The sequence below is a fragment of the Blastococcus atacamensis genome (genome assembly GCF_002938425.1).
In the GTDB taxonomy this organism is placed as follows: Bacteria; Actinomycetota; Actinomycetes; order Mycobacteriales; family Geodermatophilaceae; genus Blastococcus; species Blastococcus atacamensis.
Genome location: NZ_POQU01000010.1, coordinates 1 through 53,651 on the forward strand (window position 1 = coordinate 1; position 53,651 = coordinate 53,651).

Below are 53,651 nucleotides of genomic sequence, written 5' to 3' on the forward strand. Positions count from 1 at the left end.
TTATATGATCGGGCGACTACAGCCATCTGCTTCAGTTGTGTATAAGAGAGCGTCAGATGTGTATAGGAGACGGGCCGCACCGACAAGGTGATCGGTGGCGTCAACGGCGGCCTGGCCGAGTACACCGGCATCGACGCCCTGCTGTGGCGGGTCGGCTTCATCGCCCTCACCCTCGCCGCGGGCTCCGGCGTCCTCGTCTACCTGCTGCTGTGGGTGCTGCTGCCCGCCGGCCCCGACGGACCCGCCGGCGAGCGCCCCGCGGCCCGCGCCAAGGAGCCGGCCGCGCCCCGCTCCCCCGTCCCCGGCATCACCCTCGCCGCGCTGCTCATCGCGCTCGGCGCCCTCGCGCTGACCGACCAGTTCACCGGGTGGGACGTCGACGCCCGCGGCTTCCTCGGAACGGCGCTGCTCCTGGTCGGGCTCGGGCTCGTCGCGGCCGCGTTCACCGGTGGCAGGCGGGCCCGCGGCGGCCTTATCGCCCTGGGCCTGGCGCTGTCGGTCGCCGTCGTCGTCGAGGCCACGGAACCGTGGCCGGCCGACGCCCAGGTCGGCGACCGGACCTTCCACCCGAGCACCGTGGCCGGCGTCCAGGACGCCTACCGCGGCGGGGTCGGCGACCTCACCGTCGACCTCTCCGACGTGCCGCTGGGGGACCTGGACGAGGTGCTCCGGATCCGGATCGAGCACGGGATCGGCAACGTCGAGGTGATCGTGCCGGACTCGGCGGACGCGCGCGTCAGCGTGGCGCACGGCCTCGGCGAGGTCGACGTCTTCGGCGAGAGCGTGGAGGGACCGCAGACGTTCCCGGGGACCGGATCCGCCTCGTGGACCGACGACGACGAACTGGAGTTCGTGCTCGACATCGAGGCCGGTGTCGGAGAGGTGGAGGTGTCCCGTGGCTGACTACAGCGAGTTCCCGACCACGCCGACCGCCTGGCAGGAGCAGCAGTGGCAGGAGGTGCGCCCGCTGGAGACCGAGGACCGGCAGGAGCCGGCTCCCCGGAAGCGCGTCGACCTGGTCGCCCTCGTCCCCGGTGTGCTGTTCGTCCTCCTGGCCGTCACCGCGATGGCCGGCGTGGATCTGCGGCTGGACCTCCTGGCCGACGGCGGCTTCATCTGGATCGCGGTGATCGTCGCCGGGATCATGCTGCTGGTGCGCGAGCTGCGGAGGTCCCGCCGCACGGGGTGAGCCGGGGAGGCGGTGCGGGCCGGGGCCCGGGGAGCGGTCGCTCCCCGGGCCCCGTCGTCGTCCGGAACCGTGCCGCCCGCCCGTGCGTCCCTGGGACATGACGCGGACCGCGCTGCTGCTCCTGGTGGCCCTCGCCCTCGCCGCCTGCGGTGGAGGTGGCGGTGGCGGTGCTGCGCCGCCGGCCGAGGAGCTCGGCGACGTCCGCGGCGACTGGGTGGTCACCGAACTCCGCCGGAAAGGTGAGGTCGTGCCGATACCGGCGGCCACCGACGGCTCGCTGAGCCTCGACGACCGGCTGAGCGGCACGGCCTTCTGCAACGACTTCGGGGCGCAGGACTACCGGATCGAGGACGACCGGCTGGTCGTGCAGGACCTGGCGCAGACGCTGATCGGCTGCGCGCCCGACATCGCCGGGCTCGAACGGCTCTACCTGGACGCCCTCACCGCCGCCGACGCCCGGCTCGCCCGGTCCGGCGACGGCCTGGTCCTCAGCGGCGGCGGGATCGACGTCCACCTCGTCCCCCGCCCGCCGGTGGCGGATGCCGACCTGACCGGCCGCTGGCAGCTCGCGGCGGTGATCACCCGCGAACTGGCGTCGTCGCCGATGCAGCCGGGTGAGGTCGAGCTCCGCGCCGACGGGACCCTGGCCGGCACCACCGGGTGCCGCGCCGTCCGAGGTACCTGGCGGGTGACCGACGAGCGACTGACCACCGTCGACGTCGTGCCCGACGGCGAGTGCGCGCCGGAGTTCGCCGAGCAGGACGGTCACGTGCTCGACGTGCTCCGCCAGGGCGGCGCCGTCCGCATCGACCGCGGCCGCCTCACCCTCACCGCCCCCGACGGCCTGGGCCTCCAGTTCGTCCGGCCCGAGCGCTAGCGAGGGGCGGAGAGGCGACGGGCTGGAACGGCCCCCGTCCAGGGGCCCGCCCTGAGCGTGCGAAGGGTGGGGAGGACGGGGGTCCTCATTCCCACTCGATGGTGCCCGGCGGCTTGCTCGTCACGTCCAGCACCACCCGGTTGACCTCCTCGACCTCGTTGGTGATCCGGGTGGAGATCTTCGCGAGCACGTCGTAGGGCAGCCGGGTCCAGTCGGCGGTCATGGCGTCCTCGCTGGACACCGGCCGCAGCACGATCGGGTGGCCGTAGGTGCGCCCGTCGCCCTGGACGCCGACCGAGCGGACGTCGGCCAGCAGCACGACGGGGCACTGCCAGATCTCGGTGTCGAGCTTGGCGGCGGAGAGCTCCGCGCGCGCGATCGCGTCGGCCCTGCGCAGCACGTCGAGCCGCTGCCGGGTCACCTCGCCGACGATGCGGATGCCCAGCCCCGGGCCGGGGAACGGCTGGCGCTGCACGAGGGTGTCGGGCAGACCGAGCTGCCGGCCCACCTCGCGCACCTCGTCCTTGAACAGCGTCCGGAGCGGCTCGACCAGCGTGAACTGCAGGTCCTCGGGCAGGCCGCCGACGTTGTGGTGGCTCTTGATGTTCGCCGTCCCGGTGCCGCCACCGGACTCGACGACGTCCGGGTAGAGCGTGCCCTGCACGAGGAAGTCGACGGTCTCGCCGTGCGCCTGGGCGTCGGCGACGACGTCGGTGGCCGCCTGCTCGAACACCCGGATGAACTCGCGGCCGATGATCTTCCGCTTCTCCTCGGGGTCGCTGACCCCGGCGAGCGCGGAGAGGAACTGCTCGCTGGCGTCGACAACCCGGAGGTCCGCCCCGGTGGTGGCGGCGAAGTCGCGCTCGATCTGCTCGGTCTCGCCCTCGCGCATCAGCCCGTGGTCGACGTAGACGCAGGTGAGCCGGTCGCCGATCGCCCGCTGGACCAGCGCCGCGGCGACGGCGGAGTCGACGCCGCCGGAGAGCGCGCACAGGGCCCGCCGGTCACCGATCTGCTGGCGGATCCGCTCGACCTGCTCGTCGACGACGTTGCTCATCGTCCAGGTGGGCTCCAGGCCCGCGATGTCGAAGAGGAAGTGCTCGAGCACCGTCTGCCCGTGCGCGGTGTGCCGCACCTCGGGGTGGAACTGCACGCCGGCCAGTCGCCGGTCGACGTCCTCGAACGCGGCGACCGGGGCGCCGGTGGAGGTGGCGGTCACGGTGAACCCGGGGGGCGCCTCGCTGACGGCGTCGCCGTGGCTCATCCAGACGTTCTGCTCCAGCGGCAGGGAGCCGAACATGCGGGAGTCCGTGGTGACGGTCAGCGGGGTCCCGCCGTACTCGCGGTCGCCGGTACGGGCGACGGTGCCGCCGAGCGAGGCGGCCATGGCCTGGAAGCCGTAGCAGATGCCGAAGGCCGGGACGCCGGCCTCGAACAGCGTGGGGTCGAGCTTCGGCGCCTCCGGCGCGTACACGCTGGAGGGGCCGCCGGAGAGCACGATCGCCGCCGGCTTCCGGGCGAGGATCTCCTCGACCGGCACGGTCGAGGACACGATCTCGGAGTAGACGCCGGCCTCGCGGATCCGCCGCGCGATCAGCTGGGCGTACTGGGCGCCGAAGTCGACGACGAGGACGGTCGGGAAGTCCATGACCATGACGCGGCTCAGCCTCCGATGACGAGGTCGACCCGCTGGAACTCCTTGAGGTCCCGGTAGCCGGTCTTGGCCATGGTGCGGGCCAGCGCACCGAAGAGGTTGGTGCGCCCGTCGGCGGACTCCGCCGCCCCGAGCAGCACGTCGGCCAGCGAGCCCGCCGGCCCGACCGGCGCGGAGGTGGCGCCGCGCGGCAGCCGCGGGTGAGCCGCCACCGAGTCCCACCAGACGCCGCCGGCGGGCGCCTCGGCGGCGATCCGGAGCGGCTCCCCCAGCTGGACGGCGTCGGCCCCGCAGGCCAGCGCGCGGGCGATGGCGCCGCTGGTCTCGATCGCACCGTTGGCGATGACGTGCACGTACCGGCCGCCGGTCTCGTCGAGGTAGTCGCGGCGGGCCGCAGCGGCGTCGGCGATCGCACTGGCCAGCGGAACCCGGATGCCCATGACGGCGTCGGTGGTCGAGTAGGTGTCGGCCCCGACCCCGACGATGACGCCGGCCGCTCCCGTGCGCATCAGGTGCAGCGCGGTCGTGTAGTTCGCGGCCCCGCCGACGATCACGGGGACGTCGAGGTCGGCGATGAACTCCTTGAGGTTCAGCGCATCGCCCTGGCTGGTCACGTGCTCGGCCGAGACGATCGTGCCCTGGATGACGAGCAGGTCCACGCCGGCGGACAGCGCGGCAGGCGCGAGCTGCTGGGTGTGCTGCGGGGAGACCCGGATCGCCGTGGTCACCCCGGCCTGGCTCATCTCCTTGATCCGCGCGGTGATCAGGTCGGTCTTCACCGGCTCGGCGTAGACCTTCTGCAGCAGCGCGACCGGCGGGGCGCCGGCGGCGGCCGCAGCGGCGATCTCCGCGTAGACCGGGGCCGGGTCCTCGTACCGGGTCCACAGCCCCTCGCCGTTGAGCACGCCGAGCCCGCCGGCCTGGCCGACGGCGACCGCGGTGGCCGGGCTGACGACGGCGTCGCTCGGGCTGGTGATCAGCGGGATGTCGAACCGGAAGGCGTCGATCTGCCAAGCGGTGGAGACGTCGTCGACGTCGCGGGTGCGCCGGGACGGGACGATGGAGACCTCGTCCAGGTCGTAGCCGCGACGGGCGGAGCGGTTCAGCCCGATCTCGACGGTGTCACGCAGGCTCATGCTCAGCGACCTCGGTAGTTGGGGGCTTCGACGGTCATCTGGATGTCATGGGGGTGCGACTCGACGAGGCCCGCCGAGGTGATGCGGGTCAGCTGCCCGCGCTCCTTGAGGTCGGTGATGGTGGCCGCGCCGGCGTAGCCCATGGAGGCGCGCAGGCCACCGACGAGCTGGTGGGCCACGCCCGAGAGCGCGCCCCGGTAGGGCACCTGGCCCTCGATGCCCTCGGGGACGAGTTTGTCGTCGGAGAGGACGTCGTCGGCGAAGTAGCGGTCCCGGCTGAACGACTGGGTGCCACCGCGCTTCTGCATCGCGCCCAGGGAGCCCATGCCGCGGTAGGTCTTGTACTGCTTGCCGTTCATGAAGACCAGCTCGCCCGGTGCCTCCTCGACGCCGGCGAAGAGACCGCCGATCATCACGGTGTCGGCACCGGCCACCATCGCCTTGGCGATGTCACCGGAGTACTGCAGCCCACCGTCGGCGATCACCGGGATCCCGGCGGGGCCGGCGGCGAGCCAGGCCTCGTAGATGGCGGTGATCTGCGGGACGCCGACGCCGGCGACGACGCGGGTGGTGCAGATGGAGCCCGGCCCGACGCCGACCTTCACCGCGTCCACTCCCGCCTCGACCAGGGCCTGCGCACCGGCGCGCGTGGCGACGTTGCCGCCGATGACCTCGACGCCGTTCTCGCCGCCGAACTCCTTCTTGACGCGGGCGACCATGTCGAGCACGGCGCGCTGGTGGCCGTGGGCGGTGTCGACGACGAGCACGTCGACACCGGCGTCCACGAGCAGCCCGGCGCGCTTGAACGCGTCCTCGCCGACACCGAGGGCGGCGCCGACGACGAGCCGGCCGTCGGCGTCCTTGGTGCTGAGCGGGAACTGGTCGCGCTTGACGAAGTCCTTGACCGTGATCAGGCCGCGCAGCCGTCCGGCGTCGTCGACCAGCGGCAGCTTCTCGATCTTGCGGCTGGAGAGCAGGCCCAAGGCGGTGTCGGGGTCCACGCCCACCGGGGCGGTGACCAGCGGCATGGGGGTCATGACGTCGCGCACGAGCCGGTTCATGTCGGTCTCGAAGCGCATGTCGCGGTTGGTGACGATGCCCAGCAGGACGCCGTCGGCGTCGACCACCGGGGCGCCGGAGATGCGGTAGCGAGCCGACAGCGCGTCGACCTCGGCGAGGGTGCTGTCGGGCGAGCAGGTGACCGGGTTGGTGACCATGCCTGCCTCGGAGCGCTTCACCAGGTCGACCTGCCCGGCCTGCTCCTCCGCGGACAGGTTGCGGTGCAGCACACCCATGCCGCCGACGCGGGCCATGGCGATCGCCATGCGGGCCTCGGTCACGGTGTCCATGGCGCTGGACAGCAGGGGGACGGCGAGCGTGATGCGCCGGGTGACCCGGCTGCTGGTGTCCACCTCGGCCGGGACGACGTCGGACGCCCCCGGGACGAGCAGGACGTCGTCGTAGGTGAGGCCGAGGCGGGCGAACTTCGCCGGCAGCTCCATGGCACGGTCGTCGGGCTGCATGTGCGCGGCCACCCTTCGGGGCAGATCGGGGACTGTCACCGGCCGGCACCCCGGGCACGGGGGTGGCGGACCTCCCCTGATCGTAGGCGGCGGGGACGAGCAGGCGGCCTTCCGCCCGTACGACGGCTACCGTGGGAGGCGTGTCTCCGTTCGACGACGCCTTCGGGCCGGACTTCGGTTCCACCGATCGCCCCGCTCCGCCACCGCTCACGATGGAGGAGCGCGCGGGGGTCCTCGACGACCTCGCGGAGCTCGAGGTGTTCCGCACGCTCCTGGAGCCGACCGGCATCAAGGGCATCGTCGTGGACTGCCCCGACTGCGAGGAGGAGCACCACGTCGACTGGGCGCTGATGCAGGCCAACCTCCGGCAGCTGCTCGAGGAGGGCCAGACCGGCCGGCACGAGCCGCCGTTCGAGCCCAACCCCGACGACTACGTCAGCTGGGACTACGCGAGCGGCTACGCCGACGGCGTCGCCGCCCTGGCCGAGCAGGACGAGCCCAGCGGCCGACGCACCGGCCGCCACGCCCGCGAGGAGTGAGGGCCGGAAAGCACTGATCGCGCCGAGTGGTCCCCGGAGGGGTCCGCGCAGGCGCGATGCAGCGGCTCAACGGTGAGGAGCGGGCTCCGGGCCGCGATGCGATCCGGAGGATCGCAGTGTCACGGCGCGCGGTGCGATCCGGAGGATCGCGATCAACTACGCCATGATGCCGCGGCGGAATCCCAGCGCGACCGCCTCGGCCCGGTCCTTCGCGCCCAGCTTGCGGAACAACCGCCGGGCGTGGGTCTTGATGGTGTCCTCGGACAGGTAGAGCTCGCGGCCGATCTGGGCGTTGCTCTTGCCCTGGCTCATGCCGGTGAGCACCTGCATCTCGCGCATGGACAGCGCCGGCGACGGCGTGGCCTCGCGGACCGTCGACCGCACGGTGGTGGGCGCGGAGCCCACCAGCGGGGCCGCACCGCTCCAGGCCGGGGCCGGGGCGGGGACCTGCTGCATCGGGATGCGGCCGTCGGCACGCAGGCCCACACGGGACAGGCCCAGGCCCATCTCGATCGGGGTGGCGTCCCAGCGCAGGTACCCGCGGGCACCGAAGGCGACGGCGGCGCGCACGCTCTCGGCGTCGTCGGGGGCACCCAGCACCAGAACCGGGAGACCCGGGTGGGCGCGCAGCGCCTGGGTGGCGGCGGACAGGCCGGTGTCGACGGCACGCTGGGTGCCGACCACGAGCACGTCGGGGCTGCGGGTCGCCAGGCGCGACATCAGCGACTGGCCGTCGCCGACGACCTCGACGCGGCCGACGAAGGGGAGGGCGACCAGCCGCGAGGCGACGTCGTCACGGACCCGTCGCCGCTCGTCGTACACCCACACGGTCGCGCCGTGCACGGGTGCACGCATCCTGTCCTCGATCACGCCTGCTCCTCACTCTCCCCGGCTGCGCCGGGGCCCCCGACCGGCCGGGAAGCCCGGCCGGCAGTCGCTCGGGTGGAGAGCTCCCACCCGGGAGCCCTCCACCTCTGCGCGGGTCGCGCACCGGATCCGGGCAACTCCCCCACCCGGTCGTCGGCGCGCCCTGCAGCCACCTTGATCGACTCGCGGGGGCTCCGACAGACGCCCTCACCCCCCGGGGTGAGCGCCGGCGATCAGGCGTGATGCAGCGCACGGCGGCAAAAAGTTGCGAATCCGCGGTGTTTGACGGTGGGACGGCGAGGGCACCCGGCCCTTTGCAGCCGGACAGCTTCCTTCCGGCTCGTTCGAGTCCTGGAGGAGACATGGCCGACATCCGCAGACTCCCGACGCCCGTCGCCGAGGTCTGGGACTGGCAGCTCCACGGCGCATGCCGTGGCGAGAACACGTCCCTCTTCTTCCACCCGGACGGTGAGCGTGGTCCGGCGCGGGCGCGGCGGCAGACCGCGGCCAAGGCCGTGTGCGCGCGGTGCCCGGTGGTGGAGGCCTGCCTCAAGCACGCCCTCGCAGTCCGCGAGCCCTACGGCGTGTGGGGCGGCATGAGCGAGGAGGAGCGGACCCGGTTGATCGCCGCCGAGCCGGCCGCCGTCGCCGCTGGGGTCTGACACCCGAACCAACGCACGAGAGGGCCCGGTCCAGAGTTCTGGACCGGGCCCTCTCGCGTCCGCCGGGGATCCTGGCTCACCGCACAGGGTCCTGGCTCACGGTCGACAGTGAGCCAGGACCCCGAGTGATCAGGTCAGCTGATCATCAGTGGCTGTGGCCGTGCCCGCCGTGCGAGTGGCCGTGGGTGTGGTGCCCGCCCCCGGCGTGGTCGTGCTCCTCCTCGGGAGCCTCGACGACGGCGGAGTCGGTGGTGAGCACCATCGCCGCGATGGAGACGGCGTTGCCGAGCGCGGCCTTGGTGACCTTGACCGGGTCGATGACGCCCTGGGCGGCCAGGTCGCCGTACTCGCCGGTGGCGGCGTTGAAGCCCTGACCTGCGCCGGCATCGCGCACCTTGGCGACGACGACGCGGCCCTCGAAGCCGGCGTTCTCGGCGATCTGCACCATGGGCGCGTCCAGCGCTGCACGGACCGCGCGGGCACCGGTCAGCTCGTCGCCCTCCAGCGAGAGGGCGTCGATCGCCGCGGCGGCGTGCACCAGCGCGGAACCGCCACCGGGGATCACGCCCTCCTCGACCGCCGCGCGGGTGGCCGCGATCGCGTCCTCGATGCGGTGCTTGCGCTCCTTGAGCTCGACCTCGGTGGCCGCGCCGACCCGGATGACGCCGATGCCGCCGGCCAGCTTCGCGAGGCGCTCCTGGAGCTTCTCGCGGTCCCAGTCGGAGTCGGTGGCGTCGATCTCGCGGCGGATCTGCGCGACGCGGTCGCCGATGCCCTCGGAGGTGCCGCCACCGTCGACGATGGTGGTGGCGTCCTTGGTCACGGTGACGCGGCGGGCAGTGCCGAGCACCTCGAGGCCGACCTGGTCGAGCTTGAGGCCGACGTCCTCGGTGACGACCTGGCCGCCGGTGACGACCGCGAGGTCGGTCATGAACGCCTTGCGCCGGTCGCCGAAGTAGGGCGCCTTCACCGCGACGACCTTGATGGTCTTGCGGATCGAGTTGACCACCAGGGTCGAGAGCGCCTCGCCCTCGACGTCCTCGGCGACGATCAGCAGCGGGCGGCCGCCGGTCGAGAGCACCTTCTCCAGCAGCGGCAGCAGCTCGGCCAGGGCGCTGACCTTGCCGCTGACCAGCAGGATCAGGGCGTCGTCCAGGACGGCCTCCATGGCCTCCTGGTCGGTGACGAAGTACGGCGAGAGGTACCCCTTGTCGAACTGGACGCCCTCGGTGACGTCGAGCTCGGTGTGCAGGGTGTTGCTCTCCTCGACGGTGATGACGCCGTCCTTGCCGACACGCTCCATCGCCTCGCCGATCAGCTCACCGACCTCGGCGTCCTGGGCCGAGATGGTGGCGACGCCGGCGATGGCCTCGCGCTCCTCCACCGGGATGGCGGCGGCGTCGAGGGCGGCGTGCACCGCGTCCGTGGCGGCGCGCATGCCGCGCCCGAGACCGAGCGGGCTGGCACCGGCGGCGACGTTGCGCATGCCCTCGTGCACCAGTGCCTGGGCGAGCACGGTGGCGGTGGTGGTGCCGTCACCGGCGACGTCGTTGGTCTTGGTGGCGACGCTCTTGGCCAGCTGCGCCCCGAGGTTCTCGTAGGGGTCGTCGAGCTCGACCTCGCGGGCGATGGTGACGCCGTCGTTGGTGATGGTCGGAGCGCCGAACTTCTTGTCGAGGACGACGTTGCGGCCGCGCGGGCCGATCGTCACGCGAACCGCGTCGGCGAGCTTGTCGACACCGCGCTCGAGGGCCCGGCGGGCGTCCTCGTTGAACTTGATGATCTTGGCCATGGGCTTGTCCGATCAGTAAGTGCAGGGCGAAAGACGACCGCCCCGGGACCCGGTGTTCGGGTCGCCGGGGCGGTCGGAGAACTACGTGGTGGAGCTAGTGACCTGCGGTCACTTCTCCACGACGGCGAGCAGGTCGCGGGCGGAGAGCACGAGGTACTCCTCGCCGGCGTACTTGACCTCGGTGCCGCCGTACTTCGAGTAGATGACCACGTCGCCGACGTTCACGTCGAGCGGAACGCGGTTGCCGTTGTCGTCGATGCGGCCGGGGCCCACGGCGACGACGGTGCCCTCCTGGGGCTTCTCCTTGGCGGTGTCCGGGATGACCAGACCGGAGGCGGTGGTGGTCTCGGCCTCGTTGGCCTGGACCACGACGCGGTCCTCCAGCGGCTTGATGCTGACCTTGGTAGCGGTCGTCACGTCGGTGACGCCCCCTTCGGTGTCGGACGGCTGGTGGGATGTACTGCGGTACTGCTGATGCTGTGGCACGGGATTCGGGCACCCGCCGTCGCGGGGGTCGGGCGCCGGCCCGTGTCGCTTTGGCACTCTACCTATGAGAGTGCCAGCCGCTCAACCTGGTCCCCGGGGTGGGTGACGGCAGAGCGGAACGGTCCGTACGCCACGCTGTCCCGGTGGATCGGGAACCCGAGGAGCAGACCGCCGAGACGGTGCGCCAGCTGCGGGCGCTGGCGACGCCCGAGGGCGCGGCGGCGCTGTCGCGGGCCGGAGCGCTGCTGGCCGACGGGGTCGACGCGGTCGCGGCGCTGACCCGGCTGCGTGCCGAGGTGGGCGCGGACCTGGCCGGACCCGCGTGGGGCATCGCGCGCCAGCGGCACAAGGCCCGGTCGGCCTTCGGAGCCGACGCGGACCGGTTGCTGTTCACCTCCGACACCCTGGAGCAGGCCGGCCGGCCGGAGCTCGCCGCACGCCGCGCGACCCGCCTGCTGGCCGGGGGCGCCGACTCCGTCGCCGACCTGGGGTGCGCGGCGGGCACGGACACGATCGCGCTCGCCCGCGCCGGGGCGCGGGTGCTCGCCGTCGACGTCGACCCGGTCGCCCGCGAGCTGACCGCCCTCAACGTCGAAGCCCTCGGCGTCGCGGACGACGTGTGGGTGGTCGCCGGGGACGCGGTGGAGATGGTGGCGGCGGCACGCGGCGGCGAGGTCGCCGGCTGCGGTGCGGCCGTGCTCGACCCGGCCCGCCGCGCCGGCGGCCGGCGTCAGCTCGATCCCGACCGGTGGTCACCGCCGTGGTCGACGGTCGTCGAGCTGCTGGCCAAGGTGCCGACGTCGGTGGTCAAGGTTGCCCCGGGACTCGACCACGACCGCGTACCCGCAGGGGTCGAGGCGGAGTGGGTGTCGGTCGGCGGATCGATCGTCGAGGCGCTGCTGTGGGGGCCGGCGGTCTCGCGGACCTGGCGACGCGCGACCGTCGTGCGCGACGGTGTCCCGCACGAGCTCGTCGCCGACACCGACCCCGGCCCGGCTCCGACCGGCCCCGTGCGCGGCTGGCTGCACGAGCCCGATCCGGCGGTGATCCGCTCGGGCCTGGTGTCGTTGGCCGCCGCCGACCTCACCGCCACCCTGATCGACCCCACGATCGCCTACCTGACCTCCGACGCCCGCGCGGAGTCCCCCTGGGTCAGCTCCTACCGGGTGGACGAGGTGCTGCCGTTCAACCTGAAGAAGCTCAAGGCCCTGCTGCGCGAGCGCGGCGTCGGCCGGGTGGTCGTGAAGAAGCGCGGTTCGGCGATCGAACCGGAGACCCTGTCCCGGCAGCTGCGCACCGACGCATCCGGCACGGCGACCGTCGTCGTCACCCGCGTGGCCGGCGCCCCCACGGCGCTGATCTGCGACGTCAGCGACTGACGACGTCGATCGGCAGCGAGCTGTCCGCACCCAGGTCCGGGGCCGACGGCGCGACGCCGGCGGCCACCAGCCGCGAGCCCAGCGCCGCGACCATGGCGCCGTTGTCGGTGCAGAGTTTCGGGCTGGGCACGCGCAGCACGATGCCGGCCGCCGCGCAGCGCTCCTCGGCGAGCGCCCGCAGCCGCGAGTTCGCCGCCACTCCCCCACCGAGCACCAGGTGGTCCACCCCGTGGTCCTTGCAGGCACGGACCGCCTTGGCGGTCAGCACGTCGGCGACCGCCTCCTGGAACGACGCGGCGACGTCGGCGACCGGCACCGGCTCGCCCGCGCGCTCCCGGGCCTCGATCCACCGGGCCACGGCGGTCTTCAGGCCGGAGAACGAGAAGTCGTAGGCCGGGTCGCGGGGACCGGTCAGCCCCCGGGGGAACGCGATCGCCCGCGGGTCGCCGTCCCGGGCGGCGCGGTCGAGAGGCGGGCCACCGGGGAAGGGCAGGCCGAGCACGCGGGCGACCTTGTCGAAGGCCTCGCCCGCCGCGTCGTCGATGGTGCGGCCGAGCGACTGCACCTCCTGCGCCAGGTCGGGCACCAACAGCAGGGAGCTGTGCCCGCCGGAGACCAGCATCGCGATGGACGGCTCGGCCAGCGGGCCGTGCTGCAGCTCGTCGACGGCGACGTGCGCGGCCAGGTGGTTCACGCCGTACAGCGGCTTGTCCAGGGCGAGCGCATAGGCCTTGGCCGCGGCGACCCCGACCAGCAGGGCGCCGGTCAGCCCCGGCCCCGAGGTGACCGCCACGGCGTCGACGTCGGAGGCCTGCAGGCCCGCCTCGGCCAAGGCGCGGTGCACGGTGGGCACCATCGCCTCCAGATGCGCCCGGGACGCGATCTCGGGCACCACGCCGCCGAACCGCTCGTGCGCAGGGCTCGACGTCGCCAGGGCGTCGGCGAGCAGGGTGTGGCCGCGGACGATGCCCACGCCGGTCTCGTCGCACGAGGTCTCGAACCCGATCACCAACGGCTCGCTCACGGCGTGCCCCTCCTCATCACGACCGCGTCGGTGCCACTCGGCTGGTAGTAGCCGCGCCGCCGGCCGATCTCGGCGAACCCGCGCCGCCGGTAGAGCCCCTGGGCCGTCTCGTTGTCCGCGCGCACCTCGAGGAGCACGACCGGGCTGCGCCGCCGGTCGGCCTCGGCCAGCAGCGCGTCGAGCAGCTGCGCCCCGATGCCCTCGCCCTGCCGGGCCGCGGTGACGCCGATCGTCGCGACGTGCGCCTCATCCTCGTAGGCGATGAGACCGGCGTACCCGACGACCCGGTCGGCGTCCTCGGCCACCAGGTAGTGCCTGGTGTCGGTCTGCGCGAGCTCTTCTCGGTACATCGCGGCGGTCCAGGTGTCGGGGGCGAAGAGCTCCTCCTCCAGCACCATGACCTCGGGGATGTCGGCGAGCCGCATCGGCCGCAGCCGGGTCACTGCGTCACCGCCTTGATCGACGTCGGCGGCACGGCATCGGGCCGGCGGAGGTAGAGCGGTACCAGCGGAGCCGCGGACGCCGGATCGGCCAGTTGCGGGGCCGCGGTGCGCAGCAGCCCGCCGGTGGTGACGTCGGCCGCCGTGACCTCGGCACCCAGCCGGTCGGCGAAGGCCGGGTCTCCGGCGAAGGGCCCGGGCAGGCCGAGCTCCTCCGGCCGCACGACGGCAGGGCCCTCGGTGCGGGAGCCGTCGGCGGCATACGTGGCCCAGTAGACCTCCTTGCGGCGCGCGTCGGTGACGACGGTGCGCGCGCCCGAGCCGACCGCGTCCAGCGAGCAGACGCCGACGACGGGCAGCCCCCGGGCGTCGGCGATGGCCGCGGCCGTGACCACCCCGACCCGCAGACCGGTGAACGGACCGGGGCCGAGGCCGGTGACGACCGCCTCGACGTCGGCCAGCGCGACGCCCGCGTCGGCGAGCGCACCACGGATGGCCGGCGTGAGCAGCTCGGCGTGCTTGGTCCCCGACGGGACGGCGCGCTCGGCGAGGACCTGGATTCCCCCACCGGGCGTCCAGCGCGCCAGCCCCGCGACCAGCGTCGGGGTGGCGGTGTCGAGGGCGAGGACCAGCACGGGAGGCCAGAGTAGTGCGCTCCGGCCGCCGGGGTGACGCCCGCCGATGCCCGGCGTCCCGGGTCAGCCGGACCGCTCAGCCGGCGATGGTCTGCCGCTCCGGCTCGATCCAGACGATGACCCGCTCGCTGCGGATGTTCTCCGCCGGGTACTGCTGCCCGTCGTACTTCTGCGACAGCTCGTCGATCTGGTCCCGGGCCCGCTGACCCCGCTCGGTCTCGACGACCCGGCCGCGCAGCTCCGCGTACCGGTAGGGGTTGGCCGCGTCGAGGATGGCGAGGGTGACGCGGGGGTCTCGCTCCAGGTCCTTGAACTTCTGCCGGTGCACCTCGGTGTTGACGCACACCCGGCGACCGTCGGTGTGCACCCACACGTACTGGGTCTGGATGCGCCCGCTGGGCAGCAGGGTGCTCATCGCCGCGTAGTTGGGGCCCTCCGCCAGCTCGCGGGTGACCGGGTGGAGCTCGGGACCGTCCTGGGTGTCTGCCACGACGCGGCCCCTACCCGCGCCGGCCGCGGCCATGCGGGGTCGGTCAGCGGCGGAGCCACAGCTCGTGGACGATCTCGAGGCCGTCCACCTCGTCGACCTGCTCCCCCACCGCGACGAACCCCTCCCCGTGCACCAGGTTCAGCGAGGGCGTGTTCTCCGGGCTGACCGACGCCCGCACGACGGAGACGCCGGATTCGGTGGCTCGAGCGATCAGTGCGCGCAGCGCCGCCCGGGCGTAGCCCTGGCGCCGGTGCTCCGGATCGATCGAGTACCCGACCTCGACCATCCCCGTCTCGTCCGGCACTCCGTGGAACCCGGCCCGTCCGACGGCGAGCCGCCGCTCGGGGTCCCAGACGACGCAGGTGATCCACTCGGCGCTGGGCGGATCCACCACGACCTGCACGGCGCGGATCTCCCACACCGGTCGGCACTCCGGGCCAGCCAGGTACGGGCTCAGCGACACCGGCGAGCTCGCCTCGGCGACTGCCAGGTCGCCGTCGGCGAGGGCCCGCAGCGTTCGGCCGTCCAGCTGCACCAGCTCCACCCGGGGAGAGCGCTCCGGAGTCATTGCGGCAGGCTAGCCAGGTGGCCACGAACGGCGGCACCGGCTCCGGCCGTCCCGAGTGGTGGGACCAGCTCGTCCGGTTCGTGGTCGTGGGCGCGGCGAGCGCGCTGGTCGACCTGGGCGTCTACACGCTCGCCCTGCACCTCGGGTCGGTCACGTACGCGGCCCGCGCGCTGAGCTTCGCCGCCGGCACGACGACGGCCTACGCGCTGAACCGGCGGTGGGCGTTCGGCGTATCCGGGAGCCGACGCCGCGCGGCGTCGTTCGCCCTGCTCTACGGAACCACCTTCGTCGTCATCCTGGCCACCAACGCCCTGGCCCTGGCCGCGCTCCCGGAGTCCCCGTGGCGGGTGACCCTGGCGTGGGCCCTCTCCCAGGGGCTCGGGACGACGGTCAACTTCGTGGTGCTGCGGCTGGTGGTCTTCCGGGACTGACCCGGAGATCAGTCGAGCCGCTGCTCCCAGCCCGGACCGTGCGGGACGAGGACGGCAGTGCGGACGTCGTCGTCGCGCCGGTCCAGCCGGACCTCCAGGTGCTCGTCGGCGAGCTGCTCGACCAGTCCCTGACCCCACTCGACGACCGTGACGGACGAGGCGACCGTGACATCCAGGTCGAGGTCGTCCACGTCGGCGTGGCCGCCCAGCCGGTAGGCGTCGACGTGCACGAGTGGGATCCGGCCCTCGCGGTGCACCCGGGCGATGACGAACGTCGGCGACGTCACCGGTTCGCGCACGCCCAGGCCCGCGCCGATGCCCTGGGTCAGCGCCGTCTTGCCCGCGCCGAGCGGACCGACCAGCACGAGCAGGTCGCCGGGGCGGGCGAGGTCGGCCAACCCGCGGCCCAGGGCGTGGGTGTCGGCCAGGGTCGCCAGCACGTGCTCGCGCCTCACGGGGTCGCCTCCAGGGTCGCCGCGACGGCGGTGAGGTCGGCCAGCAGCCCGGCGCGCGGCGCACCGTTCGGGCCGAACCGGATGGCGGCCGAGGGGTGGTAGGTGGCCCACACCGCGCGGCCGTCGAGCTCGTGCGGGCGGCCGCGGACGGCGGCGAGGACGGTGCGCGGCCCGAGGAACCACTTGGCCGACGACAGCCCGAGGGCGACGACGACCGGCGCGCCGAGGAGGTCCAGCTGCCGTCGCAGCCATCCGCTGCATCGGGCGACCTCCGGGGCCCTCGGGGTGCGGTTGCCCGGCGGGCGGCACTTCACGACGTTGAGGACCGCGGCCTCGGCGCGGTCCAGGCCGGCCTCGCCGAGCAGGAGGTCCAGCAGCGCACCGGACTTCCCGACGAACGGCCGGCCCGTCTCGTCCTCGGTGGCTCCCGGCGCCTCGCCGACCAGCACGAAACGGGGCCGACCGGTGACCGGGACGTCACCGACGACGACGTGCTGCCGGGTCGCGGCGAGCTCGGGGCAGGCGACGCAGGTGCTCGCCGCCGCGGCCAGCGCCGCCCAGTCGGGAGCGGCGGCGGCGGCCGCGGCGACCGTGCGGGCGTCGTGGTCGAGGCCGACGGGGCTCACCGGCGTGCCTTCCGGGCCTGCTGCCCGGCGCCGGCCCGGCGCAGCAAGGCGGTCAGGGCGTCGCTGACCTCGTCGGGCCGCTCGAGGGTGACCATGTGGCCGGTCTCCGGGAGCACCACGTACTCCGCGTCGTGCAGGCGTTCGACCAGCAGGTCGCTGTGCTCCTTCGGGATCATCTTGTCCCGGTCACCGGTGACCACCAGGGTCGGGACGGCGCGCAGCGGCTCGAGCGCCCCCGTGTGGTCCAGACCCGCGAGCGCCGGGTAGAACTCCGCGATCACATCGACCGGGGTGCCGGCGATCATCGCGTCCACGTAGCGGGCCAGCGCCGGGTCGACGTCGGAGGAGCCGAACGACAGCGAGCGCGTCACGACCGAGACCAGCTCCGCGGCCACCCGCCGGGTGCGCTCGGCGAAGGCCGGGCGGTGCCGCATGGTCCACGCGGCCACCGGCAGGACGGCGGCGCGGACGCGGGTGAGCACGTCGGGCAGACCGAAGTTCAGGTCGGCGAGGTTGCCGCTGGAGGTCGAGAGCAGCGCGGCGCCGACGATCCGGCTGCCGAAGATGTCCGGCCGCAGCGCCGCCAGGCCCATGATCGTCATGCCGCCCATCGAGTGGCCGACGAGCACGACGGGTCCGCGGGGCACCCGCGCGTCGAGCACCGAGAGCAGGTCCCGGGCGAGCTGCTCGATCCTGGAGTTCTCCGACCTCCCCCGCCCGGAGGCGCCGTGACCCCGCTGGTCGTAGAAGACCAGCCGGGCGTCGGGACGGTGTCCGTTGCCGGTGGCCAGCTCGGCGGCGAGGGTGCGCCGCTGGAAGGCCCACGAGGCCATCGAGAGCGTGTAGCCGTGCACGAAGACGACGGTCAGCGGGGCGTCGCGCGGGCCGATCTCCTCGACCGCCAGCAGGACGCCGTCGTCGGTCTGCACCAGCGCGGTGCGGTCCGCCGGCCGCGCCTCGATGCCGAGCGGGTCGACCTGGCGCAGCTGCCCCTCGGTGAGGTTCTCCGGCAGCTCCGCCGCCGGCCCCAGCTCGGCGGCCCGGACCCTGTGGGCGGCGATCCGGCTGACCGCCATCCCCGCGGCGGTGCCGGCCGCCGCGAGGCCGAGGACGGCACCGACGACGCCGGCCCGGTGCGCCCGCGGGGGCGGAACCGAAGTGCTCCGTCGGGCCATCAGACCGCTCCCGCCGAGCCGACGTAGCGGCGGGCGAACCGTCCCCCGATCCGGGTGACGAGCTCGTAGTGGATCGTGCCGACGGCGTCCGCCCACTGCTGCGCGGTGGGCTCACCGCCGTCGCCCGGACCCCAGAGGACCACCTCGTCCCCCGGTGCGACCGCCGCGTCGCCGACGTCCACGACGAACTGGTCCATGCACACCCGCCCGGCGATCGTGCGCTGGGCGCCGGCCGCCAGGACCGGTGCGGAGTTCCCACCGGCACGCGGCACACCGTCGGCGTACCCGACGGGCACCAGGGCCAGCGTCGTCTCGCCGGCAGTCGTGTAGGTGTGCCCGTAGGACACCCCGGCGCCGGCCGGCACGCGCTTGGTCAGCGCCACCCGGGCCCGCACCGTCATGGCCGGTCGCAGCCCGTGCGCGGCCGCGTCCCCGCCCATCGGGTCCAGGCCGTACACGGCGATGCCGGGGCGCACCATGTCGAACCAGGTGTCGGGCAGCGCGACGGTGGCCGCCGAGTTGGCGAGGTGGCGGCGCGCGTCGGTGAGGCCGGCGGCGCGGGCGATGGCGACCGCCTCCTCGAAGACCGCGACCTGGGCGCCGATCGTCGGGTGGGTCGGGGCGTCGGCGTAGGCCATGTGGCTCCACAGCCCGACGACGACGACGTCCCCGTCGGTCTGGGCCCTGGCCGCCGCGGCGACCAGGGCGGGCCACTCGGCCATGGTCGCGCCCTCGCGGGAGAGGCCCGTGTCGACGAACAGGTGCAGCCGGGCGGTGCGCCCGGTGGCCCGCGCGGCGGCGACCACCGCGGTCAGCCCCCAGACCGCGTTCACCGAGACCTCGAGATCCGCGGAGAGCGCCGCCGCGTAGTCGGCGCCGGGACCGTTGAGCCAGGCGAGCACCGGCGCGGTGATCCCGGCGTCCCGCAGGGCCAGCCCCTCGGCCAGCACGGCCACCCCCAGCTGATCGGCGCCCCCGGCCAGGGCGGCCCGGGCGGCGGGCACGAGACCGTGCCCGTAGCCGTCGGCCTTCACCACCGCCATCAGCGGACGGCCCACCCGCTCGCGCAGCACGGCGGTGTTGGCCGCGATCGCATCGAGGTCGACGACCACCTCGGCCCCGGTCCCGTTCGTCACGGGCCCGAGTCTGGCAGGCGTGCCGGACGCGCACCGCGCACCCGCCCGATCGCCGCCGGCAGGTGCCGCACCAGGTCGCCCGCGATCAGCGGTCCGGCGGACGCGGCGAGCTGGCCCGCGCGACCGTGCAGGTGCGCCGCCACGGCCGCCGCCTCGACCGCGGGCAAGCCCGTGGCGAGCACGGCTCCGGCGATGCCCGAGAGCACGTCACCGGTTCCCGCCGTGGCCAGCCACGGGGTGCCGGTGGCGTTCACGTAGGCGGTTCCGTCGGGGTCGGCGATCACGGTGGCCTCGCCCTTGAGCAGGACGACGACGCCCAGGTCCGCCGCCAGGCGCCGGGCTGCCCCGATGCGATCGGACCCGACCTCGGGCCCGAACCGCGCGAACTCGCGGTCGTGCGGGGTGAGCACCGTCGGCGCCGCCCGCCCGCGCACCAGGTCCGGCTCCGCGGCGAGCAGGGTGAGCGCGTCGGCGTCCACGAGGACCGGCAGGTCGGTCGCCAGCACCTCGGCCAGCACCGCGCGGGCCGCGTCGTCGGTCCCCGCGCCGGGGCCGACCGCCCAGGCCTGCACCCGACCGGCCTCCGAGGGCCGGCCCTCGGTGACGAGGGCTTCGGGCCACGCCGCCCGGACGCCGTCGGCCGCCGTGCCGGCGTAGCGGACGAGACCGGGCCGGGTGCGCAGTGCCGCGCCGGTGCAGAGCACGCCCGCCCCGGGGTAGGTCGCTGATCCGGCCACGATCCCCACGACGCCCTGCGAGTACTTGTCGTCGCCCGCCTCCGGCACGGGCAGCCGGGCCGCGACGTCGTCATCGGTGAGCTGCCACGCCCGCGCGGCCGGCAGGAACTCGGCCAGCCCGATGTCGACCAGGTGCACCTCGCCGGCGTGGGCGCGCCCCTCGCCGACGACGAGGCCGGGCTTCACTGCGCCGAAGGTGACCGTGTGCGTCGCCGGGAACGCGGCGCCATCGACGGCGCCGGTGTCGGCGTCCACCCCGCTCGGGACGTCGACGGCCACCATGAGCGCAGGTCCCGCCGCCGCACGCTCCACGAGCGCCGCCGCCGGCGCCCGGAGCCCACCGGACCCGCCGATCCCCACGATGCCGTCGAGCACCAGGGAGGCGTGGTCGAGGAGGGGTCCGGCGTCGTCATGGTCGAGCGTGCGGCCACCGGCCCGCCGGAGGGCTGCCAGGCCCTCGGGGTGCGCGCGGTCGGGGTCCAGCAGGACGGCGGTCACCCGGGCTCCGCGGCCGGCGAGGAGCGCACCGGCGTGCAGCGCGTCGCCCCCGTTGTTGCCGGCGCCCACCAGCAGGACGACGTCCGCGCCGTAGGGACGCCCGAGCAACCGCAGGCACACGACCCCGAGCCCGGTGGCCGCCCGCTGCATGAGCGCACCGGCCGGCAGCGCCGACAGGAGCGGCTCCTCGGCGGCGCGGACCTCGCCGGCGGCGTGCAGGCCGATCACGGGAGGTCCCGGCCCGTGGCGTCACGGGCAGCGACGTCACGGGCAGCGACGTCACGGGCCATGCCTTCGGCGACGACGACAGCCGAGGCGATCCCGCCGTCGTGGCTGAGCGACACGTGCCAGGACGTGACCCCCAGCTGCGCCGCCCGGCCGGCGACCGACCCACGCACCTCCAGGTGCGGGCGCCCGTGCTCGCCCACGGTGACCTCGGCGTCGTGCCAGTGCAGGTCACCGGGGGCACCGAGCGCCTTGGCCAGCGCCTCCTTGGCCGCGAACCGGGCCGCCAGCGACTCACCGGTCCTCGGGTTCCCGCTGGGCGTGAGCTGCTCGGCCGCGGTGAACAGCCGATCGCGCAGCCCCCGCGTCCGGCTGAGCGACTCCGCGAACCGATCGACCGGCACCACGTCGATCCCGACCCCGATGATCACGACCCCAGTCTGCCGTCTGATCGACGTCCTGGCTCACGGCGGTGGGTCCTGGCTCACCATCGGCGGTGAGCCAGGACCCTTGATGATCAGGAGACCTGATCATCAAGGGTGTCACTCGACGGTGACGGACTTCGCCAGGTTGCGCGGCTGGTCGACGTCGAACCCGCGGGTGTCGGCGATCTCGCACGCCAGCACCTGCAGCGGCACGGTGGTGACCACCGGCGCCATCAGGGTCGGGGTGCGGGGCACCCGGATCAGGTGGTCGGCATAGGGGACGACGTCCTCGTCGCCCTCCTCGGCGATCACGATGGTGCGGGCGCCGCGGGCGCGGACCTCCTGGATGTTGGAGACCACCTTCCCGTGCACCGAGTTCCGGCTCTTCGGCGACGGGACCACCACGATGACCGGCGTGCCCTGGTCGATGACGGCGATCGGCCCGTGCTTGAGCTCACCCGCCGCGAAGCCCTCCGCGTGGATGTAGGCCAGCTCCTTGAGCTTGAGCGCGCCCTCGAGGGCCACCGGGAAGCCCACGTGGCGGCCCAGGAACAGGATGGTGTTCGCATCGGCCAGCGAGCGGCCCAGCGCCCGGACCGGCTCCATCTGCTCGAGCACCTTGGTCACGGCGTCGGGGAGCCGGCGCAGGTCCTCGACGATGGCGGAGATCTCGTCCTCGTACTTCACCCCGCGCACCTGGGCCAGGAAGAGCCCCACCAGGTAGCAGGCCACGATCTGGCTGAGGAACGCCTTGGTGGAGGCGACGGCGATCTCCGGCCCCGCGTGCGTGTAGAGGACCGCGTCGGACTCGCGCGGAATCGTCGACCCGTTGGCGTTGCAGATGGCCAGGACGCGGGCCTTCTGCTCCTTGGCGTGCCGCAGCGCCATCAAGGTGTCCATCGTCTCGCCGGACTGGCTGATGACGACGACGAGCGTGGAGCGGTCGAGCACCGGGTCGCGGTAGCGGAACTCGCTGGCCACCTCGACCTCGACGGGGATGCGGGTCCAGTGCTCGATGGCGTACTTCGCGATCAGGCCGGCGTGGTACGAGGTGCCGCAGGAGACGACGAAGATCTTGTCGATGTCGCGCAGTTCCTGGTCGGACAGGCGGACCTCGTCGAGCAGCAGCTCGCCGCTCTCGCCCAGGCGACCGAGCAGCGTGTCGGCGATGGCCTGCGGCTGCTCGGCGATCTCCTTGAGCATGAACCAGTCGTAACCGCCCTTCTCGGCGGCGGCGGCGTCCCAGTCGACCGTGTAGGCGACCGGCTCGGCCGGCGTCCCGTCGAAGCCGGTGACGGTCAGGCCGCGGTCGCGGTCGATCTCCACGACCTGGTCCTGGCCGAGCTCGCGGGCCTCGCGCGTGTGACCGATGAAGGCGGCGACGTCGGAACCCAGGAAGTACTCGGGCGTTCCGTCGGCCGTCTCGCCCAGGCCCACCACGAGCGGGCTGCTGCGGCGCGCGGCGACCAGGGTGTCGGGCTCGGCGACGTGCGTGGCGACGAGGGTGAAGGCACCCTCCAGCCGCCGGCAGACCGCGCGCATGGCCTCGGCGAGGCGGCTCTCGCCCTCGGGGGTGGCCCGGTAGACGGCGGCCAGCAGGTGGGCGACGACCTCGGTGTCGGTCTCGGACGTGAACTCGACGCCGTCGGCCTCGCACTCGGCCCGGAGGGCGGCGAAGTTCTCGATGATGCCGTTGTGGATCACCGCGACGGTGCCGTCGGCGGAGACGTGCGGGTGGGCGTTGCGGTCGGTCGGCCCCCCGTGGGTGGCCCACCGGGTGTGCCCGATGCCGATCGTGGAGTCCGGGAGGGGCTGCTCGACCAGCGCCTTCTCCAGGTTGGCCAACTTGCCCGCCTTCTTGGCGGTGGTCAGCTCCCCGTCACACAGCAGAGCGACGCCCGCGGAGTCGTATCCGCGGTACTCCAGCCGACGGAGGCCCTCCAGGACGACGTCCAGCGCGCCCTGCGGACCCACGTACCCCACGATTCCGCACATTGGACCCAGCGTACCGGCGACGTCGGCGGTGAGTGCCCACGACGGCCGGGTGGCCCCCCGGCGAGTGAGGAAGGCAGGCGGCGGGTCAGCCGACCTGGGCCACCACGGCGGCCAGGCGCTGGGCGACCTCGTCGGCCAGTTCCTGCGTCGGGGCCTCGACCATGACCCGCACGAGCTGCTCGGTGCCCGAGGGCCGCAGCAGCACCCGGCCGGACTCGCCGAGCTGCTCCTCCACGGCGTTCACCGCGGCGGCGACGTCGTCGCTCTCGGCGACGGCGAGGCGGTCCTGCACCGGGACGTTGATCAGCACCTGCGGCAGCCGGCGCACCACGGAGGCGAGTTCGGCCAGCGAGGACCCGGTCTCGGCCATGCGCGACAGCAGGGCGAGCCCGGTGAGCAGGCCGTCGCCGGTGGTGGCGTGCTCGAGGAACACCAGGTGCCCGCTCTGCTCGCCACCGAGGCTCAGGCCCCGTGACCGCAGCGCCTCGAGGACGTACCGGTCGCCGACCGCGGTGGTGTGCACCGCGATGCCGGCATCGCGCATCGTGTGGTGGAAGCCGAGGTTGCTCATCACGGTGGCCACGACGGTCCGGTCCGCGAGCCCACCGCGCTCGTGCAGGGCCAGCGCGCAGATGGCGAGGATGGCGTCGCCGTCGACGACGTCGCCCGCGGCGGTCACCGCGAGGCACCGGTCGGCGTCGCCGTCGTGCGCGATGCCGATGTCGGCGTTGTGCTCGCGTACCGCGTCGGTCAGCGGCCCGAGGTGGGTGGAGCCGATGCCGTCGTTGATGTTCCAGCCGTCGGGGTCGCAGCCGATGGCGTGGACGGTGGCCCCGGCCCGGCGGTAGACCTCGGGCGCGACGGTGGCGGCGGCGCCGTGCGCGCCGTCCACGACGACGCTCAGCCCGGACAGCGGCCGGTCGACGGTCGAGAGCAGGTGCTCGACGTAGCGCTCGTTGCCGTCGGCGAGGGCGCTCACGCGACCGATCGCGGCGCCTGTCGGGCGGTGGTCCACGGAGGAGCCGGAGGCCACGGTCTTCTCGATGGCGGCCTCGACGGCGTCGGGCAGCTTGTGCCCACCCCGGCTGAAGAGCTTGATGCCGTTGTCGGGCATCGGGTTGTGACTGGCCGAGATCATGACGCCGAGGTCGGCGTCGCTGCGCGCGGTCAGGTAGGCCAGCGCGGGCGTGGGAACCACACCGGCCAGGAGCACCTCGGCTCCGGCGCTCGTGAGGCCCGCGACGACCGCGGCCTCGAGCATCTCCCCGCTGGCGCGGGGGTCGCGGCCGACGACCGCGACGGGACGCGAGGTCCCGTCGCGGTCGGCGAGCACGCCAGCGGCGGCGCGAGCCACCGAGAGGGCCAACTCCGGCGTGAGGTCGGAGTTGGCCCGACCCCGGACGCCGTCGGTCCCGAAGAGTCTCCCCCCCATGGACGACGCCGCCGTACCGGTCAGCGCTTGGAGTACTGGGGAGCCTTGCGGGCCTTCTTGAGCCCGTACTTCTTGCGCTCCTTGACCCGGGGGTCACGCGTCAGGAAGCCGGCCTTCTTGAGGGCCGGACGGTCCTCGGCCTCGACCTCGATGAGGGCGCGGGCGATGGCCAGGCGGAGTGCACCGGCCTGGCCGGTGACGCCACCACCCTTGAGGAGGGCGACGACGTCGTACTGCTCGGCCTTCTCGAGGGTCACGAACGGCTCACGGATGAGCTGCTGGTGCACCTTGTTCGGGAAGTACTGCTCGAGGGTGCGGCCGTTCAGCGTGAACTGGCCGGTGCCGGGGAGCAGCCGGACGCGGACGACGGCCTCCTTGCGACGGCCGACGGTCTGGATCGGACGCCCGTCGGCGTCGGTCACGGTCAGTGCGCTGGTCACTGGGCCACCTGCTTGATCTCGTAGGTCTGGGGCTGCTGCGCGGCGTGGGGGTGCTCCGGGCCGGCGTAGACCTTGAGCTTGGAGAGCATCTGACGCCCGAGGGTGTTGTGCGGCAGCATGCCCTTGATCGCGCGCTCGATGACGCGGTCGGGGTGGGTGCGGAGCTGGTCGCCCACGTTGATGGTCTTGAGACCACCCGGGTGACCGGAGTGCCGGTAGGCGACCTTGTTGTCCCGCTTCGACCCGGTCAGGGCGACCTTGCCTGCGTTGACGATGACGACGAAGTCGCCGACGTCGACGTGCGGGGCGTACTGGGGCTTGTGCTTGCCGCGCAGGAGCTGCGCGGTCTGGCTGGCCAGTCGACCGAGCACCACGTCAGTGGCGTCGATGACATGCCAGGCCCGGGCGATCTCGCCGGGCTTGGGGGTGTACGTGCGCACGCGCTCGTTCCTCCGTCGTCGTCGGGATGGCTGGTCGGTTCGCCTCACCGAGCACGGGAGACGTGGATCGACGCGCGCAGCACCAGCCTGCTCGCGCGCGCCAGCCGACGACGATACCAGCCGCTCCGCGTGCCCCTTCCCCGCGGAAGGAGGCCGGACGGCGGAGAGGCCGGGCACAGCACGCGCCCGGCCCCTCCCTGCTCGTCAGGTCAGCCGTTCGACCTGTCGCCGGTCACCGCGGCGAGCGCGTCGACCTGCCCCTGGCCGTACCAGGACGTGTGACCCCCGTTGCCCTGGCACTCCTGGGGAGCGCCGCTCTCCGAGCCGACGAACGTCGCGTACGGCCGGCCGAACTGCGCGCTGCCGACAGCGTTGGAGTTCGGCAGCGTCTCCGGGCAGGCCTGCGGGTCGGCCGTCTGGGTGATGATCTGCTCGACCTGGGTGGGTCGCATCTTCCCGTTCTGCGGGGTGTCCAGGTCGCCGTAGCGGCTGATCACCAGCGCAGCCAGCCCGGCCACGTGCGGCCCGGCCATCGACGTCCCCTGGATGCCGCAGTAGGTGGCCGTGGGGTAGGTCGGGTCACCGGTGGTCTCCTGCCGGCTGCGCGTGCAGGGGAGGCCCTCCGGCCAGGTGGAGAGCACCTGCCCCTGGATGGCCTGCGCCCCCGGGTCGGCGCCGCGGAAGTAGAAGTCCCCTCCGGGCGCCGCCACGTCGGCGGTGCTCATGCCGTAGGACGAGTAGTAGGACTTCAGGCTGTCCGGGTACTGGCCCTCGGTGGTGTCCTGGGTGAAGCTGCCGGTGGCGGTGACGCCGATGACGCCGGGCAGTTCGACCGGCAGGACCACGCACGCGTTGGTGACGTCGCGGGTCACCTCGTTGCCCGGCGGGTAGTCCGGGCTGGTCGCGTCCGTGGTCGGGTGCGAGAGGTCCTCGGAGTTGTTGCCCTCCGAGGCCACGACGGTGACCCCCTGCTGCTGGGCGTACCGGACGGCCCGCTGCACGGCCTTCCAGATGGCCCGCTGCTCCTCGTCGTTGCGGCAGTTGAAGAGGAACGGGTCGACGAAGTAGCTGTTGTTGGTCACGTCGAGCTTCCGGTCGCCGGCCCAGACGAAGGAGCAGACGACGGCCTCGGGGAAGAAGTAGCCCTCCGCCGTCGCCGCCTTGATGGCGGCGATCCGCACGTTCGGCGCGACGCCGATGATCCCGGCACTGTTGTCCGCCGCGGCGATGGTCCCGGCGGTGTGCGTGCCGTGACCGTTGTCGTCGTCGGCCGCCACCATGCCCGGGACCGGGGCGCCGCTCAGGCAGTTGGCGCTGTCCGCGTCCGACATGTTCGCGCGCAGGTCGGGGTGCCGGTGGTCGACGCCGGTGTCGATGGTCCCGGCGACCACGGCCTGGCTCCCGCCGGTGATCGCGTGGGCCTGCGGCACCTGCATCTGGCGCATGTCCCACTGCAGCCCGGCGAACGTCTCGTCGCCGTCGCCGGCCGGCGCGTTCGGCAGCTCACCGGGCTGCGACCCCTCGGCCTGGACGACGTCGAGGCTGGTGGCGAAGCGGCTCGTCGCCGACGCACCCTCGACCCGCCTGTCGGCGCGCATGCGGTCGTCGAAGGCGTTGTCACCGCTGCGGGCGACGAGCACGCCGATCTTCGAGTAGTCGGCCACCACGGTCCCGCCGGCGCGGGCGACGGCGGCGCCTGCGTCGGCGGGGCTCTGCGAACCCTTGAACAGGACCAGGTAGGTCTCTGCCGGGCCCGTGGTCCCCGCCGGTGCGGCGGTGGCCGCGGTGGGGACGCTCATGCCGGTCGCGGTGATGACCGCTGCACCGACGAGGAGGCGACCGAGTCGCCCTCCAGAAGACTGCATGCTGCTTCTCCGTTTCGGTCCGGATACGTGCCGTGATCACGGCGGTTCGGACGCTAACGGTGATCCACATCACCCGCACGTCGAGCGATGAGACGCTCACGGGGTGGTGTCGGCAGCAGGTCAGACGACCTCGCGCAGCAGTCCGGTGTCGACGTCGTAGACGGTGCCGCGGACCTCGTGGGACAGCAGGTAGGGGCTGTCGCGCAGCAGGCGCATCGACTCGCGCACGTCGGAGTCGACGTCGGTGAAGGTGCGGGCCGCCCACGGCGGGCGCCGCCCGGTGGCTTCCTCGACGAGGTCGGCGAAGGCGACGTCGTCGGTGGCCTGCAGGCCGCACTGCGTGTGGTGGACCAGCACGATCTCGCGGGTGCCCAGCAGGTGCTGGGAGATGGTCAGCGAGCGGATGGTGTCCTCGGTGATGACGCCACCGGCGTTGCGGATGACGTGGGCGTCGCCGACGTCCAGACCCAGCAGCGGGAACAGCGGCATCCGGGAGTCCATGCAGGCGACGACGGCGACGGCGCGCGCCGGGCGCACCGGCTTGCTCCCCGGGAAGCGCTCCGCCCAGGCCACGTTCGCCTCGAGCATCCGGTCGATCTCCGCCATGTCCGTCCTCCGTCTCTCCGTCGGTGCCCGGGGACAGTAACCGGCGGCCGCCGGGCCTGCAGGAGCGGTGATCGGCCAGGATGGGCGTATGCGCACGGTCGAGGAACACCAGTCGGCGGTCAACGCCCTGCTGCCGGCCATGCCCGAGGAGGTCGTCCCGGTGGCCGCGGCGCACGGCCGGGTGCTGGCACGCGACGTCGTCGCGCAGGTCCCGCTGCCCGGCTTCGACAACTCCGCGATGGACGGCTACGCCGGCCGGTGGGCCGAGCTGGCCGGTGCCGACGGCGCCCCGGTCCGGCTGCCCGTCGCCGAGGACATCCCCGCCGGGCGCACCGACGTCGTCCCGCTGGCCCCGGGCACGGTGCATCGCATCATGACCGGCGCCCCGCTCCCCCCGGGCGCCGACGTCGTCGTCCCCGTCGAGCTGACCGACGGCGGCACCGACGTCGTCGAGATCCGCGACCGCCCGCCGGTGGGCAGCCACCTCCGCGGAGCCGGGGAGGACATCGCCGCGGGCACCGTCGCCCTCGTCGCCGGAGCGCCGCTCGGGGCCGCCCAGCTGGGACTCGCGGCCGCGGTCGGGGTGACGGAGCTGACCGTCCGGCGCCGCCCGAGGGTGCTCGTCCTGTCCACGGGCAGCGAGCTGGTGGCACCCGGCGAGCCCCTGGCGCGTGGGCAGATCTACGAGTCGAACTCGGTGCTGCTGGCCGCGGCGGTCGAGGAGGCGGGCGGCATCCCCCGGCGGCTGCACTTCGTCCCCGACGACGTCGACCAGTTCCTCTCCACCGTCCGTGCCGAGGTGGCGTCGGCGGACCTGCTGATCACCAGCGGCGGCGTGAGCGCCGGCGCGTACGAGGTGGTCAAGGACGCGTTCCGCACCCTCGGCACCGTCGAGTTCGGCAAGGTCGGCATGCAGCCCGGTGGCCCGCAGGGAGCCGGCACCGTGGACGGCGTCCCGGTCATCACCCTGCCCGGGAACCCGGTGAGCGCGTTCGTCTCCTTCGAGGTGTTCGTCCGCCCGGCGCTGCGCCGCGCACTCGGGCACGCCTTCCCCGACCGGCTGCGGGCGCCGGCCCGGCTCACCGGCCCGCTGCGCTCCCCCGCCGGTCGCCGCCAGTTCCTGCGCGGCCGCTACGACGGCGGCGAGGTCTCCCAGGTCGGCGGGCCCGGCTCGCACCTGGTGGCGCACCTCGCCCGCGCCAACTGCCTGGTCGTCGTCCCCGAGGACGTCACCGAACTACCCGCCGGCGCCGTGGTGGACGTCGTGCTGATCGAAGGAGCGCTCCAGTGAGCGATGCGAAGTTGACCCACGTCGACGAGACCGGCGCGGCGCGCATGGTCGACGTCAGCGCCAAGGCCGTCACGGTCCGGGAGGCGACCGCCGCCGGACGGGTGCTGGTGAGCCCCGAGGTGGTCGGTCTGCTGCGCGGCGACGGCGTGCCGAAGGGCGACGCCGTCGCCGTGGCCCGCATCGCGGGCATCGCGGGGGCCAAGCGGACGCCGGACCTGGTGCCCCTGTGCCACCCCATCGCCCTGCACGGCGTCACCGTCGACATCGAGGTCGCCGACGACGCCGTGGAGATCACCGCCACCGCCCGCACCGCCGACCGCACCGGTGTGGAGATGGAGGCCCTGACCGCCGTCACCGTGGCCGGCCTGACGATGATCGACATGGTCAAGGCGGTCGACCCGCGCGCCACCATCACCGACGTCCGCCTGCTGCGGAAGTCCGGCGGCAAGAAGGGCGAGTGGACCCGGTGAGCGACCTTCCCGCCGGCGCCCGCGCCGTCGTCGTCACCGCCTCCAACCGGGCCTCGGCCGGCGTCTACGAGGACCGCAGCGGCCAGGCGCTCGCCGCCGGGCTGCGGGAGCTGGGTTTCGCCGTCGAGGGGCCGCACGTGCGTCCCGACGACACCGAGGCGCTCGCCTCGGTGCTGCGCGACGCGGTGGACGCCGGGGCCGACCTCGTCGTCACCACCGGCGGCACCGGGCTCTCCCCCACCGATGTGACGCCGGAGGCCACCCGCGCCGTCGTCGAGCGCGAGGCGCCCGGCATCGCCGAGGCGGTGCGCCGGTACGGCGCCGAGAACGGGGTGCCGACGGCGGTGCTCTCCCGTGGGCTGGCCGGGACGACCGGGCGGACGCTGATCGTCAACCTGCCGGGTTCCACCGGCGGCGTGAAGGACGGCCTGGCCGTGCTCGGGCCGCTGCTCCCCCACGTGGTCAGCCAGCTCCGCGGAGGCGACCATGTCTGATCGCGACGACATGGCGGTCCTCCGGACCGCACCGCCACCAGGTGCCGCCCCCCACCTTCGTGGAGCCCTTCCCGGTCACCCGATGAGGACCCTCGGGGCCCATCCTCGGGCCACCGCCTCGCGGGGCGGCTCAGGTCACCGAGGTGGCGTGCTCAGTCGGGCAGCACGATCCGTTCGGGATGGGTGTAGACGTTGCAGCCGTCACCGCGCAGGAAGCCGACGAGCGTGATGCCGACCTCGCGGGCCAGCTCCACCGCCAGCGAGGACGGTGCCGACACGGCGGCGAGCACCGGGATGCCCGCCATCGCCGCCTTCTGCGTCAGCTCGAAGCTCGCCCGCCCGCTCACCATCAGCACGTGCCCGGCCAGGGGCAGTCGCGCCCCGCGGACGCCGTCGCCGATCACCTTGTCCACGGCGTTGTGCCGGCCGACGTCCTCGCGCAGCGCGAGCAGCTCCCCGTCCGCGGTGAACAGCCCCGCGGCGTGCAACCCACCGGTCTTGTCGAAGACCTGCTGGGCGGCCCGCAACCGGTCGGGCAGCGCGAGCAGCACCTCCAGCGGGAGCCCCACGCCGTCGGCCGCCACGTCGTAGGCGGTCTTGGTGCGGATGGCGTCGATGCTCGCCTTCCCGCACACCCCGCAGGAGCTGGACGTGTAGAAGTTCCGCTCCAGCCCGGTGTCGGGAATCGGAACCCCGGGGGCGAGGTCGACGTCGACCACGTTGTAGGTGTTGCGACCCTCGGCGTCGACGGAGTCGCAGTAGCGCAGGCCGGCGACGTCGTCCGGACCGGCGATGACGCCCTCGGTGGCCAGGAAGCCGTGCACCAGGTCGAAGTCGTCGCCCGGGGTGCGCATGGTCACCGCCAGGGCGGTGCCGCCCAACCGGATCTCCAGCGGCTCCTCGGCCGCCACGGTGTCGGGCCGGGTGGTGTGCTGCGGCCCGCGGATGCGCAGCACCGGAGTGCGGCTGGTGACTCGTCCCACGGGGCCGACGGTACCCACCTGCCCCGGCCTACGGTGCTGCGCATGGACCAGCTGCCGCCGTACACCGCCGTCGTGCTGGCCGGAGGCCGGGCGGAGCGGCTGGGTGGGGCGGACAAGCCCCAGCTCCAGGTCGGGGGCCGCACGATGCTCGATGCGGTGCTCGACGCCGTGGCCGACGCCCGCGCGTGGGTCGTGGTCGGGCCACCGCAGCCCGTGCCGCCCGGCGTCGTCGTGGTGCGGGAGGAACCCCCCGCAGGCGGTCCGGTGGCGGCGCTGCGCGCCGGGCTGCGGGAGGTGCGCACCGACGTGGTCGCCGTGCTGGCCGGAGATCTCCCCTTCCTGACCGGTGAGGTGGTCGCCGACCTGCGCCGGCAGCTCCGGGGCGACGGCGCCCTGGTCGTCGACGACGACGGACGGGACCAGCTGCTCCTCGGCGTGTGGCGCACCGAGCCGCTGCGCGCCGCCGTCGCCGACGGGCCGCCCGCCCTGCATCGCGCCCTGCGGGGGCTGGACGTCGACCGCCACCGGCCCCGCGTCCGGGCCGGGGCACCCGCCCCCTGGGTGGACTGCGACACACCCGAGGAACTGGCGCGCGCCCGCGCGGTAGCCGCGCGCCTCCCCGGGTAGGGCGGGGCCATGCACATCGTCATCGCCGGGGCCCACGGCCAGATCGCCCGCCGGCTCGGCCGCCTCCTGTCCGCCCGCGGCGACGCCGTCACCGGCCTCGTCCGCAGCCCTGACCACCGGGCCGACCTGAAGGACGACGGGGTGACGCCGGTGGTGCTCGACCTCGAGTCGGCCGCCGTCGAGGAGGTCGCCGAGGCGCTCTCCGGGGCCGACGCCGTGGTGTTCGCCGCCGGCGCCGGCCCGGGCAGCGGCGTCGCCCGCAAGGAGACCGTGGACCGGGGCGCCGCGGTCCTGCTGGCCGACGCCGCCGAGCGCGCGGGGGTGCGCCGCTACGTCCTCGTCTCGTCGATGGGCGTGGACCTGGTCGCCGACGGAGCACAGCCCGAGGGCGTCGACGAGGTGTTCACCGCCTATCTGCGGGCCAAGCTGGGCGCCGAGCAGGACCTGCTGGCGCGCGAGCGCCTGGCCGTCAGCGTCGTCCGGCCCGGCGGGCTCACCGACGACGCCGGGACCGGTCGGGTGACGCTCGCCCGGCACGCCGACCGCGGGAGCATCCCCCGCGATGACGTGGCCGCCGTCCTGCTCGCCCTCCTGGACGCCGGACGGGACGGCGCGGTCGTCGAGCTCGTCTCCGGGGACACCCCCATCCCCGACGCCGTCGCCGCCCTGCCGTGACACGCCGGGCTCAGCCGCCGCGGCGGGCCCGCGTGACCTGGGTGCGCGCTCCGAGCTCGGCGTCGGGCGGGTAGTCGACCGCGACGAGCGCCAGCCCGTGCGCGGGTGCCACCGGCACCTCGCTGGCCCGCTCCGCGCGGCTGAGCAGGGCGGCCGGCCAGTCCACCGGGCGGCGTCCCTCCCCGACGGCGATCAGCCCGCCGACGAGGCTGCGGACCATGGAGTGGCAGAAGGCGTCGGCCGAGGCGTCGACGCGCACGATCTCGCTGCCGTCGTCCTCCCGCTGCCGGGCGACGGTGAGCCGGAGCAGGGTCCGCACGGTCGTCGCGCCCTCCCTGCGCTTGCAATAGGCGGCGAAGTCGTTCTCGCCCAGCAGCAGCCCCGCGGCGAGGTCCATGGCGGCGGCGTCGAGGCGCCGGGGCCAGGCCACGGTGTCCGACCGGCGCAGGGGTGGCGGCCCGGCCGGATCGTCGGTCAACCGGTAGACGTAGTGCCGCGCCAGTGCGCTGAAGCGGGCGTCGAAGTCGGGGTGCGCCTCGACGACCGACCGGACGGCGACGTCGGAGGGCAGCACGCCCCGCAACCGTCGAACCAGCTTCGCCTGCTGCTGCTCCCAGAGCTCGACCGGGACGTCGCAGTGCACCACCTGGCCCGTGGCGTGCACCCCCGCGTCGGTCCGGCCGGCGACGGTGAGGTCGACGGGCCGGCGCAGGACGGTGGCGAGGGCCTGCTCCAGTTCGGCCTGGACGGTGCGGAGGGCGGGCTGGCGGGCCCAGCCGTGGAACGCCGTCCCGTCGTACTGGACGTCCAGACGAAGACGGACGAGCCCGCCACCGACATCGGTGGCGGGCTCGTCCGGATGCTGCTGACTGGTCAGCGACGCGTCGCGATCGGGAGGCGCGTCAGCGCGGGTCGGGAGCCGACTCGCCGCCGGGAGCGTTCAGGCCGGCCGTGGCGGCGTCACCCATCTCGGCGGCGTTGACCTCGGCGGCGACGGCGTCAGCCACCTCGGGCGAGAGCGTCGGGTCGTCGACGACCGCGGTGTTGTGCGCGGTCGGCTGACGGGTGACGTCGCCGTCGTCCTGGCGCTCACCGTCGGGGTTGAAGACGTCGGCGACGACCTCCTGCGCCTCGTCGCTCACGCTGCCGTCGACCACGGCCGGGGAGGTGTCCCCACCCGGGCCTGTCGTCTCGCCCTCGAAGGTCGCGCCCTCGTCGCCGCCACCGGCGGAGACGCCGGCAGCGCCGGCGCCCGCGCCCGGGGTCTCCTGGGGCTGGCTGCTCATCGCGCGTCCGTGCCCTCGGCGTCGGTCGGCTCCGCGTCGGCGGCAGCCTCGTCGGCGGCCTCCTCGGCGACCTCGTCCGCGGCGGCGTCCTCGACAGCGGTGTCCTCGGCAGCGGTGGTGTCGTCCGCGGCCTCGACGGCGTCGGCGGTGACCTCACCCGCGGCAGCCGACGAGCCGGCACCGGAGGCGAACTTGGTGCCGCGGGCGCGCTCGGCCTCGCCGACGGCCTGCTGGCCGACGGTCAGCGCCTCGACGAGCTCGATGACCGCCATGGGCGCGTTGTCGCCCTTGCGGGGGCCCACCTTGGTAATGCGGGTGTAGCCGCCAGGACGGTTCTCGAAGCGAGGACCGATCTCGGCGAAGAGGGTGTGGACGACGTCCTTGTCACGGATGGTGGTCATCACCTGACGGCGGGCGTGCAGGTCGCCGCGCTTGGCGAAGGTGACCAGCTTCTCGGCCAGCGGACGGAGCCGCTTCGCCTTCGCCTCGGTCGTGGTGATGCGGCCGTGCTCGAACAGCGAGGTGGCCAGGTTGGCCAGCATCAGCCGCTCGTGCGCCGGGCCGCCGCCGAGACGGGGTCCCTTGGTGGGGGTGGGCATGTCGGTCCTTCCTCAGGCGGCCGGGCGGTGCATGCGCGGCTGCGTCCGTGGTGCTGCTGTCGTCCGTACTGCGGTGGTGCTCGCGTTCAGTGTGGCTGCCCGGGGGGCGGTGCCGGACGGCGGGTGCACCCCGCCGTCCGGCACTCGGCCTCAGAGCTGCTCGGTCTCCTGGTAGGAGGTCTCGTCGTACTGGGCCTGGTCGTAGCCCGCGGCGTACTCGCCGGTGCCCTGGTAGGCGTCGGTCTCGTAGCCCTCGTCGTAGCTCTCCACCGAGGTGGGGATGAACCCGGGCGGGCTGTCCTTGAGCGCGAGGCCCATGGCCGCCAGCTTCATCTTGACCTCGTCGATCGACTTGGCCCCGAAGTTCCGGATGTCGAGCAGGTCGGCCTCCGAACGGGTGACGAGCTCACCGACGGTGTGCACGCCCTCGCGCTTGAGGCAGTTGTAGGACCGGACGGTGAGGTCCATGTCCTCGATCGGCATCGAGAAGTTCGCGATGTCGGCGGCCTCGGCCGGGCTGGGCCCGACCTCGATGCCCTCGGCGTCGACGTTCAGCTCGCGGAGCAGACCGAACAGCTCGACCAGCGTGGAGCCGGCGGACGCGATGGCGTCGCGCGGGGCGATCGACGGCTTGGTCTCGACGTCGACCACGAGGCGGTCGAAGTCGGTGCGCTGCTCGACACGGGTGGCCTCGACGGCGTAGGTGACCTTGAGGACCGGCGAGTAGATCGAGTCGACCGGGATGCGGCCGATCTCCTGGCCGGGCTGCTTGTTCTGCGGAGCCGGCACGTATCCGCGCCCCCGCTCGACGACCAACTCGATCTCGAGACGGCCCTTGCCGTTGAGGGTGGCGATGTGCAGGTCCGGGTTGTGCACCTCGACGCCGGCCGGCGGAGCGATGTCCGCGGCGGTGACCTCACCCGGGCCCTGCTTGCGCAGGTACATCGTCACCGGCTCGTCGGAGTCGGAGCTGACGACGAGACCCTTGAGGTTCAGGATGATCTCGGTGACGTCCTCCTTGACGCCCGGCACGGTGGTGAACTCGTGCAGGGTGCCCTCGATGCGGATGCTGGTGACAGCCGCGCCGGGGATGGACGAGAGCAGCGTGCGCCGCAGGGAGTTGCCGAGGGTGTAGCCGAAACCCGGCTCGAGCGGCTCGATGACGAACCGCGAGCGCTGCTCCGAGATGATCTCCTCGGTCAGAGTGGGGCGCTGTGCGATGAGCATGTGGTTCTCCTTCAGGTCCTCCGGCACCCGCCATATGACGCCGTGAGGGAGTGGTGCCGGCGGGGCGGGCATCTGTCCGCCCGCCCCGCCTCGATCCCCCTGCAGGGTCCCACCGCGACCGTGCGAGTGGGGGGCAGGGGTACTTCTGCTACTTGGAGTAGAGCTCCACGATCAGCTGCTCCTGGACCGGGGTGTCGATCACCTGGCGGGCCGGAATGCTGTGCACGAGCACGCGCAGCTGGCTGCTGATGACCTCCAGCCACGGCGGGACCGGGCGCTCGCCGGCGCGGGCCTGGGCGATCTCGAACGGCAGCATCGTGCGCGACTTCTCGGCCACCTCGATGATGTCGTTCTCGCTCACGCGGTACGACGGGATGTCGACCTTGCGGCCGTTCACCCGGATGTGACCGTGGCGCACCAGCTGGCGGGCCATGTCCCGGGACTCGGCGAAGCCGGCCCGGTAGACCACGTTGTCCAGCCGCGACTCGAGGATCTGCAGGAGGACCTCACCGGTCTTGCCGGTCTTGCGGTTGGCCTCTTCGTAGTAGCCGCGGAACTGCTTCTCCAGCACGCCGTAGATGCGGCGGGCCTTCTGCTTCTCACGCAGCTGCAGCAGGTACTCGCTGTCCTTGCTGCGGCCACGGCCATGCTCGCCCGGCGGGTAGGGCCGGATCTCGATCGGGCACTTCGCGGACTCGCACTTGCTGCCCTTGAGGAACAGCTTCATCTTCTCCCGCCGGCACATGCGGCAGTCGGCTCCGGTGTAACGGGCCACGTCTATCTACCTCGTTCGTCTCGTATGTGGCCGGTCAGACCCGGCGGCGCTTCTTGGGGCGGCAGCCGTTGTGCGGCTGCGGGGTGACGTCCTGGATCTGCCCGACCTCGAGGCCGGTGGCCTGGAGGGAGCGGATGGCGGTCTCGCGGCCGGAGCCGGGACCCTTCACGAAGACGTCCACCTTGCGCATGCCGTGCTCCTGCGCCTTGCGGGCCGCGTTCTCGGCGGCCATCTGCGCGGCGAAGGGAGTCGACTTGCGGGAGCCCTTGAAGCCGACGTGACCGGCCGAGGCCCAGCTGATCACGTTGCCGTTGGGGTCCGTGATCGAGACGATCGTGTTGTTGAACGTGCTCTTGATGTGCGCAGCACCGTGAGCGACGTTCTTCTTCTCCTTGCGGCGGACCTTCTTGGCACCAGCCGCGGTGCGAGCCCTGGGAGGCATGTCTCTCCGAGTCCTTGATCTTTCAGTGGCCTGATGTGGTGAGCGCGAGCTCGAGACGCGGTGTCGCTCCCGCCCTCACGGGTAGCTGCGACGGCACGCCGGACGTGCTCGGATCAGCGAGCCTTCTTCTTGCCCGCGATGGTCTTGCGCGGGCCCTTGCTCGAGCGCGCGTTGGTCTTGGTGCGCTGACCGTGCACCGGGAGACCACGGCGGTGCCGCAGACCCTGGTAGCAACCGATCTCCACCTTGCGACGGATGTCGGCGGCCACCTCACGGCGGAGGTCACCCTCGACGCGGAAGTGCTCGTCGATGTAGTCGCGGAGCTTCAGCAGGTCCTCGTCGCCGAGGTCCTTGGCGCGCAGGTCCGGGCTCACGCCCGTAGCGGCCAGCACCTCCTTCGCGTGGTGCTTGCCGATGCCATAGATGTAGGTGAGCGCAATCTCCATCCGCTTCTCGCGGGGCAGGTCGACGCCAGCCAGTCGTGCCATGTTCAGGTACTCCCTCAGCCCTGGCGCTGCTTGTGCCGGGCGTTGTCGCAGATGACCATGACCCGGCCGTGCCGGCGGATCACCTTGCACTTGTCGCAGATCTTCTTCACCGACGGCTGAACCTTCACCGGTGCCGCCCCTCATTCCTCAGATCGATGTGGCCGGGCTCGCGCAGGTCGTGCGGGCGCCGGCGGTCACTTGTAGCGGTAGACGATGCGACCGCGCGTCAGGTCGTAGGGCGAGAGCTCCACGACCACGCGGTCCTCGGGCAGGATGCGGATGTAGTGCTGACGCATCTTGCCGCTGATGTGGGCGAGCACCCGGTGCCCGTTCTGCAGCTCGACCCGGAACATCGCATTGGGCAGCGGCTCGACGACGCGACCCTCGACCTCGATGGCCCCGTCCTTCTTCGCCATGCCTAAGACGCGCTCCTTGACTCGGTGGTACTGGATCCTCGTGTGCCCGCGCCGGAACCCGGCGGGAGGCACGAGGAGATTGCAGAACAGGTGGTGCCGGCGCTCTCGCAGAGGGCGTCTCGGGTCATGCGGCCACAGCACGACTACGAGACGGCGCTAGCGCCATCGAAGATCGTACCCCGACGTCTCGCCCGTCACCAACCCGCCCTGGGAGTGACGGTGCTGACCCCCAGGTGACGGGCTGGAACGGCCCCGGCGAGCTGCTGGAACGGCCCCGTCGCAGGGACCCGGACGAGCGCAGCGAGTCGCGGGGGGCGACGGGGTCCTTCTAGGTGCGGGGGGTGACGCCGAACGGCGCGAGGCCCGCCACGCCGCCGTCCTCCGCCGTCAGGACCCAGGGGCCCTCCGGGGTGATGGCGACGCTGTGCTCGAAATGGGCGGCCCGGGAACCGTCCTTGGTCACGACGGTCCAGCCGTCGTCGAGCTCTTCCGTGGACGGATCCCCCACGGTGACCATCGGCTCGATGGCGAGGGCCAGACCCGGCACGAGCTTGGGACCCCGCCCCGGCCGCCCGTAGTTCAGCACGTGCGGGTCTTGGTGCATCTCGGTGCCGATGCCGTGACCGCCGTACTGGTCGACGATCCCGTAGTCGTGCTCGTGCGAGCGGATCGACTCCTCGACGGCATGGCTGATGTCGGTCAGCCGGCCGCCGGCCACGGCACGGGCCAGACCCGCCCACATGGAGCGTTCCGTCACCTCGAGGAGGGCGGCGTCCTCGGCAGAGGGCTCGCCCACCGTCACTGTGATCGCCGAATCGCTGTGCCAGCCGGCGAGGATGGCGCCGCAGTCGATCGAGATGTTGTCCCCGGCGGCCAGGCGCCGATCCGGGTTCGGGATGCCGTGCACGATCTCGTCGTTGATGGACGTGCAGATCGTGCCCGTGAACCCGTGGTAGCCCAGGAAGTTCGGCACACCACCGTGGGACCGGATGTAGTCCTCGGCGACCGCGTCCAGCTCACCGGTGCTGACCCCTGGGGCGACCGCGGCCTTGACCGCCTTCAGCGCACCGGCGGTGATCAGCCCGGATGCCCGCATGAGCTCGATCTCGTGCGCTGTCTTGATCTGGATCATGCGTCCACTCCACTTCGCCAGCAGCGGGAGGCGACCGAGGATGCCCGTCGTCATCTGCCGCGCTGCTCCTTCACACCAGCCGGGGCGACGGCTCAGACGGCCGCCGGCTGACCGGCCTCGCCGTTCCCGTCGACGCCCAGCGCACGCAGGGCCCGGCTCGTGACCTCTTCGATCTCGCCGATCGCGTCGATGCGCGCCAGCAGGCCCTCGCCCTCGTAGAACCCCGCCACGGGCGCGGTCTGTTCCCGATAGACGTGCAGCCGGTGCCGGACGGTCTCGGGCTTGTCGTCGTCGCGCTGGACCTCTTTGCCGTCGACGATCATGCGGCGGCCGGACAGCCGCCGGACCAGCTCGTCCTCGTCGACGACGAGCTCGAGCACGCGATCGAGCTCCTGACCCAGGTCGGTCAGGGAGTCCCGGAGCTGCTCCGCCTGCGGGATGCTGCGCGGGAATCCGTCGAGCAGGAAGCCGGACTCGGCGTCGGCCTCGGCCAACCGGTCCTTCACCATCGCGACGGTGATCTCGTCGGGAACGAGGTTCCCGGCGTCCAAGTAGGTCTTGACCTGCTTGCCGAGGTCGGTCTGCCCGCTCACGTTCGCCCGGAAGATGTCGCCGGTCGAGATCGCGGGGACACCGAGCTTGCCGGCGATGATCTGCGCCTGGGTTCCCTTGCCCGCTCCGGGAGGGCCCAGGAGGACGATGCGCACTACTTCAGGAACCCTTCGTAGTTCCGCTGGTTGAGTTGCGTCTCGATCTGCTTCACCGTCTCCAACCCCACTCCGACCATGATCAGGACCGCGGTGCCACCGAACGGGAAGTTCTGGTTCTGCCCCGGCTGCGTGAGCGACAGGAACAGGTTGGGCAGCACGGCGACCAGCCCCAGGTAGATCGACCCCGGGAGGGTGATCCGGGACAGCACGTACTGCAGGTACTCGGCCGTGGGCCGGCCCGGACGGATACCGGGGATGAAGCCGCCGTAGCGCTTCATGTCGTCGGCCCGCTCCTCCGGGTTGAACGTGATCGACACGTAGAAATACGTGAAGAAGACGATCAGCCCGAAGTACAGCGCCACGTGGACGGGGCTGCTCTGGTCGATGATGTAGTTCTCGAAGAACCGCCGCACCGCTCCGGTCTCGTTGCCCTGCAACTGGGTGACCAGCTGGGGCAGGTAGAGCAGGGACGAGGCGAAGATGACCGGGATGACGCCGGCCTGGTTGACCTTCAGCGGCAGGTAGGTGGAGGTACCGCCGTACATGCGGCGCCCGACCATGCGCTTGGCGTACTGCACCGGGATGCGGCGCTGCGCCTGCTCGACGTAGACCACCGTGCCGATGATCAGGACCGCGATGACGCAGACGACCGCGAAGACGATGCCGCCGCGGGACTGGAGGATCGCACCACCCTCGGCGGGGATGCGCGCCGCGATCGAGGTGAAGATCAGCACGGACATGCCGTTGCCGATCCCCTTCTCGGTCAGCAGCTCGCCGAGCCACATGATCAGGGCGGTGCCGGCAGTGAGGGCGATGACGAGGACCACCGTCGTCCACACGGAGCTCGACGGGATGATCGACTCGCTGCAGTTGGGGAACAGCTGCCCGCTGCGCGCCAGCGCGATGATCCCGGTGCTCTGCAGGACCGCCAGGGCGATCGTGAGATAGCGGGTGTACTGGGTCAGCTTGGCCTGACCCGACTGCCCTTCCTTCTTCAGCTGCTCGAACCGCGGGATCACGACCACCAGCAACTGCACGATGATGCTGGCCGTGATGTACGGCATGATGCCCAGCGCGAAGACGGAGAGCTTCAGCAGCGCGCCACCGGAGAACAGGTTGACCAGGGAGTAGATGTCCCGCTGGTCCGAAGCCTGCGCCTGCTCCAGGCAGCTGTTGATGGCCTCCACCGAGACCCCGGGCCCGGGCACCTGGGCGCCCAGCCGGTAGACGGCGATGATCGCCAGGGAGAACAGCAGCTTGCGCCGGAGGTCTGGCGTCCGGAACGCCGCAGCGAACGCCTGCAGCACGTGCCCTCCCCTGATCGGTCGAGTGAGGTTAGCAATCGGCCCGCCCCGCGGTTGCGCGGGGCGGAGAAAGTCGAAGGACCCCCGCGCCCCCCGCCGCTCGCAAGCTCGCGGCGCGGCCCCGGGAAGGGGCCTGGGGCAGGGGGGTCCTTCGTCTCGTTCAGATACGGGTGGTGCTGCCCCCGGCCGCGCCGATCTTGTCGGCGGCGGACGCGGAGAAGGCGTGCGCCTGGACGTCGACCTTCACGCCACCGAGGTCACCGGTGCCGAGCACCTTGACCGGGTGACCGCGACGGACCGCGCCGGCGTCCACGAGGGTGTCAGGGTTGACCTGACCGCCCTGCGGGAACAGCGCCGCGATCCGGTCGAGGTTGACGACCTGGAAGACGACCTTGTTGGGGTTCTTGAAGCCCGAGAGCTTGGGCAGCCGCATGTGCAGCGGGGTCTGCCCACCCTCGAACCGGGCGTGCGTGTTGCCACGCGCGCCGGTGCCCTTGGTGCCGCGACCGGCCGTCTTGCCCTTGGAGCCCTCACCACGACCCACGCGGGTCTTGGCGGTGTGGGCGCCCGGGGCCGGGCGCAGGTGGTGAACCTTCAGAGTCATAGCGAGTTCCTCAGACCTCTTCGACGGTGACCAGGTGGGGAACCGTCGCGACCATCCCGCGGATCTCGGGACGGTCCTCCTGGACGACCTGGTCGTTGATCCGCTTCAGGCCCAGGGAACGCAGCGTCTGGCGCTGGTTGGGCTTGACGCCGATCGCGGACTTGATCTGGGTGACCTTCAGCTGCGCCATCTCAGACCCCCTGACCCGCGCGGGCACGCAGCATGGCGGCCGGGGCGACGTCCTCGAGCGGCAGACCACGGCGAGCCGCGATCTCCTCGGGGCGGACGAGGTCCTTCAGCGCCTGCATGGTGGCGTGCACGATGTTGATCGGGTTCGACGAGCCGAGGCTCTTCGAGAGCACGTCGTGGATGCCCGCGCACTCGAGGACGGCGCGCACCGGACCACCGGCGATGACACCGGTTCCCGGGCTGGCCGGCTTGAGCAGCACCACACCGGCCGCCGCCTCACCCTGCACCGGGTGCGGGATGGTGCTGGCGATGCGCGGCACGTTGTAGAAGTGCTTCTTGGCCTCCTCGACACCCTTGGCGATCGCCGCGGGCACCTCCTTGGCCTTGCCGTAGCCCACGCCGACCTTGCCGTCGCCGTCGCCCACGATCACCAGGGCGGTGAAGCTGAAGCGACGACCACCCTTGACGACCTTGGACACGCGGTTGATGGCGACCACGCGCTCGATGTAGTTGCTCTTCTCGGCCGGAGCGCCGCCGGGGCCCCGCCCGCCGTCACGACGGTCGCGGCGGTCGTTACCGCCGGCGCCACCGGGGCCTCCGGTGCCTCCGCCGCGTCGCTGTGGTCCTGGCATCAGAGGTCCCTCTCGATCTGCTCGCTCGTGCTGGTGCGGTGGGTGGTCATCAGAAGTCCAGCCCACCCTCGCGGGCACCATCGGCCAGGGCGGCGATGCGCCCGGCGTAACGGTTGCCACCGCGGTCGAAGACGACCGCCGAGACGCCGGCGGCCTTCGCGCGGTCGGCGATCAGCGCACCGACCTGGCGGGCCAGGGCGCTCTTGTCGCCCTCGGCACCCCGCAGGCTGGCGTCCATCGTCGACGCGCTGGCCAACGTGCGACCGACGGTGTCGTCGACCAGCTGCACGTGGATGTGCCGCGACGAGCGCTTGACCACCAGGCGCGGACGCTCCGGGGTTCCCTCGACGCGCTTGCGCAGCCGGTTGTGGCGACGCAGCCGCGAGACGCGGCGCGCCGTACTGATGTCGGTGCCCACGGGCTTGTGGACCCGAACGGCCTTCTCTGCCTGAGCCATCACTTACCCGTCTTCCCGACCTTGCGCTTGATGACCTCGCCCTGATACCGCACGCCCTTGCCCTTGTACGGATCGGGCTTGCGGATCTTGCGGATCTTGGCTGCGACCTCGCCGACCAGCTGCTTGTCGATCCCGGTGACCCGCAGGCGGGTCGGGGACTCGACGGCGAAGGTGATGCCCTCGGGCGCCTTCACGGGCACCGGGTGGCTGAAGCCCAAGGCGAACTCGAGGTCCGAGCCGCGCGCCTGGACGCGGTAGCCGACGCCGACGATCTCGAGGGTCTTGGTGTAGCCCTCGGTGACGCCGGTGATCATGTTGGCGATCAGAGTCCGCGAGAGCCCGTGCAGGGCGCGGTTCTGCCGCTCGTCGTTGGGGCGCTGAACCTTCAGCGTGCCGTCCTCGTCGCGCTCGACGGTGATCGGGGCGGCGACGGTGTGGCTCAGGTTCCCCTTGGGGCCCTTCACGTTGACCGTCCGGCCGTCGATGGCGACGTCGACACCACTGGGCACGGCGATCGGGAGTCGTCCGATCCGTGACATTCTCGTTCGCTCCCTTACCAGACGTAGGCGAGGACTTCCCCACCCACGCCCTTCTTGTTCGCCTGCTTGTCGGTCAGCAGCCCGGTCGACGTCGAGATGATCGCCACGCCGAGGCCGCCCAGCACCTTGGGCAGCGAGGTGGACTTCGCGTAGACCCGCAGACCGGGCTTGGACACGCGCCGGACTCCGGCGATGCTCCGCTCCCGGTTGGGGCCGTACTTCAGGTCGATGTGCAGCTGCTTGAAGGTGGAGCCGTCCTTCTCGACGTCCTTCACCGTCCAGCCGGCGATGTAGCCCTCCTGCTGGAGGATCTCCGCGATGTGCGTCTTCAGCTTCGAGGACGGCATGACCGCGGCGTCGTGATACGCCTGGTTGGCGTTACGCAGACGCGTGAGCATGTCCGCGATGGGGTCGGTCATCGTCATGTCGGGTGTTGCCTCTCTCGCCGCGGTTCCTCATGCGCTGGGTCTCGGAGACTTGGCGCTGGGCCTCTCGGCGATCGGTGGTGCTCGGTAGGTGACTTACTGGAACGGCCCCGCTGCAGGGTCCCGCGCCGAGGTACGAGGCGGGGGGGGCAGCGGGGTCCTTCTACCAGGAGCTCTTCTTCACGCCGGGGAGCTCCCCGGCGTGCGCCATCTCTCGCAGACAGATTCGGCACAGGCCGAACTTGCGGAAGACGGCGTGCGGACGACCGCAGCGCTGGCAGCGCGTGTAGCCGCGGACCGCGAACTTGGGCTTGCGGGCCGCCTTGTTGATCAGAGCCTTCTTGGCCATCAGTCTCTCCTGCCCCGGCTCAGCGGGTCGTGTTCACGACGGTCAGGCCGGCGAAGGGGAATCCGAGCTGACGGAGCAGCTCGCGACCCTCCTCGTCGGTCGTGGCGGTGGTGACCAGCGTGATGTCCATACCGCGCTGCCGGTCGATCTTGTCGACGTCGATCTCGCGGAACATCGACTGCTCGGTCAGGCCGAACGTGTAGTTGCCGTGGCCGTCGAACTGCTTGGCGTTCAGGCCACGGAAGTCGCGGATACGCGGCAGGGCCAGGGCCAGCAGCCGGTCCAGGAACTCCCACATGCGGTCGCCGCGGAGGGTGACCTTCGCGCCGATCGGCATGCCCTCGCGCAACTTGAACTGCGCGATGGACTTGCGGGCGCGGACGACGGCGGGCTTCTGGCCGGTGATGGCGGTGAGGTCGCGGACCGCGCCGTCCATCAGCTTCGCGTCACGGGTCGCCTCGCCGACGCCCATGTTGACCACGATCTTGGTCAGCCGCGGGATCTGCATGACGTTGTCGTAGCCGAACTCCGTCTGGAGGGCCGGCACGATGGCCTCGCGGTAGTGGGCGAGCATGCGGGGCAGCTCACGGGTGGGGGCGGTCCCCTGAGGAGAAGTCATGGTGATCAGAGGTCCTTACCGGTGCGCCGCGAAACCCGGATGTTGCGGCCTTCCTCGTCCTTGCGGTAGCCGACCCGGGTCGGCTTGCCCTCGGAGTCGACGACCATCACGTTGCTCACGTGGATGCGCGCCTCCTGGGTGACGATCCCGCCCTGCTGGGCGCCGCGCTGGTTGGAGCTGATCCGGGTGTGCTTCTTCACCCGGCCGACGCCCTCCACCAGGACCTTCTGGTCCTTCGGGTAGGCGGCGATGACCCGACCCTGCGCACCCTTGTCCTTGCCGGACAGCACGAGGACGGTGTCGCCCTTCTTGACCTTCATCGACGGGGTCTTCCCGCTGGCAGCCTGAGCCATGATCACAGCACCTCCGGGGCGAGCGAGATGATCCGCATGAAGCGCTTGTCGCGCAGTTCACGGCCGACGGGACCGAAGATGCGCGTGCCGCGCGGGTCGCCGCTGTCGCGGATGATGACCGCGGCGTTCTCGTCGAAGCGGATGTAGGAACCGTCGGGGCGACGGCGCTCCTTCACCGTGCGGACGACGACGGCCTTGACCACGTCGCCCTTCTTCACGCCGGCGCCGGGCAGCGCGTCCTTCACGGTGCCGACGATGACGTCACCGATGCCCGCGTAGCGTCGCCCCGAGCCGCCGAGCACCCGGATGCAGAGGATCTCCTTCGCACCGGTGTTGTCGGCGACACGCAGTCGCGACTCCTGCTGGATCACGTCCTACTCCCCAAACTTGTGGTGACAGCCGGGCCGGATCGGTGAACCGGCTGTCCGGGACCCTGCGTGCGGACGCACCGGCGGCTGAGGCCGCCGGTGCGTCCGAGCGCGGGAACCGGGATGCGGCACACCCGCGGGCGCGCCAGTGGTCCAGCGTACTCGCTACCGCTGGACCGATGGACCGCGGCCCCTGAGGGCCGCGGTCCGGGGGTGCTACTTGGCCTTCTCGATGACCTGAACGAGCCGCCACCGCTTGGTGGCCGACATCGGACGGGTCTCCATGATCTGCACGCGGTCACCGATGCCGGCGACGCCCTGCTCGTCATGCGCCTTGAGCTTGCTGGTCCGACGGATGACCTTGGCGTACAGGCCGTGCTTCACGCGGTCCTCGACCTCGACGACGATGGTCTTCTCCATCTTGTCGCTGACGACGAGGCCCTCGCGGACCTTGCGGTAGCCACGGCCGGCCAGGCCGGGGCCCGACGACTCCTGGGTCTCGCTCATGCCACACCCTCGTTCGGGGCGACGGAGAGACCCAGCTCGCGCTCGCGCATGATCGTGTAGATCCGGGCGATGTCGCGGCGGACGGTCTGCAGTCGCCGGTTGTTGTCCAGCTGGCCGGTGGCCACCTGGAAGCGCAGGTTGAACAGTTCTTCCTTCGACTCGCGCAGCCGCGCGGCGAGCTCGTCGACAGAGAGCTCGCGCAGCTCGGGAGCGGTCAGACCGGCGGCCATCACACTTCTCCTTCACGCGTGATGAAGCGGCACTTCATCGGCAGCTTGTGGATCGCCCGGCGCATGGCCTCGCGGGCCACGGGCTCGGCGACACCGGACAGCTCGAACAGCACGCGACCGGGCTTGACGTTGGCCACCCACCACTCGGGCGAACCCTTACCGGAACCCATGCGGGTCTCGGCCGGCTTCTTGGTCAGCGGACGGTCGGGGTAGATCGAGATCCACACCTTTCCGCCACGCTTGATGTGCCGCGTCATGGCGATACGAGCGGACTCGATCTGGCGGTTGGTCACGTAGGCCGGCTCGAGAGCCTGGATCGCGAACTCACCGAAGTTGATCTCGGTGCCGCCCTTGGCCCGGCCGGACCGGCTCGGGTGGTGCTGCTTGCGGTGCTTGACGCGCCGTGGGATGAGCATGGCTCAGCTCTCCGTGTTCTCGGTTGCGGCGGTCGCGGCGGCCGCGGTGGCCTCCGGGCCGGCGACCTCGGCGACGGTCGTCTCCGGGGCCACGTCGCCCGACGTGACGGCGACGGTGCTCTCGGCGGTGTCGGCAGTGCTGGTCCCCGGCCCCCCCGTGGAGGACTCCACCGCGGCGCGGCCGGCCTCGGTACCGCCGGCGGTGGTGCCCGAGGAGCCCGAACGACGGGGACGCTGGGGGCGCTCGCGGCGCTGGCCCTGCCGCTCGGCGAGCGCCTCGAGGGCCGCACGCTCGGCGCGCGATCCGCTGACGTCACCCTTGTAGATCCACACCTTGACGCCGATGCGACCGAAGGTCGTCCGGGCCTCGTAGATGCCGTAGTCGATGTTCGCGCGGAGCGTGTGCAGGGGCACGCGGCCCTCGCGGTAGAACTCCGAGCGGCTCATCTCCGTGCCGCCGAGGCGACCGGAGCACTGCACGCGGATGCCCTTGACCTGGGGGCTGCGCTGCGCCGACTGCATCGCCTTGCGCATGGCACGACGGAAGCTCACCCGGCTGGAGAGCTGCTCGGCGACGCCCTGCGCGACCAGCTGCGCGTCCGACTCGGGGTTCTTCACCTCGAGGATGTTCAGCTGCACCTGCTTGCCGGTGAGCTTCTCCAGCTCGCCGCGGATGCGGTCGGCCTCGGCACCGCGACGGCCGATGACGATGCCCGGCCGGGCGGTGTGGATGTCGACGCGAACCCGGTCACGGGTGCGCTCGATCTCCACCTTGGAGATGCCGGCCCGCTCCATGCCCTTGGACATGAGCTTGCGGATCGCGACGTCTTCCTTGACGTAGTCCTTGTACAGCTTGTCCGCGTACCACCGGGACTTGTAGTCGGTGGTGATCCCGAGTCGGAACCCGTGCGGGTTGACCTTCTGACCCACTAGCGGGTCCCTCCCCTCGTGTTGTTCGTCTGCTGCGTGGCCGGGCCCGACATGCCGGTGTCCCGGCGCGCCTTGCGCGACTTCTGCGCGAGGACGTCGCTGGTGGCGACCTCGCTGACCTCGACGGTGATGTGGCTGGTCCGCTTGTTGATGCGGAACGCCCGGCCCTGCGCACGCGGACGGATCCGCTTGAGCGTGGGCCCCTCGTCGACGTAGGCGGCGCTGACCACGAGCGCAGCCGGGTCCAGCTGCAGGTTGTGCTCGGCGTTGGCCACCGCGCTGGCGACGACCTTGGCAACCGGCTCGCTGGCCGACTGCGGCGCGAAGCGCAGCAGAGCCAGGGCCTCGTCGGTGGGCAGGTAGCGGATGAGGTCCACCACCCGGCGGGCCTTCATGGGGGTCACGCGGACGAACCGGGCCGTAGCCCGGGCGACCGGCGCCTCCTGTCCCAACTGGGAAGTCATCTGAATCTCTCTCTACCTGGTCAGCCCCGCCGCGAGCGGCGGTCGTCCTTGATGTGCCCACGGAACGTGCGCGTGGGGGCGAACTCGCCGAGCTTGTGCCCGACCATCGCCTCGGTCACGAACACCGGCACGTGCTTGCGGCCGTCGTGCACCGCGAGGGTGTGACCGAGCATGTCCGGGATGATCGTCGAACGACGCGACCAGGTGCGGATCACGTTCTTGGTGCCCTTTTCGTTCTGAGCGTCCACCTTCTTGAGCAGGTGGTCGTCGACGAACGGGCCCTTCTTCAGGCTGCGTGGCATCTCTGTCGGACTCCTCTTCCCGCTCAGCGCTTCTTGTTGGCGCGCCGGCGGCGCACGATCATGGCGTCACTGGCCTTCCGCTTGCGCGTCCGGCCCTCCGGCTTGCCGTTCGGGTTCACCGGGTGGCGACCACCGGACGTCTTGCCCTCACCACCACCGTGCGGGTGGTCGACCGGGTTCATGGCCACACCGCGGACGGTCGGGCGCTTGCCCTTCCACCGCATGCGGCCGGCCTTGCCCCAGTTGATGTTCGACTGCTCGGCGTTGCCGACCTCGCCGACGGAGGCGCGGCAGCGCACGTCGACGTTGCGGATCTCGCCCGAGGGCATGCGCAGCTGGGCGAACCGACCCTCACGGGCGACCAGCTGGACGCTGGTACCCGCGGAGCGGGCGATCTTCGCGCCACCACCGGGACGGAGCTCGATGGCATGAACCACCGTGCCGACCGGGATGTTCCGGAGCGGCAGGTTGTTGCCCGGCTTGATGTCGGCGGCGGGGCCGCACTCCACCGTGTCGCCCTGCTTGAGGCGGGCCGGCGCGATGATGTAGCGCTTCTCGCCGTCGGCGAAGTGCAGCAACGCGATGCGCGACGTGCGGTTCGGGTCGTACTCGATGTGCGCGACCTTGGCCGGCACGCCGTCCTTGTCGGCACGACGGAAGTCGATCACCCGGTACGCGCGCTTGTGACCACCGCCCTGGTGACGAGCGGTGACCTTCCCGTGCACGTTGCGCCCGCCACGACCGTGCAGCGGTCGGACCAGCGACTTCTCGGGGTGGTCGCGGGTGACCTCGGCGAAGTCGGCGACACTCGAGCCGCGGCGGCCCGGCGTCGTCGGCTTGTACTTGCGGATAGCCATTGCTGACTCAGTCCCTGTCTTTTATCTCTGGTCCGTCGGTCCGGGCGCTCAGGCGCCCGGGCCCCCGAAGATCTCGATGCGGTCGCCCGCGGCCAGCGACACGATGGCGCGCTTGGTGTCCTTGCGCTTGCCCATCTGTGCACCCCGGCTGCGCTTGCGCTTGCCCTGGCGGTTGATCGTGTTCACGCCGAGGACCTTCACGTTGAAGATCTGCTCGACCGCGATCTTGATCTGCGTCTTGTTGGCATCCGGGCGCACGATGAACGTGTACTGGTTGCCGTCGATCAGGCCGTAGCTCTTCTCGGAGATGACCGGGGCCAGCAGGACGTCCCGGGGGTCGCGGACGCTCATGCCTTCTCCTCGGTGGTCTCTTCGACGGTGCCCTCGCCGACGGCGGGGGCGATGGACGGAACGCCACCGGAGATCTCGTGGGTGGCGAGGTCGGGCAGCTCGGCGCCGGCGCCCTTGCCCTTGGCCGGTCCGGCCACGTACTCGGCCAGCGCGGCCTCGGTGAAGATGACCTCGTCGGCCACCAGCACGTCATAGGTGTTGAGCTGACCGGCCTCGATCAGGTGCACCTGCGGCACGTTGCGCAGGCTGACCCAGTTGAGGACGTCCTCGCGGTCGAGCACGACCAGCACCCGCTTGGCCTGGGTGACGGCGTTCAGCGTGGCCAGCGCGGCCTTCGTCTTGGGGGCGTCGCCGTCGACGAACGCCGAGACCACGTGGACCCGGCCCTCACGGGCCCGGTCGGAGAGGGCACCGCGCAGAGCGGCGGCCTTCATCTTCTTCGGGGTCTTCTGCGTGTAGTCGCGCGGCTGCGGCCCGTGGACGGTGCCACCGCCGGTGAACTGCGGTGCGCGGATCGAGCCCTGGCGGGCCCGGCCGGTGCCCTTCTGGCGGTAGGGCTTGACGCCACCGCCGCTGACCATGGCCCGCGTCTTGGTGGCGTGCGTGCCCTGACGGGCCGCGGCCAGCTGGGCCACGACGACCTGGTGCATCAGGGAGACGTTCGCGTTGGCGTCGAAGAGCTCACCGGGCAGCGTGACGCTGCCGGTGGTGTCCCCCGCCGGGGTGCGGACATCGACCTGGCGGTCGGTGCGCGTCTCGGTGGTCGCGCCGTTGATGGACGTGGTCACTTCGTCTCACTCCCCACGGGGCCGCCCTTGACCGCGGAACGGACGAGGAGCAGACCACCCTTCGGCCCGGGAACGGCACCCTTGATCAGGATGAGCCCGCGCTCCACGTCGACCTTGTGCACGACCAGCGACAGCGTGGTCGTCTTGACCGCGCCCATGCGGCCGGCCATCTTCAGGCCCTTGAACACGCGGCCCGGGGTGGACGCGCCACCGATGGAACCGGGCGAACGGTGCTTTCGCTGGGTGCCGTGCGACGCGCCGAGGCCCTTGAAGCCGTGACGCTTCATGACGCCGGCGGTGCCCTTGCCCTTGCTGGTGCCGATGACGTCGACCTTGGCCACGCCGTCGAACACGTCGGCGGTCAGCTCCTGGCCGACCGTGTAGGTGCCGGCGTCCTTCGTGCGCAGCTCCACCAGGTGGCGCCGCGGCGTCACGCCCGCCTTGGTGAAGTGCCCGCCCTCGGGGCGGTTCACCTTGCGCGGGTCGATCTCACCGAAGCCGAGCTGGACGGCCGAGTAGCCGTCGACCTCGGGGGTGCGCACCTGGGTCACCACACACGGGCCCGCCTTGACGACGGTCACCGGCACGAGGCGGTTGTTCTCGTCGAAAACCTGGGTCATCCCCAGCTTCTCGCCGAGGAGACCGCGAAATGTGCTCGCCATGTCTGCTGACTGCCCTTACTGAATGTTGACGTCGACCGAGGCCGGCAGGTCGATGCGCATGAGCGCGTCGACCGTCTTCGGCGTCGGGTCGAGGATGTCGATGAGCCGCTTGTGCGTGCGCATCTCGAAGTGCTCGAACGAGTCCTTGTACTTGTGCGGCGAACGGATCACCGCGTACACGTTCTTCTCCGTCGGCAGAGGCACCGGGCCGACCACACGCGCTCCGGTCTTGGTGACCGTCTCCACGATGCGCCGCGCCGAGGCGTCGATCGCCTCGTGGTCATAGGCCTTCAGCCGGATGCGGATCTTCTGTCCCGCCATCGCTGTCTTCTGCTCCTGCCGATCGGTTGTGAAAGTTCGAGTGGGTCTGTTGACCCGGGGTCCGGGCGTGGCCCGGGCTGGCGGGCGGCGGCCGGCTTGCGGCCGCCGCCCGTCAGGGGGTGCTACTTGAGGATCTTGGTGACCCGGCCGGCACCTACGGTACGGCCACCCTCACGGATGGCGAAGCGCAGGCCCTCCTCCATGGCGATGGGCTGGATCAGCTCCACCGTCATCTCGGTGTTGTCGCCGGGCATGACCATCTCGGTGCCCGAGGGCAGGGTCACGACACCGGTGACGTCCGTCGTCCGGAAGTAGAACTGGGGACGGTAGTTGTTGAAGAACGGCGTGTGACGGCCACCCTCGTCCTTCGAGAGGATGTAGACCGAACCCTCGAAGTTGGTGTGCGGGGTGATCGAGCCGGGCTTCACGACGACCTGGCCGCGCTCCACGTCCTCACGCTTGATGCCGCGGAGGAGCAGACCGACGTTGTCACCGGCCTGGCCCTGGTCGAGCAGCTTGCGGAACATCTCGACGCCGGTGACCGTCGTCTTCGTCGAACCCTCGCGGATGCCGACGATCTCGATCTCCTCGGAGACCTTGACGATGCCACGCTCGACGCGGCCGGTGACGACCGTGCCACGACCGGTGATGGTGAAGACGTCCTCGACGGGCATGAGGAACGGCTTGTCGATCTCGCGCTCCGGCTCCGGGATCGCCGAGTCGACGGCGTCCATGAGCTCCATGAGCTTGTCGCCCCACTCGGCGTCGCCCTCGAGGGCCTTCAGCGCCGAGACGCGGACCACGGGGACGTCGTCGCCCGGGAACTCGTACTCGGAGAGCAGCTCGCGGACCTCGAGCTCGACGAGCTCCAGGATCTCCTCGTCGTCGACCATGTCGGCCTTGTTCAGCGCGACGACGATGTAGGGGACGCCGACCTGGCGGGCCAGGAGCACGTGCTCCTTGGTCTGCGGCATCGGGCCGTCGGTGGCAGCGACCACCAGGATCGCGCCGTCCATCTGGGCGGCACCGGTGATCATGTTCTTGATGTAGTCGGCGTGCCCGGGGCAGTCGACGTGCGCGTAGTGACGGTTCTCCGTCTGGTACTCCACGTGCGCGATCGAGATCGTGATGCCGCGGGCCTTCTCCTCGGGCGCCTTGTCGATCTGGTCGAACGCGGACGCCTCGTTGAGGTTCGGGTACTTGTCGTGCAGGACCTTGGTGATCGCCGCGGTCAGCGTCGTCTTCCCATGGTCGATGTGCCCGATGGTGCCGATGTTGACGTGCGGCTTGGTCCGCTCGAACTTGGCCTTGGCCACTGGGGGTTCCTCTCCTCGTGGTTACGCAGGTGGTGCGTGCTCTGGGGTGGGGCTGTGCTCGGGGAGCGCGGGCCTGCGGGCCCGCCCTCCGGTTACTCGCCGGTCGCCTTGGCGATGATCTCCTTGGCGACGTTGGCCGGGACCTCGGCGTACGAGTCGAACACCATCGAGTAGCTCGCCCGTCCCTGGGTGCGGCTGCGCAGGTCGCCCACGTAGCCGAACATCTCCGACAGCGGCACCAGGGCCCGGACGATGCGGGCGCCGGAGCGCTCCTCCATCGCCTGGATGATCCCGCGGCGGGAGTTGAGGTCGCCGATGACGTCGCCCATGTTCTCCTCGGGCGTGGTCACCTCGACCGCCATCAGCGGCTCGAGCAGGGCCGGGCTGGCCTTGCGCGCCGCCTCCTTGAAGGCGATCGATCCGGCGATCTTGAAGGCCATCTCCGAGGAGTCGACCTCGTGGTACTGACCGTCGAGCAGGCTGGCCTTGACGCCCACCATCGGGTAGCCGGCCAGGACGCCGTACTGCATGGCGTCCTGCATGCCTGCGTCGACCGAAGGGATGTACTCCTTCGGGATGCGGCCACCGGTGACCTTGTTCTCGAACTCGTAGGTCGCCGAGTCGGCGGACATCTCCAGCGGCTCGATCGCGATCTGGACCTTCGCGAACTGCCCGGAGCCACCCGTCTGCTTCTTGTGGGTGTAGTCGTAGCGCTCGACGGCCTTGCGGATCGTCTCGCGGTAGGCCACCTGCGGCTTGCCGACGTTGGCCTCGACGTTGAACTCGCGGCGCATGCGGTCCACCAGGATCTCCAGGTGGAGCTCTCCCATGCCGGAGATGACGGTCTGGCCGGTCTCCTCGTCGAGGCGGACCTGGAAGGTCGGGTCCTCCTCGGCGAGCTTCTGGATCGCCGTGCCCAGCTTCTCCTGGTCGCTCTTGGTCTTCGGCTCGATCGCGACCGAGATGACCGGCGCGGGGAACGTCATCGACTCGAGGATCACGGGCTTCTGCGGGTCGCAGAGGGTGTCACCCGTGGTCGTCTGCTTCAGGCCGTTGACCGCCACGATCTGACCGGCACCCACGCCATCGCGCTCCTCGCGCTTGTTGGCGTGCATCTGGTAGATCTTGCCGATCCGCTCCTTGCGGTCCTTGGTGCTGTTCAGCACCGGGGAACCGGCGTCCAGGCGACCGGAGTACACACGGACGTAGGTGAGCTTGCCGAGGTGCTGGTCCGTCTGGATCTTGAACGCCAGAGCGGAGAACGGCTCGTCCTCGTCGGCGTGCCGCAGCACCTCGGTCTCGCCGT

Annotated in this window: 71 protein-coding genes (1 of these 71 running past the window's edge); 12 read left to right on the top strand and 59 right to left on the bottom strand. The window is 72.0% G+C overall.

Annotated features, from left to right (window positions below; translation table 11 throughout):
• Positions 1-87: 87 nt before the first annotated feature.
• From C5508_RS04375 to C5508_RS04385, 3 genes are all read left to right on the top strand, one after another.
• Entirely contained in the window at positions 88-903 is an 816-nt protein-coding gene (locus C5508_RS04375; RefSeq protein WP_104523740.1) for a PspC domain-containing protein, read from the top strand.
• Positions 896-1,189: a hypothetical protein gene (locus tag C5508_RS04380; RefSeq protein ID WP_104523741.1), complete on the top strand. Its 294-nt coding sequence runs from the start codon at positions 896-898 to the stop codon at positions 1,187-1,189. Before C5508_RS04375 ends, C5508_RS04380 begins: the two co-directional genes overlap by 8 nt.
• A 97-nt stretch (positions 1,190-1,286) precedes the next feature.
• Positions 1,287-2,066, top strand: a complete 780-nt coding sequence (locus tag C5508_RS04385; protein ID WP_104523742.1) for an META domain-containing protein — start codon at positions 1,287-1,289, stop codon at positions 2,064-2,066.
• Positions 2,067-2,151: 85 nt separating this feature from the next.
• Here the strand turns inward: C5508_RS04385 and guaA are convergent, their stop codons facing one another.
• Genes guaA through guaB form a run of 3 tightly spaced genes read right to left on the bottom strand, consistent with a single transcriptional unit; the run spans position 2,152 to position 6,418 of the window.
• Entirely contained in the window at positions 2,152-3,714 is a 1,563-nt protein-coding gene (guaA, locus tag C5508_RS04390) for a glutamine-hydrolyzing GMP synthase (RefSeq protein WP_198597868.1), read from the bottom strand.
• Positions 3,715-3,728: 14 nt separating this feature from the next.
• Positions 3,729-4,856 (bottom strand): GuaB3 family IMP dehydrogenase-related protein, encoded by a 1,128-nt coding sequence (locus C5508_RS04395; protein ID WP_198597870.1) that lies wholly within the window; start codon positions 4,854-4,856, stop codon positions 3,729-3,731.
• Between the two features lie 2 nt (positions 4,857-4,858).
• Positions 4,859-6,418 (bottom strand): IMP dehydrogenase, encoded by a 1,560-nt coding sequence (gene guaB, locus C5508_RS04400; RefSeq protein ID WP_456297896.1) that lies wholly within the window; start codon positions 6,416-6,418, stop codon positions 4,859-4,861.
• A 101-nt stretch (positions 6,419-6,519) separates the two neighbouring features.
• On the opposite strand from guaB, the gene C5508_RS04405 reads away from it, so the two are divergent.
• Complete coding sequence (locus C5508_RS04405; RefSeq protein WP_104523798.1) at positions 6,520-6,918, top strand: DUF5319 family protein; 399 nt, start codon at positions 6,520-6,522, stop codon at positions 6,916-6,918.
• Positions 6,919-7,074: 156 nt separating this feature from the next.
• On the opposite strand, the gene C5508_RS04410 is transcribed toward C5508_RS04405, so the two are convergent.
• Positions 7,075-7,788, bottom strand: coding sequence for a response regulator transcription factor (locus C5508_RS04410; RefSeq protein ID WP_104523744.1), 714 nt, complete (start codon positions 7,786-7,788; stop codon positions 7,075-7,077).
• Between the two features lie 359 nt (positions 7,789-8,147).
• On the opposite strand from C5508_RS04410, the gene C5508_RS04415 reads away from it, so the two are divergent.
• Positions 8,148-8,447 carry a WhiB family transcriptional regulator gene (locus C5508_RS04415; protein WP_104523745.1) on the top strand — a complete coding sequence of 100 codons (300 nt, stop codon included), beginning with the start codon at positions 8,148-8,150 and terminating at the stop codon, positions 8,445-8,447.
• A 145-nt stretch (positions 8,448-8,592) separates the two neighbouring features.
• Here the strand turns inward: C5508_RS04415 and groL are convergent, their stop codons facing one another.
• A complete protein-coding gene (gene groL / locus C5508_RS04420) occupies positions 8,593-10,239 on the bottom strand; it encodes a chaperonin GroEL (protein ID WP_104523746.1) in 1,647 nt (548 codons plus the stop codon).
• Between the two features lie 108 nt (positions 10,240-10,347).
• Positions 10,348-10,656: a co-chaperone GroES gene (gene groES / locus C5508_RS04425; RefSeq protein WP_014377938.1), complete on the bottom strand. Its 309-nt coding sequence runs from the start codon at positions 10,654-10,656 to the stop codon at positions 10,348-10,350.
• A gap of 212 nt (positions 10,657-10,868) precedes the next feature.
• On the opposite strand from groES, the gene C5508_RS04430 reads away from it, so the two are divergent.
• Complete coding sequence (locus tag C5508_RS04430) at positions 10,869-12,104, top strand: class I SAM-dependent methyltransferase (RefSeq protein ID WP_104523747.1); 1,236 nt, start codon at positions 10,869-10,871, stop codon at positions 12,102-12,104.
• Here the strand turns inward: C5508_RS04430 and tsaD are convergent.
• The 5 genes from tsaD to C5508_RS04455 all read right to left on the bottom strand — a co-directional run bounded on the left by tsaD (position 12,094) and on the right by C5508_RS04455 (position 15,261).
• On the bottom strand, positions 12,094-13,128 hold the full coding sequence (tsaD, locus tag C5508_RS04435) for a tRNA (adenosine(37)-N6)-threonylcarbamoyltransferase complex transferase subunit TsaD (RefSeq protein WP_104523748.1): 1,035 nt from the start codon (positions 13,126-13,128) through the stop codon (positions 12,094-12,096). The genes C5508_RS04430 and tsaD overlap by 11 nt on opposite strands.
• Positions 13,125-13,571 (bottom strand): ribosomal protein S18-alanine N-acetyltransferase, encoded by a 447-nt coding sequence (gene rimI / locus C5508_RS04440; RefSeq protein WP_232796911.1) that lies wholly within the window; start codon positions 13,569-13,571, stop codon positions 13,125-13,127. The genes tsaD and rimI overlap by 4 nt, the downstream gene beginning before the upstream one ends.
• Entirely contained in the window at positions 13,568-14,203 is a 636-nt protein-coding gene (gene tsaB, locus C5508_RS04445) for a tRNA (adenosine(37)-N6)-threonylcarbamoyltransferase complex dimerization subunit type 1 TsaB (protein ID WP_104523749.1), read from the bottom strand. Before tsaB ends, rimI begins: the two co-directional genes overlap by 4 nt.
• A gap of 76 nt (positions 14,204-14,279) precedes the next feature.
• Positions 14,280-14,693 (bottom strand): PPOX class F420-dependent oxidoreductase, encoded by a 414-nt coding sequence (locus tag C5508_RS04450; RefSeq protein WP_198597871.1) that lies wholly within the window; start codon positions 14,691-14,693, stop codon positions 14,280-14,282.
• Between the two features lie 43 nt (positions 14,694-14,736).
• The gene (locus C5508_RS04455; protein ID WP_198597872.1) at positions 14,737-15,261 is read right to left on the bottom strand and encodes a GNAT family N-acetyltransferase; all 525 of its coding nucleotides are present in this window, start codon (positions 15,259-15,261) and stop codon (positions 14,737-14,739) included.
• Positions 15,262-15,278: 17 nt separating this feature from the next.
• Here C5508_RS04455 and C5508_RS04460 point away from each other — a divergent pair, with 17 nt between their 5' ends.
• The gene (locus C5508_RS04460) at positions 15,279-15,692 is read left to right on the top strand and encodes a GtrA family protein (protein ID WP_104523752.1); all 414 of its coding nucleotides are present in this window, start codon (positions 15,279-15,281) and stop codon (positions 15,690-15,692) included.
• A gap of 8 nt (positions 15,693-15,700) precedes the next feature.
• Here the strand turns inward: C5508_RS04460 and tsaE are convergent, their stop codons facing one another.
• The 12 genes from tsaE to C5508_RS04520 form a co-directional block, all read right to left on the bottom strand.
• Positions 15,701-16,147 carry a tRNA (adenosine(37)-N6)-threonylcarbamoyltransferase complex ATPase subunit type 1 TsaE gene (tsaE, locus tag C5508_RS04465; protein WP_104523753.1) on the bottom strand — a complete coding sequence of 149 codons (447 nt, stop codon included), beginning with the start codon at positions 16,145-16,147 and terminating at the stop codon, positions 15,701-15,703.
• Entirely contained in the window at positions 16,144-16,773 is a 630-nt protein-coding gene (locus tag C5508_RS04470) for a uracil-DNA glycosylase (RefSeq protein WP_104523754.1), read from the bottom strand. Before C5508_RS04470 ends, tsaE begins: the two co-directional genes overlap by 4 nt.
• Positions 16,770-17,948: an alpha/beta fold hydrolase gene (locus tag C5508_RS04475; RefSeq protein ID WP_104523755.1), complete on the bottom strand. Its 1,179-nt coding sequence runs from the start codon at positions 17,946-17,948 to the stop codon at positions 16,770-16,772. Before C5508_RS04475 ends, C5508_RS04470 begins: the two co-directional genes overlap by 4 nt.
• Complete coding sequence (gene alr, locus C5508_RS04480; RefSeq protein ID WP_104523756.1) at positions 17,948-19,084, bottom strand: alanine racemase; 1,137 nt, start codon at positions 19,082-19,084, stop codon at positions 17,948-17,950. Before alr ends, C5508_RS04475 begins: the two co-directional genes overlap by 1 nt.
• Complete coding sequence (locus tag C5508_RS04485) at positions 19,081-20,547, bottom strand: NAD(P)H-hydrate dehydratase (protein ID WP_104523757.1); 1,467 nt, start codon at positions 20,545-20,547, stop codon at positions 19,081-19,083. The genes alr and C5508_RS04485 overlap by 4 nt, the downstream gene beginning before the upstream one ends.
• Complete coding sequence (locus C5508_RS04490; protein ID WP_104523758.1) at positions 20,544-20,975, bottom strand: holo-ACP synthase; 432 nt, start codon at positions 20,973-20,975, stop codon at positions 20,544-20,546. The genes C5508_RS04485 and C5508_RS04490 overlap by 4 nt, the downstream gene beginning before the upstream one ends.
• A 111-nt stretch (positions 20,976-21,086) precedes the next feature.
• On the bottom strand, positions 21,087-22,964 hold the full coding sequence (gene glmS, locus C5508_RS04495) for a glutamine--fructose-6-phosphate transaminase (isomerizing) (RefSeq protein WP_104523759.1): 1,878 nt from the start codon (positions 22,962-22,964) through the stop codon (positions 21,087-21,089).
• Between the two features lie 85 nt (positions 22,965-23,049).
• The gene (glmM, locus tag C5508_RS04500) at positions 23,050-24,396 is read right to left on the bottom strand and encodes a phosphoglucosamine mutase (protein WP_104523760.1); all 1,347 of its coding nucleotides are present in this window, start codon (positions 24,394-24,396) and stop codon (positions 23,050-23,052) included.
• A gap of 20 nt (positions 24,397-24,416) precedes the next feature.
• Positions 24,417-24,836: a 30S ribosomal protein S9 gene (rpsI, locus tag C5508_RS04505; protein ID WP_104523761.1), complete on the bottom strand. Its 420-nt coding sequence runs from the start codon at positions 24,834-24,836 to the stop codon at positions 24,417-24,419.
• Positions 24,833-25,276 (bottom strand): 50S ribosomal protein L13, encoded by a 444-nt coding sequence (rplM, locus tag C5508_RS04510; RefSeq protein ID WP_104523762.1) that lies wholly within the window; start codon positions 25,274-25,276, stop codon positions 24,833-24,835. The genes rpsI and rplM overlap by 4 nt, the downstream gene beginning before the upstream one ends.
• A gap of 209 nt (positions 25,277-25,485) precedes the next feature.
• Positions 25,486-27,141 (bottom strand): S8 family peptidase, encoded by a 1,656-nt coding sequence (locus C5508_RS04515; RefSeq protein ID WP_104523763.1) that lies wholly within the window; start codon positions 27,139-27,141, stop codon positions 25,486-25,488.
• Between the two features lie 120 nt (positions 27,142-27,261).
• Complete coding sequence (locus C5508_RS04520; RefSeq protein WP_104523764.1) at positions 27,262-27,747, bottom strand: beta-class carbonic anhydrase; 486 nt, start codon at positions 27,745-27,747, stop codon at positions 27,262-27,264.
• A gap of 88 nt (positions 27,748-27,835) precedes the next feature.
• On the opposite strand from C5508_RS04520, the gene moeA reads away from it, so the two are divergent.
• From moeA to C5508_RS04535, 3 genes are read left to right on the top strand one after another with little or no spacing between them, the layout of a single operon-like run.
• The gene (gene moeA / locus C5508_RS04525) at positions 27,836-29,038 is read left to right on the top strand and encodes a molybdopterin molybdotransferase MoeA (RefSeq protein ID WP_104523765.1); all 1,203 of its coding nucleotides are present in this window, start codon (positions 27,836-27,838) and stop codon (positions 29,036-29,038) included.
• Positions 29,035-29,508 (top strand): cyclic pyranopterin monophosphate synthase MoaC, encoded by a 474-nt coding sequence (gene moaC / locus C5508_RS04530; RefSeq protein ID WP_104523766.1) that lies wholly within the window; start codon positions 29,035-29,037, stop codon positions 29,506-29,508. Before moeA ends, moaC begins: the two co-directional genes overlap by 4 nt.
• Positions 29,505-30,002, top strand: coding sequence for a MogA/MoaB family molybdenum cofactor biosynthesis protein (locus C5508_RS04535; RefSeq protein WP_104523800.1), 498 nt, complete (start codon positions 29,505-29,507; stop codon positions 30,000-30,002). Before moaC ends, C5508_RS04535 begins: the two co-directional genes overlap by 4 nt.
• 152 nt (positions 30,003-30,154) lie before the next feature.
• Here the strand turns inward: C5508_RS04535 and fdhD are convergent, their stop codons facing one another.
• Positions 30,155-30,985 carry a formate dehydrogenase accessory sulfurtransferase FdhD gene (gene fdhD, locus C5508_RS04540; RefSeq protein ID WP_104523767.1) on the bottom strand — a complete coding sequence of 277 codons (831 nt, stop codon included), beginning with the start codon at positions 30,983-30,985 and terminating at the stop codon, positions 30,155-30,157.
• A 42-nt stretch (positions 30,986-31,027) separates the two neighbouring features.
• Here fdhD and mobA point away from each other — a divergent pair, with 42 nt between their 5' ends.
• Both mobA and C5508_RS04550 read left to right on the top strand, forming a co-directional pair.
• A complete protein-coding gene (mobA, locus tag C5508_RS04545; RefSeq protein ID WP_104523801.1) occupies positions 31,028-31,612 on the top strand; it encodes a molybdenum cofactor guanylyltransferase in 585 nt (194 codons plus the stop codon).
• 9 nt (positions 31,613-31,621) lie between these two features.
• Positions 31,622-32,287, top strand: coding sequence for an NAD(P)H-binding protein (locus tag C5508_RS04550; RefSeq protein ID WP_104523768.1), 666 nt, complete (start codon positions 31,622-31,624; stop codon positions 32,285-32,287).
• A gap of 10 nt (positions 32,288-32,297) precedes the next feature.
• Here the strand turns inward: C5508_RS04550 and truA are convergent, their stop codons facing one another.
• From truA to fusA, 35 genes are all read right to left on the bottom strand, one after another.
• Positions 32,298-33,164: a tRNA pseudouridine(38-40) synthase TruA gene (gene truA, locus C5508_RS04555; protein ID WP_104523769.1), complete on the bottom strand. Its 867-nt coding sequence runs from the start codon at positions 33,162-33,164 to the stop codon at positions 32,298-32,300.
• A 25-nt stretch (positions 33,165-33,189) separates the two neighbouring features.
• Positions 33,190-33,573, bottom strand: coding sequence for a hypothetical protein (locus tag C5508_RS04560; RefSeq protein WP_104523770.1), 384 nt, complete (start codon positions 33,571-33,573; stop codon positions 33,190-33,192).
• Positions 33,570-34,172 (bottom strand): 50S ribosomal protein L17, encoded by a 603-nt coding sequence (gene rplQ, locus C5508_RS20790; RefSeq protein WP_104523771.1) that lies wholly within the window; start codon positions 34,170-34,172, stop codon positions 33,570-33,572. Before rplQ ends, C5508_RS04560 begins: the two co-directional genes overlap by 4 nt.
• 150 nt (positions 34,173-34,322) lie before the next feature.
• Positions 34,323-35,399, bottom strand: coding sequence for a DNA-directed RNA polymerase subunit alpha (locus C5508_RS04570; RefSeq protein ID WP_104523802.1), 1,077 nt, complete (start codon positions 35,397-35,399; stop codon positions 34,323-34,325).
• A gap of 148 nt (positions 35,400-35,547) precedes the next feature.
• Positions 35,548-36,174, bottom strand: a complete 627-nt coding sequence (gene rpsD / locus C5508_RS04575) for a 30S ribosomal protein S4 (protein ID WP_104523772.1) — start codon at positions 36,172-36,174, stop codon at positions 35,548-35,550.
• A 34-nt stretch (positions 36,175-36,208) separates the two neighbouring features.
• Positions 36,209-36,616, bottom strand: coding sequence for a 30S ribosomal protein S11 (gene rpsK, locus C5508_RS04580; protein WP_026857037.1), 408 nt, complete (start codon positions 36,614-36,616; stop codon positions 36,209-36,211).
• A 113-nt stretch (positions 36,617-36,729) separates the two neighbouring features.
• Positions 36,730-37,104 (bottom strand): 30S ribosomal protein S13, encoded by a 375-nt coding sequence (rpsM, locus tag C5508_RS04585; protein WP_104523773.1) that lies wholly within the window; start codon positions 37,102-37,104, stop codon positions 36,730-36,732.
• 14 nt (positions 37,105-37,118) lie between these two features.
• Complete coding sequence (gene rpmJ, locus C5508_RS04590) at positions 37,119-37,232, bottom strand: 50S ribosomal protein L36 (RefSeq protein WP_012950458.1); 114 nt, start codon at positions 37,230-37,232, stop codon at positions 37,119-37,121.
• Between the two features lie 66 nt (positions 37,233-37,298).
• Positions 37,299-37,520, bottom strand: a complete 222-nt coding sequence (infA, locus tag C5508_RS04595; protein ID WP_012950459.1) for a translation initiation factor IF-1 — start codon at positions 37,518-37,520, stop codon at positions 37,299-37,301.
• 328 nt (positions 37,521-37,848) lie between these two features.
• The gene (map, locus tag C5508_RS04600) at positions 37,849-38,706 is read right to left on the bottom strand and encodes a type I methionyl aminopeptidase (protein WP_232796912.1); all 858 of its coding nucleotides are present in this window, start codon (positions 38,704-38,706) and stop codon (positions 37,849-37,851) included.
• A gap of 38 nt (positions 38,707-38,744) precedes the next feature.
• The gene (locus C5508_RS04605; protein WP_104523774.1) at positions 38,745-39,359 is read right to left on the bottom strand and encodes an adenylate kinase; all 615 of its coding nucleotides are present in this window, start codon (positions 39,357-39,359) and stop codon (positions 38,745-38,747) included.
• The gene (secY, locus tag C5508_RS04610) at positions 39,359-40,669 is read right to left on the bottom strand and encodes a preprotein translocase subunit SecY (protein ID WP_104523775.1); all 1,311 of its coding nucleotides are present in this window, start codon (positions 40,667-40,669) and stop codon (positions 39,359-39,361) included. Before secY ends, C5508_RS04605 begins: the two co-directional genes overlap by 1 nt.
• A gap of 157 nt (positions 40,670-40,826) precedes the next feature.
• Entirely contained in the window at positions 40,827-41,270 is a 444-nt protein-coding gene (rplO, locus tag C5508_RS04615) for a 50S ribosomal protein L15 (protein ID WP_104523776.1), read from the bottom strand.
• 10 nt (positions 41,271-41,280) lie between these two features.
• Positions 41,281-41,460, bottom strand: coding sequence for a 50S ribosomal protein L30 (gene rpmD / locus C5508_RS04620; RefSeq protein WP_104523777.1), 180 nt, complete (start codon positions 41,458-41,460; stop codon positions 41,281-41,283).
• Between the two features lies 1 nt (position 41,461).
• The gene (rpsE, locus tag C5508_RS04625) at positions 41,462-42,091 is read right to left on the bottom strand and encodes a 30S ribosomal protein S5 (protein WP_104523778.1); all 630 of its coding nucleotides are present in this window, start codon (positions 42,089-42,091) and stop codon (positions 41,462-41,464) included.
• Positions 42,092-42,140: 49 nt separating this feature from the next.
• A complete protein-coding gene (gene rplR, locus C5508_RS04630) occupies positions 42,141-42,548 on the bottom strand; it encodes a 50S ribosomal protein L18 (RefSeq protein ID WP_104523804.1) in 408 nt (135 codons plus the stop codon).
• Positions 42,548-43,087 (bottom strand): 50S ribosomal protein L6, encoded by a 540-nt coding sequence (rplF, locus tag C5508_RS04635; protein ID WP_104523779.1) that lies wholly within the window; start codon positions 43,085-43,087, stop codon positions 42,548-42,550. Before rplF ends, rplR begins: the two co-directional genes overlap by 1 nt.
• A gap of 14 nt (positions 43,088-43,101) precedes the next feature.
• Positions 43,102-43,506 (bottom strand): 30S ribosomal protein S8, encoded by a 405-nt coding sequence (rpsH, locus tag C5508_RS04640; RefSeq protein WP_456297897.1) that lies wholly within the window; start codon positions 43,504-43,506, stop codon positions 43,102-43,104.
• Positions 43,507-43,675: 169 nt separating this feature from the next.
• Positions 43,676-43,861, bottom strand: coding sequence for a type Z 30S ribosomal protein S14 (locus tag C5508_RS04645; protein WP_040338541.1), 186 nt, complete (start codon positions 43,859-43,861; stop codon positions 43,676-43,678).
• A gap of 19 nt (positions 43,862-43,880) precedes the next feature.
• Positions 43,881-44,480 (bottom strand): 50S ribosomal protein L5, encoded by a 600-nt coding sequence (gene rplE / locus C5508_RS04650; RefSeq protein ID WP_104523781.1) that lies wholly within the window; start codon positions 44,478-44,480, stop codon positions 43,881-43,883.
• Between the two features lie 5 nt (positions 44,481-44,485).
• Positions 44,486-44,833 (bottom strand): 50S ribosomal protein L24, encoded by a 348-nt coding sequence (gene rplX / locus C5508_RS04655; RefSeq protein ID WP_456297898.1) that lies wholly within the window; start codon positions 44,831-44,833, stop codon positions 44,486-44,488.
• Positions 44,834-44,835: 2 nt separating this feature from the next.
• The gene (gene rplN / locus C5508_RS04660) at positions 44,836-45,204 is read right to left on the bottom strand and encodes a 50S ribosomal protein L14 (RefSeq protein WP_091929103.1); all 369 of its coding nucleotides are present in this window, start codon (positions 45,202-45,204) and stop codon (positions 44,836-44,838) included.
• Between the two features lie 213 nt (positions 45,205-45,417).
• Entirely contained in the window at positions 45,418-45,708 is a 291-nt protein-coding gene (gene rpsQ, locus C5508_RS04665) for a 30S ribosomal protein S17 (RefSeq protein WP_104523782.1), read from the bottom strand.
• Positions 45,705-45,938: a 50S ribosomal protein L29 gene (rpmC, locus tag C5508_RS04670; RefSeq protein WP_089336468.1), complete on the bottom strand. Its 234-nt coding sequence runs from the start codon at positions 45,936-45,938 to the stop codon at positions 45,705-45,707. The genes rpsQ and rpmC overlap by 4 nt, the downstream gene beginning before the upstream one ends.
• Positions 45,938-46,354 carry a 50S ribosomal protein L16 gene (rplP, locus tag C5508_RS04675; RefSeq protein ID WP_104523783.1) on the bottom strand — a complete coding sequence of 139 codons (417 nt, stop codon included), beginning with the start codon at positions 46,352-46,354 and terminating at the stop codon, positions 45,938-45,940. The genes rpmC and rplP overlap by 1 nt, the downstream gene beginning before the upstream one ends.
• A 3-nt stretch (positions 46,355-46,357) precedes the next feature.
• On the bottom strand, positions 46,358-47,284 hold the full coding sequence (gene rpsC, locus C5508_RS04680) for a 30S ribosomal protein S3 (RefSeq protein WP_104523784.1): 927 nt from the start codon (positions 47,282-47,284) through the stop codon (positions 46,358-46,360).
• Positions 47,284-47,748 (bottom strand): 50S ribosomal protein L22, encoded by a 465-nt coding sequence (rplV, locus tag C5508_RS04685; protein ID WP_104523785.1) that lies wholly within the window; start codon positions 47,746-47,748, stop codon positions 47,284-47,286. Before rplV ends, rpsC begins: the two co-directional genes overlap by 1 nt.
• Before the next feature lie 20 nt (positions 47,749-47,768).
• Positions 47,769-48,050 carry a 30S ribosomal protein S19 gene (gene rpsS / locus C5508_RS04690; protein WP_029340037.1) on the bottom strand — a complete coding sequence of 94 codons (282 nt, stop codon included), beginning with the start codon at positions 48,048-48,050 and terminating at the stop codon, positions 47,769-47,771.
• 23 nt (positions 48,051-48,073) lie between these two features.
• Positions 48,074-48,907 carry a 50S ribosomal protein L2 gene (rplB, locus tag C5508_RS04695; RefSeq protein ID WP_104523786.1) on the bottom strand — a complete coding sequence of 278 codons (834 nt, stop codon included), beginning with the start codon at positions 48,905-48,907 and terminating at the stop codon, positions 48,074-48,076.
• A gap of 48 nt (positions 48,908-48,955) precedes the next feature.
• Positions 48,956-49,258 (bottom strand): 50S ribosomal protein L23, encoded by a 303-nt coding sequence (gene rplW / locus C5508_RS04700; RefSeq protein ID WP_104523787.1) that lies wholly within the window; start codon positions 49,256-49,258, stop codon positions 48,956-48,958.
• Positions 49,255-50,046 (bottom strand): 50S ribosomal protein L4, encoded by a 792-nt coding sequence (rplD, locus tag C5508_RS04705; protein WP_232796913.1) that lies wholly within the window; start codon positions 50,044-50,046, stop codon positions 49,255-49,257. The genes rplW and rplD overlap by 4 nt, the downstream gene beginning before the upstream one ends.
• Positions 50,043-50,708, bottom strand: coding sequence for a 50S ribosomal protein L3 (rplC, locus tag C5508_RS04710; protein WP_104523788.1), 666 nt, complete (start codon positions 50,706-50,708; stop codon positions 50,043-50,045). Before rplC ends, rplD begins: the two co-directional genes overlap by 4 nt.
• 15 nt (positions 50,709-50,723) lie before the next feature.
• Positions 50,724-51,029, bottom strand: a complete 306-nt coding sequence (gene rpsJ / locus C5508_RS04715; protein WP_014377994.1) for a 30S ribosomal protein S10 — start codon at positions 51,027-51,029, stop codon at positions 50,724-50,726.
• Between the two features lie 122 nt (positions 51,030-51,151).
• Positions 51,152-52,345, bottom strand: a complete 1,194-nt coding sequence (gene tuf, locus C5508_RS04720; protein ID WP_104523789.1) for an elongation factor Tu — start codon at positions 52,343-52,345, stop codon at positions 51,152-51,154.
• 92 nt (positions 52,346-52,437) lie between these two features.
• Positions 52,438-53,651, bottom strand: the 3' portion of a protein-coding gene (gene fusA, locus C5508_RS04725) for an elongation factor G (RefSeq protein ID WP_104523790.1). The gene runs 886 nt beyond the window's last position; the window shows 1,214 of its 2,100 coding nt (coding positions 887-2,100); the start codon falls outside the window, past its right edge — the gene reads right to left on this strand; the stop codon is at positions 52,438-52,440.

Bases quoted from the DNA above. Each gene is read 5' to 3' on its own strand.
- rplP (WP_104523783.1), bottom strand. From the start codon at position 46,354: ATGCTCATCCCACGGCGCGTCAAGCACCGCAAGCAGCACCACCCGAGC.
- mobA (WP_104523801.1), top strand. From the start codon at position 31,028: ATGGACCAGCTGCCGCCGTACACCGCCGTCGTGCTGGCCGGAGGCCGG.
- C5508_RS04570 (WP_104523802.1), bottom strand. From the start codon at position 35,399: ATGCTCATCGCACAGCGCCCCACTCTGACCGAGGAGATCATCTCGGAG.
- C5508_RS04520 (WP_104523764.1), bottom strand. From the start codon at position 27,747: ATGGCGGAGATCGACCGGATGCTCGAGGCGAACGTGGCCTGGGCGGAG.
- rpsM (WP_104523773.1), bottom strand. From the start codon at position 37,104: ATGGCACGACTGGCTGGCGTCGACCTGCCCCGCGAGAAGCGGATGGAG.
- rplQ (WP_104523771.1), bottom strand. From the start codon at position 34,172: ATGCCCACCCCCACCAAGGGACCCCGTCTCGGCGGCGGCCCGGCGCAC.
- glmM (WP_104523760.1), bottom strand. From the start codon at position 24,396: ATGGGGGGGAGACTCTTCGGGACCGACGGCGTCCGGGGTCGGGCCAAC.
- rplF (WP_104523779.1), bottom strand. From the start codon at position 43,087: ATGTCACGGATCGGACGACTCCCGATCGCCGTGCCCAGTGGTGTCGAC.
- C5508_RS04395 (WP_198597870.1), bottom strand. From the start codon at position 4,856: ATGAGCCTGCGTGACACCGTCGAGATCGGGCTGAACCGCTCCGCCCGT.
- rplX (WP_456297898.1), bottom strand. From the start codon at position 44,833: ATGGCTCAGGCTGCCAGCGGGAAGACCCCGTCGATGAAGGTCAAGAAG.
- rplC (WP_104523788.1), bottom strand. From the start codon at position 50,708: ATGGCGAGCACATTTCGCGGTCTCCTCGGCGAGAAGCTGGGGATGACC.
- rpsH (WP_456297897.1), bottom strand. From the start codon at position 43,506: ATGACCGACCCCATCGCGGACATGCTCACGCGTCTGCGTAACGCCAAC.
- groL (WP_104523746.1), bottom strand. From the start codon at position 10,239: ATGGCCAAGATCATCAAGTTCAACGAGGACGCCCGCCGGGCCCTCGAG.
- rplR (WP_104523804.1), bottom strand. From the start codon at position 42,548: ATGGCTCAGGCAGAGAAGGCCGTTCGGGTCCACAAGCCCGTGGGCACC.
- C5508_RS04385 (WP_104523742.1), top strand. From the start codon at position 1,287: ATGACGCGGACCGCGCTGCTGCTCCTGGTGGCCCTCGCCCTCGCCGCC.
- C5508_RS04515 (WP_104523763.1), bottom strand. From the start codon at position 27,141: ATGCAGTCTTCTGGAGGGCGACTCGGTCGCCTCCTCGTCGGTGCAGCG.
- infA (WP_012950459.1), bottom strand. From the start codon at position 37,520: ATGGCGAAGAAGGACGGGGCCATCGAGGTCGAGGGTCGCGTCGTCGAG.
- C5508_RS04455 (WP_198597872.1), bottom strand. From the start codon at position 15,261: ATGACTCCGGAGCGCTCTCCCCGGGTGGAGCTGGTGCAGCTGGACGGC.
- rpsS (WP_029340037.1), bottom strand. From the start codon at position 48,050: ATGCCACGCAGCCTGAAGAAGGGCCCGTTCGTCGACGACCACCTGCTC.
- C5508_RS04550 (WP_104523768.1), top strand. From the start codon at position 31,622: ATGCACATCGTCATCGCCGGGGCCCACGGCCAGATCGCCCGCCGGCTC.
- rplV (WP_104523785.1), bottom strand. From the start codon at position 47,748: ATGACTTCCCAGTTGGGACAGGAGGCGCCGGTCGCCCGGGCTACGGCC.
- map (WP_232796912.1), bottom strand. From the start codon at position 38,706: ATGACGACGGGCATCCTCGGTCGCCTCCCGCTGCTGGCGAAGTGGAGT.
- rpmD (WP_104523777.1), bottom strand. From the start codon at position 41,460: ATGGCGCAGCTGAAGGTCACCCAGATCAAGTCCGCGATCGGCGTCAAG.
- C5508_RS04475 (WP_104523755.1), bottom strand. From the start codon at position 17,948: ATGGCCCGACGGAGCACTTCGGTTCCGCCCCCGCGGGCGCACCGGGCC.
- rplW (WP_104523787.1), bottom strand. From the start codon at position 49,258: ATGAGCGTCCGCGACCCCCGGGACGTCCTGCTGGCCCCGGTCATCTCC.
- rplB (WP_104523786.1), bottom strand. From the start codon at position 48,907: ATGGCTATCCGCAAGTACAAGCCGACGACGCCGGGCCGCCGCGGCTCG.
- glmS (WP_104523759.1), bottom strand. From the start codon at position 22,964: ATGTGCGGAATCGTGGGGTACGTGGGTCCGCAGGGCGCGCTGGACGTC.
- rpsE (WP_104523778.1), bottom strand. From the start codon at position 42,091: ATGCCAGGACCACAGCGACGCGGCGGAGGCACCGGAGGCCCCGGTGGC.
- C5508_RS04560 (WP_104523770.1), bottom strand. From the start codon at position 33,573: ATGAGCAGCCAGCCCCAGGAGACCCCGGGCGCGGGCGCCGGCGCTGCC.
- rplO (WP_104523776.1), bottom strand. From the start codon at position 41,270: ATGACTCTGAAGGTTCACCACCTGCGCCCGGCCCCGGGCGCCCACACC.
- C5508_RS04645 (WP_040338541.1), bottom strand. From the start codon at position 43,861: ATGGCCAAGAAGGCTCTGATCAACAAGGCGGCCCGCAAGCCCAAGTTC.
- rpmC (WP_089336468.1), bottom strand. From the start codon at position 45,938: ATGGCCGCCGGTCTGACCGCTCCCGAGCTGCGCGAGCTCTCTGTCGAC.
- C5508_RS04415 (WP_104523745.1), top strand. From the start codon at position 8,148: ATGGCCGACATCCGCAGACTCCCGACGCCCGTCGCCGAGGTCTGGGAC.
- guaA (WP_198597868.1), bottom strand. From the start codon at position 3,714: ATGGACTTCCCGACCGTCCTCGTCGTCGACTTCGGCGCCCAGTACGCC.
- rpsK (WP_026857037.1), bottom strand. From the start codon at position 36,616: ATGCCTCCCAGGGCTCGCACCGCGGCTGGTGCCAAGAAGGTCCGCCGC.
- rpsQ (WP_104523782.1), bottom strand. From the start codon at position 45,708: ATGAGCGAGACCCAGGAGTCGTCGGGCCCCGGCCTGGCCGGCCGTGGC.
- moeA (WP_104523765.1), top strand. From the start codon at position 27,836: ATGCGCACGGTCGAGGAACACCAGTCGGCGGTCAACGCCCTGCTGCCG.
- rplE (WP_104523781.1), bottom strand. From the start codon at position 44,480: ATGACTTCTCCTCAGGGGACCGCCCCCACCCGTGAGCTGCCCCGCATG.
- rpsJ (WP_014377994.1), bottom strand. From the start codon at position 51,029: ATGGCGGGACAGAAGATCCGCATCCGGCTGAAGGCCTATGACCACGAG.